This window comes from Virgibacillus sediminis, from assembly GCF_042643265.1.
GTDB lineage: Bacteria > Bacillota > Bacilli > Bacillales > Amphibacillaceae > Virgibacillus_O > Virgibacillus_O sediminis.
Map to the genome: position 1 here is coordinate 56995 of NZ_JBHRRZ010000010.1, position 57671 is coordinate 114665.

General features: G+C 44.5%; 57 protein-coding genes (2 of these 57 only partly in view). 20 read left to right on the forward strand and 37 right to left on the reverse strand.

Translation table 11 applies throughout. The features are described from left to right. The 5 genes from ACFODW_RS05675 to ACFODW_RS05695 all read right to left on the reverse strand — a co-directional run. Positions 1–810: the 5' portion of an ABC transporter ATP-binding protein gene (locus ACFODW_RS05675; RefSeq protein ID WP_390304130.1), read on the reverse strand. The gene continues 615 nt to the left of window position 1, outside the view; the window shows 810 of its 1425 coding nt (coding positions 1–810); it begins with the start codon at positions 808–810; the stop codon falls past the left edge of the window. Positions 811–837: 27 nt separating this feature from the next. Continuing rightward, positions 838–1668, reverse strand: a complete 831-nt coding sequence (locus ACFODW_RS05680; RefSeq protein WP_390304133.1) for an ABC transporter permease — start codon at positions 1666–1668, stop codon at positions 838–840. Next, a complete protein-coding gene (locus tag ACFODW_RS05685; protein ID WP_390304135.1) occupies positions 1665–2654 on the reverse strand; it encodes an ABC transporter permease in 990 nt (329 codons plus the stop codon). The genes ACFODW_RS05680 and ACFODW_RS05685 overlap by 4 nt, the downstream gene beginning before the upstream one ends. Positions 2655–2681: 27 nt before the next feature. Next, positions 2682–4268 carry an ABC transporter substrate-binding protein gene (locus ACFODW_RS05690; protein ID WP_390304137.1) on the reverse strand — a complete coding sequence of 529 codons (1587 nt, stop codon included), beginning with the start codon at positions 4266–4268 and terminating at the stop codon, positions 2682–2684. A 269-nt stretch (positions 4269–4537) separates the two neighbouring features. After that, positions 4538–5920 carry a glycoside-pentoside-hexuronide (GPH):cation symporter gene (locus ACFODW_RS05695; RefSeq protein WP_390304139.1) on the reverse strand — a complete coding sequence of 461 codons (1383 nt, stop codon included), beginning with the start codon at positions 5918–5920 and terminating at the stop codon, positions 4538–4540. 146 nt (positions 5921–6066) lie between these two features. On the opposite strand from ACFODW_RS05695, the gene ACFODW_RS05700 reads away from it, so the two are divergent. Further along, a complete protein-coding gene (locus tag ACFODW_RS05700) occupies positions 6067–7257 on the forward strand; it encodes a helix-turn-helix domain-containing protein (RefSeq protein WP_390304141.1) in 1191 nt (396 codons plus the stop codon). 416 nt (positions 7258–7673) lie between these two features. Here ACFODW_RS05700 and ACFODW_RS05705 read toward each other — a convergent pair whose 3' ends face one another. From ACFODW_RS05705 to ACFODW_RS05745, 9 genes are all read right to left on the reverse strand, one after another. Next, entirely contained in the window at positions 7674–9161 is a 1488-nt protein-coding gene (locus ACFODW_RS05705) for an MFS transporter (RefSeq protein ID WP_390304143.1), read from the reverse strand. A gap of 282 nt (positions 9162–9443) precedes the next feature. After that, a complete protein-coding gene (locus tag ACFODW_RS05710; protein ID WP_390304145.1) occupies positions 9444–10445 on the reverse strand; it encodes a Gfo/Idh/MocA family protein in 1002 nt (333 codons plus the stop codon). A 291-nt stretch (positions 10446–10736) separates the two neighbouring features. Then, positions 10737–11216, reverse strand: coding sequence for a nickel insertion protein (larC, locus tag ACFODW_RS05715; RefSeq protein WP_390304147.1), 480 nt, complete (start codon positions 11214–11216; stop codon positions 10737–10739). A 3-nt stretch (positions 11217–11219) separates the two neighbouring features. Further along, a complete protein-coding gene (gene larB, locus ACFODW_RS05720) occupies positions 11220–11978 on the reverse strand; it encodes a nickel pincer cofactor biosynthesis protein LarB (RefSeq protein ID WP_390304255.1) in 759 nt (252 codons plus the stop codon). A gap of 54 nt (positions 11979–12032) precedes the next feature. Further along, entirely contained in the window at positions 12033–13508 is a 1476-nt protein-coding gene (locus tag ACFODW_RS05725) for a gluconokinase (RefSeq protein ID WP_390304149.1), read from the reverse strand. Positions 13509–13656: 148 nt separating this feature from the next. Next, positions 13657–14427 carry an SDR family oxidoreductase gene (locus ACFODW_RS05730; RefSeq protein ID WP_390304151.1) on the reverse strand — a complete coding sequence of 257 codons (771 nt, stop codon included), beginning with the start codon at positions 14425–14427 and terminating at the stop codon, positions 13657–13659. An 18-nt stretch (positions 14428–14445) separates the two neighbouring features. After that, a complete protein-coding gene (locus tag ACFODW_RS05735) occupies positions 14446–15714 on the reverse strand; it encodes a lactate racemase domain-containing protein (RefSeq protein WP_390304153.1) in 1269 nt (422 codons plus the stop codon). A 482-nt stretch (positions 15715–16196) separates the two neighbouring features. After that, positions 16197–16604, reverse strand: a complete 408-nt coding sequence (gene mgsA, locus ACFODW_RS05740) for a methylglyoxal synthase (RefSeq protein WP_390304155.1) — start codon at positions 16602–16604, stop codon at positions 16197–16199. A gap of 24 nt (positions 16605–16628) precedes the next feature. After that, complete coding sequence (locus ACFODW_RS05745; RefSeq protein WP_390304157.1) at positions 16629–17495, reverse strand: LarC family nickel insertion protein; 867 nt, start codon at positions 17493–17495, stop codon at positions 16629–16631. 254 nt (positions 17496–17749) lie between these two features. On the opposite strand from ACFODW_RS05745, the gene ACFODW_RS05750 reads away from it, so the two are divergent. Both ACFODW_RS05750 and larE read left to right on the forward strand, forming a co-directional pair. Continuing rightward, positions 17750–18955, forward strand: coding sequence for an ROK family protein (locus tag ACFODW_RS05750; RefSeq protein ID WP_390304159.1), 1206 nt, complete (start codon positions 17750–17752; stop codon positions 18953–18955). 130 nt (positions 18956–19085) lie between these two features. Further along, positions 19086–19922 carry an ATP-dependent sacrificial sulfur transferase LarE gene (gene larE, locus ACFODW_RS05755; RefSeq protein ID WP_390304161.1) on the forward strand — a complete coding sequence of 279 codons (837 nt, stop codon included), beginning with the start codon at positions 19086–19088 and terminating at the stop codon, positions 19920–19922. Between the two features lie 206 nt (positions 19923–20128). Here larE and gndA read toward each other — a convergent pair whose 3' ends face one another. After that, on the reverse strand, positions 20129–21538 hold the full coding sequence (gene gndA / locus ACFODW_RS05760; RefSeq protein ID WP_390304163.1) for an NADP-dependent phosphogluconate dehydrogenase: 1410 nt from the start codon (positions 21536–21538) through the stop codon (positions 20129–20131). 36 nt (positions 21539–21574) lie between these two features. After that, positions 21575–22972 (reverse strand): glucuronate isomerase, encoded by a 1398-nt coding sequence (gene uxaC, locus ACFODW_RS05765; protein ID WP_390304165.1) that lies wholly within the window; start codon positions 22970–22972, stop codon positions 21575–21577. 427 nt (positions 22973–23399) lie between these two features. Between uxaC and ACFODW_RS05770 the strand changes: the two genes are divergently transcribed. Next, positions 23400–23978, forward strand: a complete 579-nt coding sequence (locus ACFODW_RS05770; RefSeq protein WP_390304167.1) for a M15 family metallopeptidase — start codon at positions 23400–23402, stop codon at positions 23976–23978. 58 nt (positions 23979–24036) lie between these two features. Next, the gene (locus ACFODW_RS05775; protein WP_390304169.1) at positions 24037–25008 is read left to right on the forward strand and encodes a ring-cleaving dioxygenase; all 972 of its coding nucleotides are present in this window, start codon (positions 24037–24039) and stop codon (positions 25006–25008) included. A 175-nt stretch (positions 25009–25183) separates the two neighbouring features. On the opposite strand, the gene ACFODW_RS05780 is transcribed toward ACFODW_RS05775, so the two are convergent. The 5 genes from ACFODW_RS05780 to ACFODW_RS05800 form a co-directional block, all read right to left on the reverse strand. After that, entirely contained in the window at positions 25184–26848 is a 1665-nt protein-coding gene (locus ACFODW_RS05780; protein ID WP_390304171.1) for a CocE/NonD family hydrolase, read from the reverse strand. 78 nt (positions 26849–26926) lie between these two features. Further along, the gene (locus ACFODW_RS05785; protein ID WP_390304258.1) at positions 26927–27574 is read right to left on the reverse strand and encodes an ABC transporter permease; all 648 of its coding nucleotides are present in this window, start codon (positions 27572–27574) and stop codon (positions 26927–26929) included. Next, positions 27574–28500, reverse strand: coding sequence for an osmoprotectant ABC transporter substrate-binding protein (locus ACFODW_RS05790; protein ID WP_390304173.1), 927 nt, complete (start codon positions 28498–28500; stop codon positions 27574–27576). Before ACFODW_RS05790 ends, ACFODW_RS05785 begins: the two co-directional genes overlap by 1 nt. Positions 28501–28518: 18 nt before the next feature. Beyond that, the gene (locus ACFODW_RS05795; RefSeq protein ID WP_390304175.1) at positions 28519–29169 is read right to left on the reverse strand and encodes an ABC transporter permease; all 651 of its coding nucleotides are present in this window, start codon (positions 29167–29169) and stop codon (positions 28519–28521) included. 6 nt (positions 29170–29175) lie between these two features. Continuing rightward, entirely contained in the window at positions 29176–30330 is a 1155-nt protein-coding gene (locus tag ACFODW_RS05800; protein ID WP_390304177.1) for a betaine/proline/choline family ABC transporter ATP-binding protein, read from the reverse strand. Between the two features lie 276 nt (positions 30331–30606). On the opposite strand from ACFODW_RS05800, the gene ACFODW_RS05805 reads away from it, so the two are divergent. Beyond that, a complete protein-coding gene (locus ACFODW_RS05805; protein ID WP_390304260.1) occupies positions 30607–31158 on the forward strand; it encodes a GbsR/MarR family transcriptional regulator in 552 nt (183 codons plus the stop codon). 70 nt (positions 31159–31228) lie between these two features. Here the strand turns inward: ACFODW_RS05805 and ACFODW_RS05810 are convergent, their stop codons facing one another. Together ACFODW_RS05810 and ytzI are read right to left on the reverse strand one after the other, a co-directional pair. After that, positions 31229–32200: a Gfo/Idh/MocA family protein gene (locus ACFODW_RS05810; protein WP_390304179.1), complete on the reverse strand. Its 972-nt coding sequence runs from the start codon at positions 32198–32200 to the stop codon at positions 31229–31231. A 24-nt stretch (positions 32201–32224) separates the two neighbouring features. Continuing rightward, entirely contained in the window at positions 32225–32365 is a 141-nt protein-coding gene (gene ytzI / locus ACFODW_RS05815; protein ID WP_390304262.1) for a YtzI protein, read from the reverse strand. Between the two features lie 417 nt (positions 32366–32782). Between ytzI and ehuB the strand changes: the two genes are divergently transcribed. From ehuB to ehuA, 4 genes are all read left to right on the forward strand, one after another. Then, on the forward strand, positions 32783–33694 hold the full coding sequence (gene ehuB / locus ACFODW_RS05820; protein WP_390304181.1) for an ectoine/hydroxyectoine ABC transporter substrate-binding protein EhuB: 912 nt from the start codon (positions 32783–32785) through the stop codon (positions 33692–33694). Between the two features lie 201 nt (positions 33695–33895). Continuing rightward, on the forward strand, positions 33896–34522 hold the full coding sequence (locus ACFODW_RS05825) for an amino acid ABC transporter permease (RefSeq protein ID WP_390304264.1): 627 nt from the start codon (positions 33896–33898) through the stop codon (positions 34520–34522). Continuing rightward, entirely contained in the window at positions 34522–35241 is a 720-nt protein-coding gene (gene ehuD / locus ACFODW_RS05830) for an ectoine/hydroxyectoine ABC transporter permease subunit EhuD (RefSeq protein WP_390304183.1), read from the forward strand. The genes ACFODW_RS05825 and ehuD overlap by 1 nt, the downstream gene beginning before the upstream one ends. After that, positions 35238–36008, forward strand: coding sequence for an ectoine/hydroxyectoine ABC transporter ATP-binding protein EhuA (gene ehuA, locus ACFODW_RS05835; RefSeq protein WP_390304185.1), 771 nt, complete (start codon positions 35238–35240; stop codon positions 36006–36008). Before ehuD ends, ehuA begins: the two co-directional genes overlap by 4 nt. Before the next feature lie 229 nt (positions 36009–36237). On the opposite strand, the gene murB is transcribed toward ehuA, so the two are convergent. The 3 genes from murB to ACFODW_RS05850 all read right to left on the reverse strand — a co-directional run bounded on the left by murB (position 36238) and on the right by ACFODW_RS05850 (position 38897). Continuing rightward, the gene (gene murB, locus ACFODW_RS05840) at positions 36238–37158 is read right to left on the reverse strand and encodes a UDP-N-acetylmuramate dehydrogenase (protein ID WP_390304187.1); all 921 of its coding nucleotides are present in this window, start codon (positions 37156–37158) and stop codon (positions 36238–36240) included. Between the two features lie 41 nt (positions 37159–37199). Continuing rightward, positions 37200–38003, reverse strand: coding sequence for an alpha/beta hydrolase (locus tag ACFODW_RS05845; RefSeq protein WP_390304189.1), 804 nt, complete (start codon positions 38001–38003; stop codon positions 37200–37202). A 96-nt stretch (positions 38004–38099) separates the two neighbouring features. After that, positions 38100–38897, reverse strand: coding sequence for a histidinol-phosphatase HisJ family protein (locus ACFODW_RS05850; RefSeq protein WP_390304191.1), 798 nt, complete (start codon positions 38895–38897; stop codon positions 38100–38102). Between the two features lie 109 nt (positions 38898–39006). On the opposite strand from ACFODW_RS05850, the gene hisZ reads away from it, so the two are divergent. The 8 genes from hisZ to hisIE are packed head-to-tail and all read left to right on the forward strand — an operon-like array spanning position 39007 to position 45486. Next, a complete protein-coding gene (gene hisZ / locus ACFODW_RS05855) occupies positions 39007–40257 on the forward strand; it encodes an ATP phosphoribosyltransferase regulatory subunit (protein WP_390304193.1) in 1251 nt (416 codons plus the stop codon). After that, complete coding sequence (gene hisG, locus ACFODW_RS05860) at positions 40257–40895, forward strand: ATP phosphoribosyltransferase (RefSeq protein WP_390304195.1); 639 nt, start codon at positions 40257–40259, stop codon at positions 40893–40895. Before hisZ ends, hisG begins: the two co-directional genes overlap by 1 nt. Beyond that, the gene (hisD, locus tag ACFODW_RS05865) at positions 40892–42178 is read left to right on the forward strand and encodes a histidinol dehydrogenase (RefSeq protein WP_390304198.1); all 1287 of its coding nucleotides are present in this window, start codon (positions 40892–40894) and stop codon (positions 42176–42178) included. Before hisG ends, hisD begins: the two co-directional genes overlap by 4 nt. Beyond that, on the forward strand, positions 42171–42755 hold the full coding sequence (hisB, locus tag ACFODW_RS05870) for an imidazoleglycerol-phosphate dehydratase HisB (protein ID WP_390304200.1): 585 nt from the start codon (positions 42171–42173) through the stop codon (positions 42753–42755). The genes hisD and hisB overlap by 8 nt, the downstream gene beginning before the upstream one ends. A gap of 14 nt (positions 42756–42769) precedes the next feature. Beyond that, positions 42770–43375 carry an imidazole glycerol phosphate synthase subunit HisH gene (gene hisH, locus ACFODW_RS05875; protein WP_390304202.1) on the forward strand — a complete coding sequence of 202 codons (606 nt, stop codon included), beginning with the start codon at positions 42770–42772 and terminating at the stop codon, positions 43373–43375. Next, on the forward strand, positions 43372–44094 hold the full coding sequence (hisA, locus tag ACFODW_RS05880) for a 1-(5-phosphoribosyl)-5-[(5-phosphoribosylamino)methylideneamino]imidazole-4-carboxamide isomerase (protein WP_390304204.1): 723 nt from the start codon (positions 43372–43374) through the stop codon (positions 44092–44094). Before hisH ends, hisA begins: the two co-directional genes overlap by 4 nt. Next, positions 44084–44848 carry an imidazole glycerol phosphate synthase subunit HisF gene (hisF, locus tag ACFODW_RS05885; RefSeq protein ID WP_390304206.1) on the forward strand — a complete coding sequence of 255 codons (765 nt, stop codon included), beginning with the start codon at positions 44084–44086 and terminating at the stop codon, positions 44846–44848. The genes hisA and hisF overlap by 11 nt, the downstream gene beginning before the upstream one ends. After that, positions 44848–45486, forward strand: a complete 639-nt coding sequence (gene hisIE / locus ACFODW_RS05890; RefSeq protein ID WP_390304208.1) for a bifunctional phosphoribosyl-AMP cyclohydrolase/phosphoribosyl-ATP diphosphatase HisIE — start codon at positions 44848–44850, stop codon at positions 45484–45486. The genes hisF and hisIE overlap by 1 nt, the downstream gene beginning before the upstream one ends. 47 nt (positions 45487–45533) lie before the next feature. Here hisIE and ACFODW_RS05895 read toward each other — a convergent pair whose 3' ends face one another. The 8 genes from ACFODW_RS05895 to fni all read right to left on the reverse strand — a co-directional run bounded on the left by ACFODW_RS05895 (position 45534) and on the right by fni (position 53441). Then, positions 45534–46244 carry a SurA N-terminal domain-containing protein gene (locus ACFODW_RS05895; RefSeq protein WP_390304210.1) on the reverse strand — a complete coding sequence of 237 codons (711 nt, stop codon included), beginning with the start codon at positions 46242–46244 and terminating at the stop codon, positions 45534–45536. Positions 46245–46505: 261 nt separating this feature from the next. Then, the gene (locus ACFODW_RS05900; RefSeq protein ID WP_390304212.1) at positions 46506–47450 is read right to left on the reverse strand and encodes a siderophore ABC transporter substrate-binding protein; all 945 of its coding nucleotides are present in this window, start codon (positions 47448–47450) and stop codon (positions 46506–46508) included. A 285-nt stretch (positions 47451–47735) separates the two neighbouring features. Next, the gene (locus ACFODW_RS05905; RefSeq protein ID WP_390304214.1) at positions 47736–48491 is read right to left on the reverse strand and encodes an iron ABC transporter ATP-binding protein; all 756 of its coding nucleotides are present in this window, start codon (positions 48489–48491) and stop codon (positions 47736–47738) included. Then, positions 48485–49435 (reverse strand): iron chelate uptake ABC transporter family permease subunit, encoded by a 951-nt coding sequence (locus ACFODW_RS05910; protein ID WP_390304216.1) that lies wholly within the window; start codon positions 49433–49435, stop codon positions 48485–48487. Before ACFODW_RS05910 ends, ACFODW_RS05905 begins: the two co-directional genes overlap by 7 nt. Next, positions 49425–50378, reverse strand: a complete 954-nt coding sequence (locus ACFODW_RS05915; protein ID WP_390304218.1) for an ABC transporter permease — start codon at positions 50376–50378, stop codon at positions 49425–49427. The genes ACFODW_RS05910 and ACFODW_RS05915 overlap by 11 nt, the downstream gene beginning before the upstream one ends. 401 nt (positions 50379–50779) lie before the next feature. Beyond that, entirely contained in the window at positions 50780–51499 is a 720-nt protein-coding gene (locus ACFODW_RS05920; protein ID WP_390304220.1) for a DsbA family oxidoreductase, read from the reverse strand. 129 nt (positions 51500–51628) lie between these two features. Beyond that, positions 51629–52084: a DUF2188 domain-containing protein gene (locus tag ACFODW_RS05925; RefSeq protein WP_390304222.1), complete on the reverse strand. Its 456-nt coding sequence runs from the start codon at positions 52082–52084 to the stop codon at positions 51629–51631. 301 nt (positions 52085–52385) lie between these two features. Continuing rightward, a complete protein-coding gene (fni, locus tag ACFODW_RS05930; protein WP_390304224.1) occupies positions 52386–53441 on the reverse strand; it encodes a type 2 isopentenyl-diphosphate Delta-isomerase in 1056 nt (351 codons plus the stop codon). A 145-nt stretch (positions 53442–53586) separates the two neighbouring features. On the opposite strand from fni, the gene ACFODW_RS05935 reads away from it, so the two are divergent. Next, the gene (locus ACFODW_RS05935; RefSeq protein ID WP_390304226.1) at positions 53587–54126 is read left to right on the forward strand and encodes an HD domain-containing protein; all 540 of its coding nucleotides are present in this window, start codon (positions 53587–53589) and stop codon (positions 54124–54126) included. Positions 54127–54384: 258 nt separating this feature from the next. Here ACFODW_RS05935 and ACFODW_RS05940 read toward each other — a convergent pair whose 3' ends face one another. From ACFODW_RS05940 to ACFODW_RS05950, 3 genes are all read right to left on the reverse strand, one after another. Then, positions 54385–54897 (reverse strand): hypothetical protein, encoded by a 513-nt coding sequence (locus ACFODW_RS05940; RefSeq protein WP_390304228.1) that lies wholly within the window; start codon positions 54895–54897, stop codon positions 54385–54387. A 97-nt stretch (positions 54898–54994) separates the two neighbouring features. Further along, complete coding sequence (locus ACFODW_RS05945) at positions 54995–55558, reverse strand: DNA-3-methyladenine glycosylase I (protein ID WP_390304230.1); 564 nt, start codon at positions 55556–55558, stop codon at positions 54995–54997. Between the two features lies 1 nt (position 55559). Next, entirely contained in the window at positions 55560–56402 is an 843-nt protein-coding gene (locus ACFODW_RS05950; protein WP_390304232.1) for a sulfurtransferase, read from the reverse strand. 263 nt (positions 56403–56665) lie between these two features. Between ACFODW_RS05950 and pepT the strand changes: the two genes are divergently transcribed. Next, positions 56666–57671, forward strand: the 5' portion of a protein-coding gene (gene pepT / locus ACFODW_RS05955) for a peptidase T (RefSeq protein ID WP_390304234.1). 227 nt of this gene lie beyond the right edge of the window; only the first 1006 of its 1233 coding nucleotides appear in the window; the start codon lies at positions 56666–56668; the stop codon falls past the right edge of the window.

The window sequence follows — 57671 nt, forward strand, 5'->3', positions numbered from 1 at the left end:
GCCTCGGTCTTGGTAGCCAATACGCTGGGGAATGGCCGTAAAGTCGTTTTGAGGCAAAGCTTTCCAAAGTCTCCGGGTATAAGCCTCCTTTAATTTTTTCCCATCTCCTGAAAAAGCAGATGAATCTGCGGTTTCGATGGTCCGCCCTTCATCCATGATCACCAACTTATCAGCTATCTTTATGGCTGTAGAGATGTCATGTGTAATGAACATGATGCCTGTGCCTCTGCCTGCCAAATCCCTAATATGCCCGATTGTTTCCTCGAGAACTGTTGGGTCCAAGCCGGGGGTTGGCTCGTCTGCGATAATCAGTTCAGGATCTGATTCGAGGGCGGTCGCTGTCAGCACTCTTCTAGCCATACCCCCGGACAATTCAAAGGGATAACGTCCTGCTATTTCTTCGGTGATCCCCACTTTTCCCCAGGGTTGCACCGGTCTGCTCCCAGTATTCCTTTTTACCTGCTTTCCAGCCTTGATCAGCGGATTTAGGGACTGGACGGATTGAGGGATTAAGGCAATTTCATTCCCCCGCAGTGCCTTTTGCCTATCAGCCGTCAGCATCTCTCCTTTAAAAAACAGCTCCCCTTCCGGCCGGGCATTAGAAGGCAGGATACCTAGGATAGCATCCGCCAAAAGGCTTTTCCCCGATCCACTGGCACCGATTACCGCAACTATTTCTCCTTTGCGAATGGATAAATCCAGCTTATTGACCACTTGGACATATTGCTCCTCCCAAGCTTTTTTGTATTGTAAAAAGGATAGCCTGAAATCCTTCACTTCCAAAAGCAAGGGATCTTCAGCTCTATTCATAGCGTCACCTCTATTACTTCCATTGTTTTATGATCCCTTTTGGCCATAGAAAGGATCCATCCATCTTCGGATATTTCTGCCCAACGCTTCAAATGCAGTGGCCATCAGCAACAGGGAAAGCCCCGGGAAGAAAGCGAGCCACCACATGCCCATAGATAGATATTGCATGGACTCTGATAGAATCACCCCAATGGCAGGCTGCTCTTCTGGCAGGCCGAACCCGAGAAATGTGATAGCGGCCTCGTGCAGAACAGCATGGGGAAATAGCAATATAAAGCCGATAAACAGTTGGGGAAGCAAGTGGGGAAGATAATGGTGAACAGCGATCCACCACCCCGGTTTCCCCATTCTCCTGGAGATCTGGGTATATTCTGTATGCTTCACCTGCATGATTTCCGCCCGGAGTACACGTGCAAGGGAAGGCCAGTGAGTAAGTGCAAGTCCGACGGTTACACCGATAAACCCGCCGCCAAAAGCAAAAGAAATCAGTAATAGCAATACAATATGGGGCACACTTAGGAACAGATCAATGAGAAATGTCACCATGCGGTCCATCCAACTGTTCCAAACTGCTGCCACGCTTAGGACAAAAGCGATCAGGGAGCTGGTGAAGGCTGCGATGACCCCCACCCACAGACTCAGCGACAATCCCTTGACCGTTCGGGCAAACATATCACGGCCAAGCCAATCAGTGCCAAACAGATGCATTAATGAAGGAGCCTGATTTCTGGCATCTAAATCCACACCTAGCCTTTCACTGCCTGTCCATGTGCCGGCAGCCGCAATACCAGCAAGAAGTAGCAAAGAGAGCAGCATGACTGCTGCAGAACGTTTCCGTTTATTTAAAAAATGGCTCATCGTTCTATCCCCCCTTTTCTTATCCGGGGATCAACCACACGATAAAGTCCGTCCGCCATCATATTCCCCATATAAACAAAGATGGTGCTTGCCAGCACAACCCCCAGCAGGAGGGGCACATCCCCACCGAGACCGGCCTGGACAACCGCCTGTCCTAGACCGGGATACGAAAACACTTGTTCAGCTAAAACCGCCCCGCCGAACAGCTCTCCGAAAGATGCAAAATGCAACGAAACAGCTGGCAGAAGGATATTACGCAGACCATGCCGTCTTACCAGCTGGATTCCACGTTCCCCTCTTGCCATGGCAAACCGGATATAATCGGTGTGCATCACTTCTATAAGCTTCTGTCTTGTATGCAGGGCAACCCCGCTGACACCAATGACACTTAATGTCAAAGCAGGGAGAAATAAATGCTGTACCCTTTCAAGCAAAGTGACATCCTCTGCCAGAATGCCGGCCGGTGTACCCAACCCCACAGGGAACCACCCGAGCCAGACGGAAAACATCATTAATAACAGCAGTCCGAGCCAAAATGAAGGAGTAGATGCCAACATAAGACAATACCATTTAATCAGCCGGTCTGCCCATGACCCTTCCTTCATCCCCGCAACTATACCCAGCAGAAAGCCAAAAAGGCCTGAGAAAACCCAGGCCACCCCCATAAGTGCCAGTGAGGCAAGGAACCTCTCGGCGATCACTTCTGCTACGGGGCTCCGATAAATCAGGGATGTTCCCATATCCCCGTTAAGCATAGCCTTTGCCCATTTCAGATACTGCTGTACAGGTGGTTCATCCATCCCCCAGTAAGCAGCAATATTCTCCCGCTGTTCCGGACTGACTCGTGTCATTTCTGCTCCAATATAGGATTGAACAGGGTCAACCGGAGAATTACTCACAAGCGTGAATGCTAAAATACTGGCAGCCAGAAGCAGCAGGACAAGCTTCAACAGCCTTCCCACAAAAAATTTTAGAATGAAACCCACTTCTATTGCCGCCTTTCTATACTAGAATTATTCCTTCCAATGCCATTGCTCAATAAAGTCTGTAATTGGCCATCCATGGCCATGCGGCTGTATTTTCTGTTCGCCGATTTGCAGATTCTCATGGACATAATATAGATGTTCCAGGTTGACAAGCCATGCCCAAGGAGCATCTCCCTGGATTGCAGTCCCTGTTTCACCATCCCACTGTGCTTTCTGCCAGTACTCATTGGCCTCCTCCATCGAGCCTGCTGATAGGGCCTTATCTAAGTACATATCGACCGTTGGATTGGAGTAGTAATTGGCGTTATAATATCCCATGCCCTTTGTGTCACTGCTGAACAGATTATATAATTCCAATGGGTCGTGACTGCCCCACCCCATCATGACCGGATGGGAATGCATCAGCCTTTCCAATTCGCTCCAGCTTTTGCCCTCTGTCTCCACATCAATCCCCAGAGGAGCAATCATGTCAGCAAAAGCAATAGACAGGGACTGGCGGATCTGATCACCACTCGGGTACAGAAGAGTAAAGGAAGCTTCCTGCTCTCCTTTCACTCTCACGCCCTGCTCATTCTCCTTCCATCCTGCATCCGCCAACATCCGCTTTGCTTCCTCCATCCGGCCATCTTTTATCACCGTCTCGGGGTTCCACCATGGCAGCCCATCTGCAGCTGAGTATGCTGGAGTGCCATACCCTTCAAGCACACCATCCACAAGGGCTTGTCGGTCTATAGCTATATTTATCGCTTTCCGAATGGCTGCATCAGCAGTGACATCATTGCCCACTGGCAATCCATTCTCATTCTGCTCCCCTTCCGGCACATAGGGAAACATGATCCCGCGGTTGTCCACACTTTCGAGCTGGACCAGTCTCATGCCGTCTATTTCCCCGCCAGTGTAGGCCGGGGGTACAGCAGCTATATCCACATTACCTGCTTTTGCTGCAGCAAGAGCTGCATCTTCTGATAGAAAAAGGAAAGTCAGCTTGGTGAACTCTGGCCTCTCTCCATAATAATGGGGATTGGCCGTCACAATAATTTGCTGCCCCTTATCCCACTGTTCCAGCTGAAATGGACCGGAACCAATCGGCTGTTCATTATAGTTGTCATCATATGCATGTTCAGGCACCACTCCCGTTGTAACCAGCAGATAGATGAAGGTGGATTGGGCTTCATATAATTTAAATTCCACTGTAAACTCATCTAATGCTTTCACTTCCTCCAAGTTGCCGAGATCTATCACAGACCCGCTCTCTTTAGCAGTCTCGAAAGTGAACACGACATCCTCTGCAGTTAATGGCTCACCGTCGGAAAAAACAGCATCTCTCCTTAAACCAACTGTCCATGTCCGCCCATCCTTACTAACTTCATAGTTTTCCGCTAAATCAAGTTCTATATTGAAATCCTTATCATACTTCAGCAGAGTGCTCTGGAAAAGCGGGGAACCGTAACGTCCCCATCCAGTAGTAGGATCAAACCCTTCTTCTGGTTCTCCGCCAATGGCAAGGACAAGCTCATCCTTCGACTTTTCTTCCGAATTTCCTGCCTCTTGACCAGAGCAAGCTGTAATCAGGAATAATAGAATTATCGCAAACAGAAATCGTAAATGATTCATAGTTCTCTCCCCTCATTCATGATTTTTATTTTATAGTTTATTATAGCCGAACGCAACTTGGTGGACGACGCCCTTTGGCCAAGGAAACTCCATCTGGGGAAAGATACTAAATGCCCGGTTAGCGACTATGGGCTGTGTCAGTACATAGACCGTAGGGCGGAAGATCGGCCAAAAGTGGTTTATCAAAAACAAAGCCCGGCTAACCAAAATCTCCACCCAAAAAAAAGACCACCATCCGGAGATGATGATGATCTTGATTATTCCTTCTATTATTTTTCTGCAAGGTCCTTGTTGATCTGTTCAAACATATTATCATTCAGTTTATATCCGTACTTAAAGATAAGGAAGCAGATGATACAGGAAATTGCCGGTATCAGAATCATCATGACTTCGATCCCTGTAAGTGTGTCACTGGTCTGCGTAGCGTTCGGGACATAACCGATAAGGGAAAGCCCGATACCGCCGACAAATCCGGCAACAGCTTGCGACAACTTCCTCATGAAGCTGTACAGCGAATAAGTGGTGCCTTCCTGCCTGAATCCGGTTTTCCACTCTCCGTAGTCGATAACATCTGATATAAAAGCCCATACGAGCATGTTTGGAATATTGATCCCCAGCATACCCAGCCACAGAAGCGGCAGTACAGTATACGGCGTCGATGGAAGGATGAATAACAGCCCTAATGATCCTGCGCCTAATAGGAATCCAGCTAGTGTCAGTGTCTTCTTCCCCAGTTTCTTTGTCAATTTTGGAATAAAGACTACCAGCAGTACGACCGAAACAATATTCAGCATGTTATAGACCGAGAACAGAAAAGGATTGTCCAGATTATAGGTGAAAAAATACAATCCGACCGATTGATTGATCAGCATGGCCATCAGGATGAAAAAGGACATGAAGGAAAGGGAAAGGAATGGTCCATTCTTTAAAGTCCTGGTCACCATCTTGAAACTCAACTTCTCCGGTGTTGCTGATTGAACCGGCATAATTCTCTCTCTCGTGTTTCTATAAGTTAAATAATAAAGGGTCAAGGCAATCACACCGAAAATGGCTACAACTGCTGGATAGCCAATCTTATCGGAGGGAAACAATGCCACCAATGGAACTACAAGAATCCCAATAGAGAACATGCCAATTTGACTTCCCAACCCACGGAAAGATGCCAAGGATGAGCGCTCTACAGGGTCCCTGGTTATGACGGATGCCAAGGAACCATACGGAATATTAACCGCTGTATATGCCATTCCGAACAGAATATAGGTAACATAGGCATATATCAGTTTCCCGGAGTCTGACAAGTCTGGCGTAATGAACAAGAGGACCGCCATGATCACAACCGGAATACCGGCCCATTTCATATAAGGGCGAAAGCGGCCATCTGGATGATTATTGCCGAACCGGTCAATGATCGAGCCCATAAGTGGGTCGTTAATAGCATCCCAGATTCTTGCGACCAAAAACAATGTACCTACAGCCGCTGCAGAAATACCAAAAACATCGGTATAAAAGACAAGAAGGTAAGTAGTGACCATGGAAAATGTCAAGTTGTTCGCCGTATCTCCCAGGCCATAAGAAAACTTCTCTTTAAGAGTGACTTTGTTGTTTTCTGTTGTCTGTTGAACAGACTCTTCAGGCTGATGTATCTTTTCCATATTTAAAACCTCCGTAAACTTCTTGCAATCGTTTCCACGATTCGATTATAATAGATTTATATCATTTTTATAAGGACTTTTATATCATTTAAAGGACAAATATAGCGTTTCCATGAAACGCTTTCTATACAGGGGGTATTAGTGGGATGAAACATTCTCAACTTATTTCTGCAGCAATGAAGATACATCATGTTACGAATCTAAACATATATATCCTTAATCAAAAAGGGGACTTCCTCTTCCATCATGAGGATATAGCGATACCTCCCTTCATGCCGGGGTATCAACAATCTGATGTATTGGACTTCATCAAACAGATAGACGAAACGAAAGAGCAGCTCTATTACTATACGAACGATTGGGGATTGAGCTATCTGGGCCACTATTTTACGAGCGAGGGGTATTCTGTCATCCTAGGGCCTTTCCTTAATACCACACCAAACTTTTTCAACCTTTCGAGAGAATTCAATTTAAGCAGCCATGAAAGCGAAGAACTGCGATCCGTATGCAACCAGCTGCAAGTACTCAATATAGACAAGGAAAATAGTTATGGAAGCATCCTCCGCCAGTTCGAAAGATACACCGAGGAAACGCCTCCTGTTCGTCTTCATGCAAAAAACTATCACCAATATCACACAAAGACAGACATTTCCGAATTAAATGAAGAGGCGGAGCTGATTAAACTCCGTTATAAATTGGAAGGGGAATTTATGTACGCTGTGGAGCAAGGTGATAAAGAAAAAGCAAAGAAGCTGATAAATTCCAATAATATGCTTTTTTCCTTTTCTGATCGGTTTCCGAACCAGCCGCAGCGGAGGGTCCGAAATCTGGCAATTGTCCTGAATACATTGCTTCGGACCGCAGCAGCCAAAAGTCACGTACCACCGGTTCTTATCCACCGCCTATCAGAAAATTATGCTTTTGAAATTGAGTATACCAACCAATTATCCAAGTTGTACGAGCTGTATGATGAAATGATTGAGGAGTATTCCAACCTCATCATGTCCAGCTCGTTAGGCAAATATTCTAAAGTCACGCAGCGGGCTGTTGAATATTTGGTCAGCTTCTATGACAAGCAGATTGATAAAAACGAGCTTGCGGAGATCTGTTTTACCCATCCGAGCCATCTTTCCCGCAAATTCAAGCAGGAAACGAATATGACCATCACCGGATACCAACAGATGCTTCGGGTTAAAAAAGCGAAGTATTTGCTGAAAAATGAAAGCATTTCCATCGAAGAAATTGCCTGGCTGGTAGGATACGAGGATGCCTCCTATTTTACAAGGGTTTTCAAAAGAGAGACTGGTTACACGCCGTCTAAATATAAGGATATGTAGAGAAAAAGAGGCTGGGACCAAAGTGTTTTATTCTGTGATCAATCATAACTTTGTCTAGTGGATATAAACCGTTCCGGAACTACACTTCGCTTTTCCGCGGGTGGCTGGTGAGCCTCCTCGTGCTAATGCACTTCGGTGTCTCTCCTAAGCCTATCCTCCCGCAGGAGTCTACGTGTATTTCCTCCACTAGGTTAGATTATTGTTCGCCTATAGAGTTAAACGTTTAGATATGTCTCAACCTCTTTTGGATCCGTTGCCTATCCCCGAACTGCATAGCCCTGTGAATGGGGGGCATTCTTCAAAAGTTGATGAGGTATCACGTTCCGAAATGGAGATAATTGGTGGTACCCAATACTAAAATTTTATAGTTCTTTACCAGAAAAAGAGGCTGCTCATAGGGAGCAGCCTCTGTTAAATTATACAATTTCCGGAAGATCTTCCTCTTTCTCTGTATTCAGCGTTTGCTTTTTCTTTGCAATCTCTGTTTGGATTTCATCCATCTTGCCGCTGTCCAAATCATAGAACTTCATAGCAATAACAGAAATCAGCCAGCCAGCAATAGGAACACCGAACACGAGAACCAACGTCATAATCAATAAAGGAGTGGTCAATGTTTCACCAAGCTGCGGAAATTCATTTTGATAGCCGATGAATGCAACAAGGAATCCAACTAGAGCCGGTGCAAGGGAAGACACCATCTTATCGATGAAGGAAAAGATCGTTCCCATCATCCCAGGTACAAAGCGTCCGGTTTTATACGTTTCATAATCGGATACATCTGCAATCATCGGAATAACGATAGATGGGGTCAGTGTTGCAACACCCATACCAATACTATACAGCAACAGGAATAATATAGTAGTCACTCCCAGGTTGCTTAGAGACACTGTTGCAGGGTCGATAGCCAGGAAGAATGGGACAAGAATTCCAAAGGATATGATGCCTAACCAGGAGGCTTTTACCAGTGTGCTTTTCATTCCGCGTTTTCGTGCATAATTCACACCAAGAAATGTTATGATCAGGCCTGGAATGATAGTAATCATGGAAATGGTCCCACTGAGCGCGTAATCCCCGAGCATTATTCCGAAGAACATGACGGTGACTGGAGCCTGCCTCATCACGGAAGATGCCAGCTTATCAGAGGAAGCGGATATGATCAGCATCTGAAGCGGACGGTTTCCTTTCAGAATCGGCCAGTAATCGCGGAATCTTGTGTTGACTGTCTGACTTGCAAGCCCAAAGAATTCTTTCCGGTCTTTCTGCCAAAGTGCTATTACCGCCAAAGCTGTAAATACACCTGCGGAAATCATCACAATGGTATTTAGCTCTGCAAAGAGTCCGAGCGTAAAATCTCCATGCTTTGCAATCAAATAGGAAGCTACGTAAATCTGTCCGCCTGTAAATATAACAATATTATAAGCTGAATCAAAAATGGAGAAGAGCGGACGCTGCTTCGGATCATTTGTCAGGACCGTCTGTGCCGCTTTTGTAACAGCTGTCTGCATCGTGTATCCAATAATATAGATTGCATAAATTCCAATGAAGAAAATCATCTGGAAGGATTCTGGCAACTGATGGGTGACATTATACATGACAAGGATCGATCCAGCCAGAATCAGATTGCCAATGATCATTATTGGCCGGAATTTGCCGAATTTAGATTCGGTCTTATCAATGATAAAACCAATGATCGGGTCGGTGAAACCATCGAACACCCGCATGAAGGTTAGGATGGTACTGACGATTACTACCGTTAAGCCGGCAACACCTGTTGCATAGTAAGATACAAACATTAGGGCGAACATATATAAATTGGTTGCCGTGTTGTTTAATGCAAATAATCCAATCTGCCAGATTTTTGCCGAGTGATATTTGTTACCGCTGCCCATGGTTAATGTATTCATTATGAATGACCCCCTCGTTTATTAAAACGCTTTCAATTTATCTATTATTTTAGCTGCTTAATATCCTGTCATCTGCCCAACTCATGCCCTTCCTTCCCCCCCCCTCTTAAGCAGTTCAGTTATTTTGTTCTCTAAACAAACTAACTAGGTTAATATGATTATATATGTAAGCGCTTCATTAGGCAAGCTTTTTTTTAATCAATATCAAACTTTTTTTACTCTTCATTATTGGGAATTAAAAACCTCCCACCCAGAATATCTGGTGTGGGAGAATCTCTATAACTATTCAGATAGCTCTACTGCTTTCTGTTGCTCGATGGATGTAAAACAAGCATCCATTACACGCATATTTCCAATGGTTTTCTCCAGCGTATGGGCTGGTTTTGCTGCATGAAGTACTGCATGGGAGAAATGCTCCACTTCTTGCCTATATTGATCCGCATTTATTGTCTCCGTTCTGCTAATCGTGGACTTTTCTACAATTACAAGTCCGTCACCGCCATTCCAATCCGGACGGAAAGCCCTTGGTACCGATATTCTACCTTCTGTACCGATCACTTCATATTCGGCACGCTTTGCCATGTCGAAGCCAGCATCAAACATACCGCGGACCCCGTTTGCAAATCGGAGTTGCCCAGCTATATTAGTATCCACCCCATATTCCGGGTCCATCTCTGCATAGGCTTGCACCAGCTCAGGTTCAGCCTGGAGGATATTCCTCATTGCATGGATTGTGTAGCATCCTACATCATACAAGCTTCCCCCACCTTTTTCCCTGCTCATTTTAATACTGTTTTCTTTTTCACCCAAGTAGAAAGAGAAACCGGAGCGCATAAACCGGACCTCGCCTATTTCCCCGCTTTTGATAATCTCTTTTACTCTCTCATGCTGGGGGTGAAAATAATACATATAGGCTTCCATGAATAAAACATGGTTTTCTTCACATGCCGCCCTTATTTCCTCAGCCTCTTTGGCATTAAGAGCAGCGGGTTTTTCGCAAAGAATATGCTTTCCTTTTTCGGCTGCTCGAATAGCCCATTTTTTATGTAGATGGTTCGGGAGTGGTATATATACGGCTTCTATTTCCTGATCATCCAGCAACTCTTCATATTTGCTGTAGACCTTCTCGATTTGGAATTGGCCTGCGATTTCATCTGCCTTCCCTTTAGAACTTTGAGTAGCAATCGCTGTCACTTCTGCATTGCTTGCACGGCTAAATGCCGGCAGCAGCTCTTTTTGGGCAATTTTAGCCGTACTGAGAATCCCCCACTTTACTTGTTGCATTATGTTTCTCCTCCTCCATTTCATAAGCTAGATTTTATATATATACCAGTTTAACACTGTTGTTCACAAATAATAAAAGAGGCCCATACCTTTCTCCAGAAAGTTATGGGCCTGCTAATTGATTAACATCTATTCTCCCAGAATCTCTGGCAGGAACAAAGTGAGATCAGGTACAAAAGCTACAATTAATAACATGATCAGCATGACTGCGTAAAAAGGGATCAGCCCCTTGCTGAGACAGCTTATTTAATGGAAACAATCCAGCCAGGATCCAGCCCCTTTCATGTCTTGTTAAAGGGAGTTGGTCTCCATGTTTAGCCAAACCTGTTCATATACTTTTTTCAAGGGGATACCTTCCCTCACGGCGATGGCCTTGCAGTCCTCAAATTCCGGTGAACGCTGGAATATTTCCCCATGGTTGATTCCCAGCTTCACCATCACAGGACCCCAGTCCGTCTCTACCTCTACAAAAGACCTTTCCATCCGGTGTACCGTCAATGGATAATAACGGATGCCCAGAGTGGTGGTCTCTTTCAACAATATTTCCTTCATCTTTTCCAAGTCACTGCTCGAACAAAGAAGCTGCAACAGAACTCCCGGGCGGTTCTTTTTCATATAAATCGGTGTGTAAAAAACATCATTGGCACCTGCTTCGAACAATGTGTCCATCACATAGCCGAGCCATTCGCCGGAAATATCATCAAGATTGATTTCCACTTTCATCATTTCCGGGTCTATGTGTTCATTATTTGGTGGATGCTTTCTCTCCATTCGTTAATCCTCTGCCTTTTCCGATCCTGCCATCCGGTCTATCATGACAGCATTATAAGCACCGCCAAAGCCGTTATCAATATTAACGACACTGACCCCAGAGGCACAGGAGTTCAGCATTGCCAGTAAAGCAGATAGCCCTTGAAAATTTGCTCCATAACCGATACTGGTTGGCACCGCAATTACCGGGCGGGATACAAGACCGCCCACTACGCTCGGCAATGCACCTTCCATGCCCGCAACCACAACAGAAACCGTAGCATTCCGAATTTCCTCGGCATTATCCAGCAAGCGATGGATTCCTGCAACCCCAACGTCATAAATCCGGCGAACTTCACTCCCAAGGAATTCAGCGGTAGCAGCAGCTTCCTCTGCAACACGCAAATCAGAAGTTCCTGCACATACAATGGCAATATAACCTGAAGATTTTTCAGGCAACTGCTGCTCCTTTTTCCAAAAGAGAATATGAGCCGTTTCATTATAAATGAAATCCGGCTGATACTTCAGGATTTCTTTGGCTTTTTCCTTTGTTACCCTTGTAGCCAGCACGTCATCCCCTTTGGACTTGATGGCCTCCATGATGGAAACGATTTGAGCAGCAGTTTTTCCTTCACCGAAGATGATTTCCGGAAATCCCTGGCGGACCTTTCGATTATGGTCCACTTTGGCAAATCCCAAATTTTCATAGGAGGCCAATCTTTCTTTGGCTTCCTCTACACTTAAATGCCCTGCCTGCACTTGCTTTAATATTTCTTCCATGATTCTTCCTCACCTTTTAAATACCCCATGACAAACCTGCCTGCCATGGGGTTATTTTTATACGAAGTGGATGGCTACATCCTCAGCAATCTTCTCATATTTCTCATATATTTTCATGTATTTTTGATGATTCTCCATATTTGGCTCTACAGCCTTTTCAGATGGGAGGTTTTCCTTAATGGCCTCAAATGATTCCACTCTTCCGACACCGACCAAAGCAGTCCACGCCGCACCCCATGCAGCATTATGATGAGTGTCTGACAGATAAATTTCTTGCCCGAAAACATCTGCCATGATCTGTACCCATAACGACGATTTGGTCAATCCTCCGTTTACGCTGATCTTTTTCGGCTCCCCGGCAATTTCCTCCAAGGACTTCCCTATCTGATAAATATTGAACGTAATCCCTTCCAAAACAGCTCTCACCAGCTGTTCTTTCCGGTGTCGTATATTCAAACCGTAAAAATTGCCCTTGGCATGTTGATTCCATAAAGGAGCCCTCTCTCCATTCACATACGGCAGAAAGATGATGCCGTCCGCTCCTGGACTCACGGTTTCAGCAAGAGAGGTCAACTCATCATGTGTTCCTTGGAAATCCAGCAAATCTTTCAGCCATTGCAGGGCAATACCGCCATTATTGGTCGGGCCTCCAATGATGGAAGTATCCTCGGTAAATGCATAAGTGAATGTCTCATGCTTCTCATTGACCTTCCCACCGCGGATGAACTGACGAATAGCGCCGCTTGTCCCTACAGACACATTCACCTCACCGGGAAGTATGGAGCCGTTTCCCAAATTGGCCAGCTGACCGTCGGCTGCCCCTATGACAAGGGGAGTAGTTGCCGGTATGCCTATTTCTTCTGCAATATGTTGATCCATTCCCCGGAGTACATAAGTTGGAGCAACGATTTGAGATAGTTGTTCTTTACGAATGCCCGCGACTTCGAGTGCCTCTTTATCCCAGGTATGACTTTCCAAATTGTACATGCCAGTGGCAGAGGCCATCGAATAATCTATTACACGCTCACCATACCATTTTTTCAGCAAATATTCTTTCATCGACATATAGCTGGCAGCCTGTTGATATCCATCAAACTCGTTCTCTTTCATCCACAGCAGTTTATTCAGTGGGGACATTGGATGGATAGGTGTTCCGGTTCGAGAGTAGATATCCATTCCCTTTGTATGCATCAGCTTTTCTGCCTGGGCGCTGCTTCGGCCATCCGACCAGATCAGCATATTGGAAAGCGGCCTATCATCCTCATCCAAACAGATCAAAGAATGCATGGCAGCAGAAATTCCGATGGAGACAAGCTCCCCTTCCTGGACTTCTGCCTCATCTGTCACTTCCTTTAACGCTTGCCGACATGAGGCTTCAATCTGGACCGGATCCTGTTCCGCCCAGCCCGGTTGTGGATGAAGCGTTTCAATCATTTGCTCCGCTTCAGCGATCAGGCTCCCGGCCATGTCAAACAAAACAGCCTTGACACTGGTGGTTCCTAGATCCAAACCTATTACTAATTCTCTTGCCATCACTACATCTTCCTTTTCCTACAAAATATTAGCACTTTCACCGGTGAGCCGAAGGTAGTCCACCTTCGTCCTTCTTATCATATCATGCTTCATCCGTATGAGAAGAAAAGGCTTTGGGTTCGTCACCAAAGCCTTCCTCTCCAATTCATTATATAGTCATTCCGCCAAAGCCACCGTCTACTCTTAACAGAGATCCTGTAACAAATCCGGATGCCTTGTCAGATGCAAGATAAACTGCTGCGCCTTTAAGTTCTTCCGGCTCACCGAAACGTTCCATCGGTGTATGTGCCATAATGGAATTGATCCTGCCTTCATCAAGGATTTTCCTGTTCTGTTCTGCCGGGAAAAATCCTGGAATGATAGCGTTGACCCTGATGCCGTGCGGAGCAAACTCTTTCGCAAGGTATTGTGTAACACTGTTCACACCCGCTTTGGAAGCTGAATATGTGAATACGCGTGATAATGGAGTTGTGGAGGAAACGGAAGAGATATTGATGATGCTTCCTTTCCGGCCCTGATCAATCATCCGCTTAGCAAACAATTGGATTGTGAAAACTAATCCTTTCAGGTTGACATCCATAATGTCATCCCACTCTTCCGGTTCGAGTTCCATGAATGGTGTACTGCTGTTCTTACCAGGAGCATTCAACAGAACATCCCAGCCGCCTGACCACTGTTCAATATCATCCGCAGCCTTTTCGATGGAAGAAAGGTCACTGACGTCCCCGACAAACGCCTTGGCTTCTCCTCCTGCTTCTTTGATCTGGCTTGCAACAGCTTCAGCCTTTTCCATGTTGCGGCCCACGATCGCGACTTTGGCACCATGCTCAGCCAATCCATGAGCCATGGACCCTCCAAGTGTGCTGTTGCCACCGATTGCGACTACTGTTTTCCCCGTTAAATCAAATAAATTTGCCATTGTTAATCCCCCTGTTTCTTATTTGAGGTTTCCCTCTTCATTGAATTCCATTTCCTTTGCCTCTGAGATTTTTTCCATACTGTCATGCTGTTCCACATGATCCAAAAGTGCCTCAGAAACTTCTATTTCACTGATTTCCAGCGTATTTTTAATACGCACCATTTTCACTTGGGTGAAATCAAGAATGTTACACGTTTTAATTGCTGCTTTGATAGCCTGTTCATCATTAGGCAAGGTTGTGGAAATATGGGTAGGCCCTACCACTGTTGATGTCAGTCCATTAGCGTATGTTGCCTCTCTATCCATTTTATCAACCAGGCGCTGGGTAGTGAAATCGGCAGTGCCGACGCCATTAGCATTCCCCTCTGTTTCCGGAGTAAGATCCAGTACTACCATTTTGGTGACATCCGGACCACCATATGCATATGGAGTTGGATACCTTCCCGTAATATTCGGATCCATTCCATCTCCGCTGATATTTTTTCCGATTTCATCGATGACAAGCACATCAATTTGCGGAACATGGATTTGTGGAAGCATCTCTTTGGCAAGCTTCTGCAGTTCTGTTTCCCGTTCCTCTACTTCTTCCGGAGTAAGCACTTCTATCTGGGTCACCTTGTCGAATGCATTCTCTACTGTGGCGACTGCAAATAGAATCGGCATTTTGGACATGGTCATCTTCGCCATCGCAGGAACATGTTCGGCCATATGTTTGAAACCTAGCTGATGGCAGGCTTCTGCACCTTTCTGCTTCCCTAAGCCGATACTGATCATTTTCATAATCCCGCTTTCCACTCTGCCGCGGAATGCAGTATGCGGCTTGACGCGGTTTATGACTACTATGCCATCTGCTTCCGAGGCAATCTTGTCCACGTAGACAGGAAGCCCGTTTTCAAGTTCCCCTACTTTAATAACCTCCATAGAGGACCGTATTTCTGCATTCACACTCTCTTCGCTTACACCCAGGTGCTCAAGTACCGCTTTCTGCCCTGGCCCTGTTGCACCGCCATGGCTTCCCATGCAGGGAACGATAAATGGTTTGGCACCCAAGTCCTGAAGAAACTTGACCGTTACTGCTGTAGTTTCCACGAGGCGGTCCATCCCCCTGCTTCCTACGGCAATGGCTATTTCCATTCCTGGTTTGACCGATTGTTTGATCTTATCGTTGTCCAGTTCTTCATTCAGTGCTGCAGTAAGATCATCCACCTGGGTCCGGTCGAATTCCTGCTTTACTTTTGCCATCTTCGGGAGCGGGATATCTTTTACTAGTTCCTGGAGAATTCCCATTTTCTTAACACTCCTTTGTCAACGAATAATATTATCTATATACGTTTTTTTATCCTCTAAATATAGTTCCCCTACTTCATTTTCTTAACACTATCAAAGCCGAAAAATTGGAAGCTTTTTGTAATCCCTTTCAAATACGGCACTAAAAAGAGACACCCGCCTAGTTTATGTATAGTATAATAATTTGTTTGTTTACCAAACAAATTATTATACCTCTAGATTATCATTCTCCTGTGGGTCGGTCAAGACCAAAGCGCATGTGCCCAGTTAGAGATTCACGCAACTTTCGTCCCGGGTTTAGCCTGCCCTTATCGTCTTTAGCCGGGGACGACTTCACTTACAGAGGGAGAAGGGCAGCCGGAACCTGGACGCGGGTATTTTTGCTGATCAACTATCCATACCCAAGTACAAGCAATTTAAGGAATGTGTTATCTCTCCCCAACCCGCCATGTTCCAAGTTTGGGCAACTCTTTCATGTCAGCCTATTCGTTCGAATCTTTCACTACTTCTCTCCACTGCAGATCCCCTCGCTCTAAGGAATGGACTAATAGCTCTGCCGTTCCCATGTTCGTAGCAAGCGGCACATTATACACATCACTTAACCGCATCAAGGCGGAGACATCCGGTTCATGCGGCTGGGCAGTCAAAGGATCGCGGAAAAACAGGACCATATCCATATTATTATCCGCAATTAATGCGCCGATCTGCTGATCCCCGCCAAGCGGGCCTGATTGGAACCGGTGAACGGAAAGGCCGGTATTTTGGGAGATTCTGAGGCCTGTTGTGCCAGTAGCGAATAATTCATGTTTCCGCAGTATATGTTCGTATGCTTGTGCAAAGTGAATGATATCTTGTTTCTTCTTATCGTGGGCAATTAATGCTATTTTCATCTTTTTTCCCCTTTCCGTAACTGTTTATTCTCCTAGGACGGCACGAAGCACATTTGGATGGTCTTTGAAGGTTTTGGTGCCTGCCCCGTATCCTATGTCTATTATTTTCATGGATGGCATCGGGCCGTACTCATCTGCCAATACCGCTGCAATAGCGGCACCTGTAGGCGTGGTGAGTTCTCCTTTAATATTACTGGAAGCGATCGGTACACCACGCAATATCTCCAATGTCGCAGGAGCAGGCACTGGATATATTCCATGGTCAATATGAATCTTTCCTCCGCCAACGGGAACTGGCGAACACTTAATAGTATCCGTTCCTAGCTGATGGATCAGGATCGCTGTTCCTACTATATCAATAATGGAATCCACTGCCCCCACTTCATGGAAATGCACCTTATCCAATGGCTGGCCATGTATTTTCCCTTCCGCTTCCCCGATTTTTGTGAAGATTTTCACCGCCGTATCCTTCACTTGTTCATCGAGATCAGAATCTCCAATCATCTTTACGATATCTTTATAGGTGCGATGATCATGTCCATGATGTTGATGATGGTGATGTATATGCTCCCCTTCATGGGAATGACTATGTTCGTGATGATGGTGGTGGTTCCCTTTTTCATGGGCATGGCTGTGCTCCTGATGATGATGATCATGCCCCACCTCTTGATGGGCATGATTGGTTTCAGCTTCTTGAAGGATAACATCAAACTTCGTACTGGTTATGCCATTTTTAACGACTTTGGACCATTTAAGTTCATATTCGTCTTCTATTTTAAGTTTTTTCAATTCTTCTTCCAAATGGGAAGCGTCTGCGCCAGCATCAACTAAAGCGCTGATCGTCATGTCCCCGCTGATGCCGGAGATGCAATCAAGATAAAGAATGCTCATCTTACAAACCCCTTTTTTCTTTTTTATACATGAAAAGCTACATTATTGACTCTGACAGGTTGCAAAATTGTAAACCTTTACATTATAATGTATAAGTGATGGAATATAAATCTATTTTTATTTGTTTACCAAACAAATTAAGGTGTAGACTAGTAAATAATACCACTGGGCTATGATGACGTCAAACTTGCAGGTCCAATTAAAGTTTAACACAGGATGAGGAGCGGTTGACAGTCAAATAAGGGGGAAGAAACATGTCTACTGGAGATGGGGCATACATTAAGAAGCTGAACAGGAGCATCATCCTGCAAAGAATTATAGAATATGGAATGATTTCACGTGCAGACCTGTCCAAAATCACGGGCCTGAATAAAGCTACCATATCTGTACAGGTAGCCGACTTGCTGGAAGATGAGCTGATTTATGAAACCAGACAGGAGCATCATGGAGTGGGAAGAAGACCGATTATGCTCTCAATCAATAGCAAGGCAGCTTATGTGCTGGGAATTGATCTGGATTATAAAGTGATCCATTATAGCTTATCCAATCTGCTTGGATATCCCGTACAATCCGAATCGATGGAAATAGATACAGAGAATTATGAGGAGATCGTCCAAATTCTCAAAAATAAGATCCAATTTTACGATCAGGAATTCAATAGCAGTAAATATGGGCTGGTAAGTGTCATCATCGGCGTTCATGGGACGGTGAACAAGGATGAGCATATCTATTTCGTACCCAAATACCAATGGCACCATAAAAACCTGAAAGAAGACTTGGAAAAAGAACTGGACATTCCCATCAGCATTGAAAATAATGCCAACCTTTCCGCATATGCGGAGAGAGTATATAAACATCAAGAAAGTGATAACTTGTTGACTATCATTCTCTCCTCGGGTATCGGGGCGGGCATGATGCTTGAGGGCGAACTTCAAAAGGGATACCACGGTTATGCCGGGGAGATGGGCCATATGATTTTGTCGCCGGGCGGAGAGATCTGCAGCTGTGGTAATAAGGGCTGTTGGGAGAGGTACAATTCGGAGCCCTCTTTTTTTGAAAGGCTGTCGGCGAAAATGGGAGGCACGAGGATTACCTATGAGGAGCTTGAAGAACTCCTGAATGCCGGAAATGAAACGGTAGTGAACCAGATGGAACAGTTTCTCTTCCACCTTTCCATCGGTTTAAATAATATCATCAATTTATATAATCCCGAAACAATTGTCCTGAACAGCAAAGTTCTCCAATGCACACCGAACGTCGTGAATAAAGTTGAATCCAATTTGAACTCCTCTGTCAGCCAGTACAAGGAAATTGTCCTCTCCGACCTTGGAGATGACGCATGCGTCATGGGTGCTTGTGCACTGGCTATCAAGAAGTTCCTTAAAGTTCCGAAACTCTTACTTGAATACTCGGAAGAACATTACCTGAACGAAGTAAAAGAAGCCAAATCTGCCTTGTGACCAAGCAGTCCCGCAGTTGACAGCGGAATGTGAGAGCAGTAACCTATTCTTAGGGTTTAATGTAAAGATTTTGAATTTGAGTTGATATCCTTAACCTGTAAGGAAATATTAAAAAAGTGAGGCGAAGAGCATGAGACAGACCACCATGGAGAAAAATCAGCATCTCGGCCAGATCCTTTCCGGAATGGACCGCGTACTTGTAGCTTTTTCGGGAGGCGTTGACAGTACTCTCGTATTAAAGCGGGCAGAAGAAGAGCTTGGAGCAGAAAATGTATTGGCGGCAGTAGTAGCATCTGAACTGTTCCGGGAGGAAGAATTTGACGGTGCTGTCAAACTAGCGGAAGAAATGGGCATCCCTGTGCTGAAAACGGAAATCAAGGAACTGGAAGATGAAAATATCATCGAAAACACGCCAGACAGCTGGTATTACAGCAAAAAGCTCCTTTACAGCCACCTAAACAAGCTGGCAGAAGAAAAGGGCTATAATTATGTCCTTGATGGAATGATCATGGATGATATGGATGATTTCCGCCCGGGGCTCAAAGCAAGGACAGAAGCTGGAGCCCGCAGTGTTCTTCAGGAAGCACAACTTTATAAGCAGGAAGTACGTGAACTTACCAGAGAACTGAACATCCCAGTATGGAATAAGCCAGCCTCTTGCAGCCTGGCATCTCGCATTCCTTATGGAACCAAGCTAGATAAGACTAAAATCAGCCAGGTTGACCAGGCGGAGAAATTTATCATCCGCTTAGGATTTGATATGGTACGTGTTCGGCACCACGGCGATGTGGCTCGTATCGAGGTCACTCCAGAAAATGCTGCAAACCTATTGGAGCATAAGGATGAGATTCAACTGAAACTTCAAGAGCTCGGTTTCCATTATGTTTCCGTGGATCTCGGTGGCTACCGCACTGGCAGCATGAATGAAGTTCTCCCAGCCGATACAACCTCAGCTAAAATCAGCTGAGCTATGTGAGAGCAAAAAAGGCTCAGGGGACCTTCGTTGGAGAGGTACAGACTGTGTTCATCTGCCTGATTAAAGGCATTTACTAAATAAGGATACTGACCGTACACCGGTCAGTATCCTTTTTAATTGCATCCATGCTATTCTGCTGAATAAAAAAACAGCGTCCGCAGAGGACATTCCTTCCGCGGACGCTGTGTTATCAGGGATTAGAACCAATTTGTATGGAAGACCCCTTCTTTATCTTTGCGCTCATAGGTATGTGCACCAAAATAGTCGCGCTGCGCTTGAATCAGGTTGGCAGGCAGGTCTTCAGAACGATAACTGTCATAGTATGCAATGGCACTTGCAAACGTCGGTACAGCAATACCGTTCTTGATTGCTATTGAAACAACTTCACGTAATGCTGACTGGTAACCTTCCACAATTTCCTTAAAATAAGGGTCGAGCATCAGGTTTGCCAGTTCAGGGTCACGGTCATATGCTTCTTTGATTTTTTGCAGGAATTGTGCACGGATAATGCAGCCCCCACGCCAAATCATTGCAATATCACCGTATTGTAGATCCCAACCATATTCCTGGGACGCTGCACGCATTTGAGCAAAACCTTGGGCATAGGAGCAAATTTTGCTCATATACAATGCTTTTCGAATTGCTTCGATTAATTCTTCCCTATTGCCGTCAAAGTTTTGCGGCTTTGGACCATTCAGGACCTTGCTTGCTTTGACACGCTCATCTTTAAGCGAGGAGATGAAGCGGGCAAAAACAGATTCTGTAATCAGCGGAAGCGGCACACCAAGGTCCAGGGCATTTTTGCTTGTCCATTTTCCTGTACCCTTCTGTCCAGCTTTATCCATGATAACATCCACCATCGGCTTGCCGGTTTCATCATCTTTTTTGGTGAATATATCTGCAGTAATCTCCATCAGGTAACTGTCAAGTTCCCCTTTATTCCACTCTGTAAATACATCATGCAGCTCATCTGTATCCATACCGAGTACATGTTTAAGGATATAATAAGCTTCGGAGATCAATTGCATATCCCCATATTCAATTCCGTTATGGACCATTTTTACAAAATGCCCGGCACCATTAGGGCCGATGTAAGTCACACATGGATCGCCTCCCACTTTAGCGGAAATGGCTTCAAGAATAGGGGCAACAAGGTCATATGCCTCTTTTTGTCCACCCGGCATGATAGAAGGTCCCTTCAGAGCTCCTTCTTCCCCGCCGGAAACTCCTGTGCCGATAAAATGGATGCCTGTCTCATCCAGTTTCTTATTTCGACGGATGGTATCCTCATACAAGGTATTGCCGCCATCAATCAGGATATCTCCTTCTTCCAAGTATGGTTGCAGAGATTCAATGGTTGCGTCTGTCGCAGGCCCTGCTTTAACCATAAGAAGGATTTTACGCGGCTTTTCCAAGGAATTGACGAATTCCTCGATGGTTTTTGAGCCGGTGAAGTTCTTGCCTTTCGCTTCATTATCCAGAAATGCTTCTGTTTTTTCGTATGAGCGGTTAAACACAGCAACTGAATAGCCTCTGCTTTCAATGTTCATCGCGAGGTTTTTCCCCATTACCGCTAAACCAATAACACCAATTTGTTGTTTTGACATATTCCTTACCTACCTTATTTACAGATTTAACTTAAATTATATTGAGAAATACCGTTTGGCATTTTCATAGCAGATTCCCCGTACATATTTACGGAGCAATTCCATATCTCTTGGCACCTTGCCTTCTTCGACCCATGTACCCAGTAAATTACACAGAATCCTGCGGAAATATTCGTGTCTGGAAAAGGACAGGAAACTGCGCGAATCGGTAAGCATACCAATAAAGTTGCTGATTAACCCGATATTCGCCAGGGTCTTCATCTGATCTTCCATACCATCTATTGTATCATTAAACCACCATGCGGTCCCAAATTGAACTTTGCCCGGGACTTCGGCATTCTGGAAGTTCCCTGCCATAGCTGCAAGAACATCATAATCTTTTGCGTTCAAGCTGTAAAGGATGGTCCTAGGAAGTTTTCCGTTCTTTTCCAATTCGTCCAGGATGCGGGACAGCTTTTCCGCCACCAGTGGATCACCGATAGAGTCAAAACCGCTGTCAGGCCCCAATTGATTGAACATCCTTGTATTGTTGTTTCTTAATGGACTGATGTGAAGTTGCATGGCCCAGCCTTTGTCTGCATACAGCTCACCAAGGGTCAGCAGGGTATAAGTACGATACTGGTCCATTTCTTTCTCACTCAGATTCTCGCCTTTTAGCCGTTTTGAAAAGATGGCAGATACTTCTTCTTTGGATGCTTGCTCATAATAAAGTACATTTATTCCGTGGTCAGAACTGCGGCACCCGTGCTGATCAAAGTAGTCCACTCTCTGGGCCAGTGCCTGAAGAAATGCATCATATGTTTCAATCTCGGCTCCAGTTACACGTCCTAATTTTTCTACCCATTCTGTGAAATCTTCCTTCTCGATACCAAGCCCTTTATCTGGACGGAAGGAAGGTGAAACCTTGTAAGAAAGATCTTCTTTAGCCAGTGCAATATGGTTGGCCAAATCATCTGTAGGATCATCCGTTGTCCCGATGAATTCCACATTATCTTTCTTCAACAGGGAACGAACGGAGAACTCCGGCGTAGCAAGTTTGCGATTAGCCTCTTCCCAGATGGCCGGGGCTGACTCCTCATTAAATACTTCATCTATCCCAAAGTATCTCAGCAATTCGAGATGGGTCCAGTGGTACAGTGGATTCCCGAAGGTATTGGGCACTGTTTTTCCCCAGGCAAGAAACTTTTCGTAGTCGCTTTTATCCCCTGTAATATATGATTCATCAATTCCATTTGCCCTGAGAGCACGCCATTTATAATGGTCGCCGCCCAGCCAGATTTGGGAAAGATTATCGTAATTCTTATCCTGAAGAATTTCTTCGTCATTCAAATGATTATGATAATCGATGATTGGCAGGTCTTTGGCAGTGCCGTGATAGAGTTCCCTAGCCGTATCATTATACAACAGGAAGTCTTCTGTTATAAACGTCTTCATCATGTTCATCCTTTCCTCTATTAACAACAGCATTTGCTGTTTCTAATATTAACATACTTACACGCTGTACGAATAATCTTGTGAATATTATTTTGTTTACCAAACAAACTAATTAAATATTCATTTTCTACACTACCTATAATATATGTAACCGGTTTAGTTTTCAAGGGGGAATTGTGAGATACTACTACCATGCTCTACATCAGTATTTTGCTGTGTGTTTCTTGCAGTTTCTGATAAAATGGAAAAGGCGCATTCTTCAAAGAATAAAGAACTCCCTCTTCGTCAGGATATGGAGCAAGCTTGCTTCAGATGCCTTCCATAGGAACTCAAAATGGGAGGCGGAACTGTACTTGTCTATTCCTGCCGAGAAAGGGATACAGCCGAACTTATATACTTTCTTACTCCATCAGAAAGGACTACATTCATGAAAGGCATTGGAAGTGTATTGTTGCCCTGGACGATTATTATTATCTTTTTAATCGTATTATTCACTGCTTTTAACCAGCAACAGTCGAATGATAAATATATTAAGTTGGATGAGGACCCCTCCTTCCCAGACAATCTCCATCCGGTAGTGGAGGAAAAAACGAATATATTGATCGACCAAGCGAAGGAAAAAGGGATACATGTGGTCATCACAGATACCGTCCGTTCCAAGGAAAAACAAGATCAGTTATATGCACAGGGCCGGACAAGCGACGGAAATATTGTCACAAATGCCCGCGGCGGTGAATCCTACCATAACTACGGGCTTGCTGTCGATTATGCACTCAGTGACGATAATGGCAACCTGATATGGGATATTTACTACGACGGCAACGGAAATGGTAAATCCGACTGGTTGGAAGTTGCAGAAATTGCCAAAGACCTAGGATTTACTTGGGGTGGGGATTGGGACAACTTTCCAGATTACCCCCATCTTCAAATGGAATTTGGGCTGAGCATTAGGGAACTGCAGAACGGCAAGCGCCCTGCCCCGGATATAGATGAAAAAAGTAATTAACCATCAGAACAACTAGCTCCCTGACAAGCATTTAGTTTATATAAAAGGAGGATTTTTTATGGAACTGAAAGGCATCCACCATGTATCAGCCATTACAGCAAATGCACAGAAAAACTACCATTTTTATACTGACGTATTAGGAATGCGGCTCGTGAAAAAGACAGTAAACCAAGACGATACATCTATGTATCATCTTTTTTATGCCGACAGTATTGGGAGGCCCGGCACGGACCTTACCTTTTTTGAAATTCCCCGGGCAGGCACTACCTATCCGGGAACCAGCAGCATATCTGGAACCTCATTAAGAGTTCCAGACGACAAAGCCCTCGACTATTGGCTTAAAAGATTGACAGAAAAAAAAGTCGACCACCAAGGAATAAAGCAGCAAGGAAGGCATAAGACTATTCCTTTTCAGGACCCGGAAGGACAGCGGCTTACCCTCAATTCCGACCAACACAATGAAGGAGTAGAGGGTGGACAAGTCTGGGAGCATAGCAGTGTTCCGTCCGATAAAGGCATTATCGGTCTCGGCCCCGTAAGGCTGACGGTCAAGGACCCACGGCCTACTGAGGAAATACTGACAAACGTACTGACATTTACTAAGACTGGCAGCTATCCTAACCCTGTACCGGGACAAAAAGACATTGATATCTTCAGCACCGGCCAAGGAGGGCATGGTGCGGAAGTCCACCTCGAAACCCGTGATGACTTGGAGAAGGAGCGTCCTGGCCGAGGAAGTGTCCACCATGTTTCCTTCCGTGTGGAGGATGTAAAAGAGCTCGAGGAATGGGTAGAACGCCTCAAATCAAACAGGCTGCCCAACTCCGGCATTGTAGAACGCTACTATTTCAAAGCTCTCTATTTCAGGGAGCCTAATGGCATTCTCTTTGAACTTTCTACAGACGGACCCGGCTTCGCAGCGGATGAGGATGTAGAGAGGCTGGGAGAAACCCTGTCCCTCCCCCCATATATTGAAAGTCAGCGGCAGGAAATAGAAGCAAAACTGAAACCATTGGAAACGAGCAATTAATAAATGAACCAACGAACATTACAAAAACATTAACATAAAAAAACGGCTCCACCTTTCGCCCATGAAGGGAGAAGGGGGGCCGTTTTTTAGTTGGGTAACATAAAACTCTAGAATTAAATCCACCATAAGCCGGGGCAGGATCGCCCTCTCTGACAACTTTGCCTATTAGCTGTCCTTATTCAACAACAGGCAGTATGATCCGGGACGGCGTCTCTCCTCCATGGAACACCTTCTCAAATGCAACCTCCCCTCCAACAGCTGTTCTCGTCGTCTTCCCATTATTAAGGTTGACATCGAACATCGGCGCATTGCTTGCTGCAATTTCCACTCGGATATGATGGCCTGTTTGAAAACGGTATGCCGTATCATTAATATCAAGACCCAGGCGGACGGGCTTATCCGTTTCAGTGACGCTATGGCGATAGAATGTGTCGACCAGATTGTACACCTTTCCGTCAGGCTCTACATCGGACAAACGGATGAAGACGTCAAGCAGAGGTGTTGGCGAAGACATCCATACGACTGCCCGAACTGTCCCAAGGATATCCAAATCCTCTTCCAGTACAGCACTCGTATACACAAGTACATCATCCCTGTCCTGCAGTTGGCCCTGCTCGAACATTCCGGATGATTGGCCGGCCATCAGTACCCCGCCCCCATTGGTAGGAAATGGGTGCTCCGGATCCAATTTGAGCAAGCTTGCCGTACTTCCATGGTCCGGCTCGCCTTTCAGAAGGCCGTCTCCATACCTTGATTGTGAAGCTCCATCGCTGCTTAGATAGAACTCCTTCCTAGAGGAGATCGGAGGCCAGCTGTCAAAGCTCTCCCACCTTTCCTGGCCTGTTAAATAAAGATGGACTTTTTCCTCCATCGGCAGTTGCTCATTCTTCAACCACTTATTAAACCAAGCAATATGGAGTTCTGTCGGATCCGTTATTCCATCTACGCCAATCTTTTCAGCCCCTCCTGCAAAAAATTTATCGCCTGCCCGGCCGCTCATTTCCTCATGAGTCCATGGGCCGATCCACAGCATACTTGTTCCTCCGTATGCTTGGTACGCTTTCAAAGTAGGAGGCAGAAGTGCATCGAACCAGCCGCCCATGAACAATGCCGGTATTTTTACATCTGGAAGTTTGGAAAGCAAAGACATTTTCTCGCGGTGTTCTTCCTTCACCAAGCCGTTGATGGCATCGAAAAAGAAAGACTCTGGGTCAAGATCCATCATTGGCGGCCATTCGTTGGCTGGAGCATAGTGCAGCCATTCCGGCAGTTCTTCGATATAGCGGGATACCTTCTCTAATTTCGGGTCACTTCTCCGGGCCAGCACATCCTCCATAATGGATGCGATTGTCCATGTCTCTATATTTCCAACATTACTTGCCTGGGATCCGCCGCTTAACAATTCACTCCATGGATCCCCCATTGTCATTACTGGAGCTATAGCTTTTAAAGATGGAGGTGCTTCCACAGCAGCCGCCAGCTGGGTATATCCGTGATAGGACATACCGAATAAACCGACATCACCATTGCAGTACGGGAGCCTTGCAGCCCATTCAACTGCTTCATATCCATCCGAGCCCTCATGTATAAACGGGTAGAATTCACCGTCTGAAGCATAGCGGCCGCGGACATCCTGCAGGATAACAACATAGCCTGCAGACACCATACGGGGAACACTTAAGTATTCATCGTAATAACGGCGGGTACGTTTGTCATACGGCAGCCGAATCATCAGCGCCGGAAAGCTTTCTTCCTGATTAGGGCGATAAATATCCGCCCGAAGCACCGTACCGTCTGATAAAATACATTCGACATTCGCTTCCATTATCATTTCTTTCATTATACTGTCCTCCCTTTTCTTAAAAATAGAAAGATGAGTACCTGAAATGATACAGGTACTCATACATTCAACAGGCAATTATGAGGATTTAACGGGATTAAGCTTACGTTCCAGCCATCCCATAAATAAATCGGTACAAATCGCCATTAAAGCGGTCGGTATTGCCCCAGCCAAGATTAGGGCGGTTCCGTCCGTTGCATTTGTGCCCCGGATAATGATAGCTCCAAGTCCTCCCGCTCCTACGAAAGCTCCTATGGCAGCTATGCCTATGCCTACAACTAATGCAGTTCTCAGCCCAGCCATAATTACACTGATGGCAAGAGGGAGCTCTACCATGCGAAGCAGCTGGAACTTTGTCATTCCGGAAGCATGCCCAGCTTCAATGATTGATTGATCCACTTCCTTCATCCCTACATACGTGTTCTGGGTAATTGGCAGAATGGAATAAAGCATAAGAGTCACAATTACCGTGTTTGGACCAAGCCCAAGCACAATCATCAATACTGCCAACGCCCCTAAGGCCGGTATGGTTTGAATAATATTCCCGAGGGCAAGCACCCATCCGCTTAACTTTTTATATTTGGCAATAAGAATGCCAAGCGGTATGGAGATAACCGCTGCAAACAGAACACCATAGGCGGCCATCAGAAAGTGCCGGTAAAACTGTGTCCATATATACCCGCCATTTGCTGAAACATACGTCACTAGTTGTTCCCATGTTTCCATCATTCAGCAGCCACCTCACTTGATTCAAAATAATTGTTTTCTTCCAGGAATTCTTTTGCTACTTTTCCGGGATTCCCCAACTCCACATCGACTTGATAGTTCAGTTCCTGCATCTTTTCTGTCGATATAGTGCCGGCCAGCTTATCCATTATTTCTCCTATTTCCGGATGTTTTTCCAACAGATCATTATGGACTACAGGTGATGTATCATATGGCGGGAAGAACTGCCGGTCGTCCTCCAGCACCTTCAGGTCAAACTCCTTGATACGTCCATCAGATGAGTAAGCCAGGACGACATCCATATGTCCGCTTGCGTTCGCCTGGTAGACAAGCCCAATACTCATCGGATATGCTGCTCCGAACTCAAAGTAAGTTTCCTGGAAGCCATCATACCCATCACCTTTCCGGTTGATCCAGGCGGTATCCACCCCGAATTTCAAGTCATCAGCATAGGGCTCCAGGTCTGAAATAGTCTCTATTCCTTCTTTCTCTGCGAATTCCTGTGTGACCGCTACGGAATAGCTGTTTTCGAATCCATAGGAATTCCCCCACGTTTGATCGAACTGCTTATCGAATTCAGTTTGTACTATATTCATTGCCTTCTCGGGGTCTGTTACTGGGTCCATCCCCAGTGCCCCGGATAGATCTGTCCCGGTATAACGTGTGGAAGTCATATCCAAATCATCCGTGGTCATACCTTGGTGCTGCAATATGGAAGAACCGAGATTAGTTACAAGCTGTGTTTCCAAGTCGGTCTCCCTTTCTATCATAATTGAAAGCATTTCCGCCATGATTTCCGATTCAGCCGTACCAAGAGCCCCGATACGTACTGTTTCCTCTTCCGGACCCACTAGCCCTGGCAAAGAACAACCAGAAACGGTGAGAAAGGCGAAAGCTGCGAAAATATGAAGTATCCTTTTTTTCATAGGTGTTCACCTTCCTTCTTAGGTTGTTTGATAAGTTTCTTTCCATCCTTTAGGGGTCAACTTCCTCTCCAGCATCGAAAGGAGCCTGTCGGCCAAAAGAGCCATGATCGTAGCAGGAATGGTACCGGCTATAATCAGCTCAGGCTGGTATAAGTTCATTCCATCAAAAATGAAGTCACCCAGACCGCCGCCGCCGACAAATGCAGCAAGAGCCGCCCATCCAATTAGGTAAACAGTCGAGAGCCGAATGCCTGCCATGATGACAGGGAGTGCCAATGGAAGTTCAATCTTCATAATCGATTCCCAATTATTCATCCCCATCCCTTTACCAGCTTCCTTTACATTGCTGTCCACACCGCTGACCCCCGTATAAGTGTTTCGTAAAATCGGAAGCAGGGAATAGAAGAAGAGAGCAATAATCGCCGGCAGCTTTCCAATCCCCAGTAATGGAATAAAGAATGCTAAGATTGCCAGACTTGGAATGGTCTGCAGAATTCCTATAAAGGAAATAAGCCTGTCAGCAATCTTCGGAATACGTGTCAACAGTACACCAAGCGGTACAGCTACAAGTACACCCAACAGCATGGCAGCAAGAGAAACATATAAATGCTCACCAGTTTTGACCAATAAATCTGAGCCATGTTGCGTAAAAAATTCCATCATGTTCATTACCTCCTATTCTGCAGCAGCGATGGTCTCTTCAAGCTCTGTACCTTCGCCCCAAATCGTGTCATAGACGATGTCTGCCAAAGATGCCCGTGTAACAATACCTACGAGCTTTGAAGATTCATCGACAACAGGGACATATTTAATCCCTCGTCTCAATATCTTGTGTACCGTGTCCCGCAATAAGCTGTCCTGGGAAACAGAGAATAATTCCTTTTCCATCACTTCCTCCACACTGGAAGCTTTCTTATAATTCATATTGATCATTTCCACATCAATATAGCCTCTGAGTACATAATCCGAATCTACTGCAAGCAGGGAATCTACGCGGGCCTCCCGCATTTTGGAAATGGCCGTTTTCAATGTTTCCCCTGTTCCAACTGTAATCGGTGAATCCCCCATGATTTGACCAACGGTAGTGACGTCAGGCCGCCCCTGGATCAAGCGCTCTTTTCCTAGGAAAGCTTCTACGAATTCATTGGCCGGATTACGCAAAATTTCTTCCGGACTCGCTGCCTGGACTACTTCTCCTGCACGCATGATGACTACTTTATCCGCCAGTTTCAGCGCTTCGTCCATATCGTGGGTGACAAAAACAATCGTTTTGTCCAACTCTTTCTGAAGCTTCTTAAATTCTTCCTGAAGCGAGTCCCTGGTAATCGGGTCAAGGGCACCAAAAGGCTCATCCATTAAAATCAATGGTGGATCTGCTGCCAGGGCACGAAGCACCCCAATCCGCTGCTGCTGTCCTCCGCTCAATTCATGTGGATACTTTTCCAGATATTCTTCTGGGAGATTAACCAGTGCCAGCAATTCCTTTGCCCTGGCGTCCTTTTTGTCCTCTGACCAGTTCTGCAATGTGCCGACAAGGACAATATTTTCTTTGATAGTCATATGTGGCATCAGCCCGATTTGCTGTATGACATATCCAATAGAACGTCTTAACGCCACCGGATCCTGCTTCGTTATATCTTCTCCATTCACCAAGATGCTTCCATCTGTTATGTCTATCAAGCGGTTGACCATTTTCATCGTTGTCGTTTTTCCACATCCGCTCGGTCCTATGAAACAGACAAATTCTCCCTTTTCTATTTTGAGATTTAAATCTTTAACAGCTGTTTCTTCACCGTTATATCGTTTAGTTACACTTTTAAACTCCAACATGTCCGTACACCTCCGTGTTTGATTTTCCTGTTGAATGCCTATTTAAGTATAAGCATTTAGACCCGAAAACCAAACAGCTGTATAACCTCATAATTACGTAAAAATTATACAATTTTAATTTTATAGATTGCATAAACTTTATATCTTAGTATTCCTTCTATTTCCTCGCTGTCAGACCATGCTCTGTTATTTCCATTTTGAATACAAGAATGTTATTGTAGCGTAAAACATACTCAGGGGATGGAGTTTATGAGTTCAAAAAAAGAAGAGCTAATAATGGAAGAGTTGAAGCGAGCTGAGGATCAGATTTCAGACAGGATTGCAGATAACATGAAAACTTTTGGAGTATCTTCGACAGTCGGCAGGCTGCTGGGGATCATTTACCTTAACCGGAAACCAATGACCTTGGATGAGCTTGCTGAAGAAACAGGGATGAGCAAAACAAGAATGAGTCAGGTTATGCGACAAATGATGGCATTAAATATTGCGGAAAAAGAGTTTGTTAAAGGCAGCAGAAAGGAACATTACCGTGTGGAGAATGACTATGTCCAAACCTTCATTTCCCTGTTCACCACTAATTGGCGAGAAGTCGTCAGCAAAAACTCCCAATTAGCAAGACGGCTTCAAGAGCAGCTGAACCAGGTAGAGAACATGTATGATGGGGAACTGTCTGAACCAACACAGAAAAAGAAAGAAGAACTGGAAAATGAACTGGAAGAATGGACCACTTATTATGATTGGATCAGCAGACTGGTTGATTTCTTCGAGAGCGGAGAAATACTTGACTCAGTTCCATTAAAGCGCAAATCTCCAAAAGATGATAAATAATAATAAATAAACAGGGCCGCGGGATTTCCATTTAATCCCGCAGCCCTGTTTTGACGTTTTCATCTATTAATTATTGGAAGTAGATGCCTGCCTTCTTTCGGGCTTTTTCTAAAGCCTTTACGGTCAGGAGGCTCCTCTCCATAAGTTCCTCATAATACTCTCTATTATTATCTTTTATCATATCTACAAATGCTTCTACTTCATAGACCATATCATTTTCTGATTGATGGCCGGCCCTTTCTTCCGCCGTCTTGGACTTTCTGTCATAAAAGGCCAAGGAAGTAATTGGCGCTAAATGGTCCATTGTCCAAGTACCGTCCTCCCCATGTATTTCTGATGGAATTCGAGCCTGGGCAATTTTAGAACACATGATAGTGATACAGAAGTCCCGATACGCAGCAACCAATGTTCCGCTCCCGTCCAGTCCATTATCCAATTTAACCGGGAAATAGTCCACTTCTTCGGGTTCTCCAAATAAATCGATCGCCATACTTAAAGGATATACACCCAGATCCATCAATGCTCCACCTGCAAAAGCAGGTGAAAAAACATTCGGCTGTTTGCCGTCCTTAAAAGCATCATACTTGGAAGAATACTGCACGTACTGGAGAAGGGCACTGCGTATTTCCCCCGCCTTGGAAAGGTTCTTTTTTAGCTGTTGATAATTCGGGGAAAAGAGATGGCGGTATCCTTCTATTATATACAAGTTTTCTTTGTCAGCTGCCTGCTTGACCATCTGCCATTCTCTTTCCGTAATGGCCATAGGCTTTTCGCAGAAGACATGTTTACCCTTCTCTAGACACTGAAGGATCTGCTCAGCATGCATACTGTTAGGTGAGGCGATATAAATAAAATCCGAGCGGTCTCCGAGCATTTCATCGATATCATCGTACCATTGAGATGCTCCATGTTTTTTTGCAAATTCCTCTGCCTTTTCTCCTGCCCTGGAATATACGGAAAGCAGTTCTGCTTTGCCGGACTGTTGTGCTGCTTCTATAAAACTCTCGGTTATCCAGCTGGTACCGATGGTAGAGAATTTCATGATTCCTTCCTCCTTACTAGTGACTCATTTTTCATTTTTCTCTTCATCATTCTTCTCATTTGGATGGGGATCAATCGTATGCTTGTATTCATAGCCTTTTGAAATCGTAAGCAATGATAAAACTAATACAAGAGCTGATATGACCACGGCAGCTGTTATATACATCCACAATTGCTATACCTCCTTTTATAGAAGCTTTTCCTTGCCAATTATATTTTCCATTGCAATCCTACCCTTTCCCTACTATTTTGTCTATAACCAATAAGATTGGCAATATACAGATAACTATGTTTTACCCATGGCGAATTTTAGGGAAAATATAGTATTTCCGTTTATAGTGAAGCATAAATCTGTAAATAAGAGACAAGTCCAAGCTAGTCCATAATTTGCCGGTTTATTAGGAATTATCAAAATATACTGCGTTTGTACTCAGATAAATTTACCGATAACATTATAATATGATTGATATGTACTTAAATTTTGATCAGCTTCATCTTTTTTTTAGCGTTTCAGCGGTGATATATACCTAGTAGAAAAGTCACTGCAAAGTACCAACCAAACTTAAGGGGAGGTCAAAAAGAAATGAAAAAATTACTATTTACATCCTTTTTAGCACTCATGCTTCTCGTGCTCGCTGCCTGTGGAGATGAATCAAGCGGTGAGAATGGCGACAGCGGTTCAGGATCAGAGGGAGATAATGCTAGCAGCAAACTGGAACAGCTTCAAGAGGCCGGTACAGTAACAATCGGCTTTGCCAATGAAGCTCCATACGCTTATGAAGAAAACGGGGAGCTTAAAGGCGCTTCTGTTGATATTGCCAAAGCAGTCTTCGAGGAACTTGGAATCGATAATATGGAATCCAAGCTTGCCGATTTCAGCCAGCTGATCCCAGGCCTTCAGGCGGGACAGTTTGATGTAGTTACAGCCGGGATGGCAATCCAGCCTGGACGCTGTGAGAATGCAGCATTTAGTGAGCCGACCATGCAATACGGGGAAGGGCTGATTGTACAGGCAGGCAACCCGCTCGGACTAGAAAGCTATAAGGATATTGCGGAGAATCCGGATGCAACCGTAGTTGTAATGGAAGGCGCCACGGAATATGAATTTCTGAAATCCGAGGGAGTCAGTGATGACCAGATCCAAACAGCTTCTGATATCCCTGCAACATTCTCAGCTGTAGAATCCGGTCGCGCGGATGCTACTACCGGTACAGAAATGACGGTTAAAATGGCCCTGAAATCAGCGGATACGGACGGCCTTGAATTCGTGGAGAGCTTTGAGCAGCCTGACATCGAAGGGGTGCCAAGCTACGGAGCTGCCGCATTCAACCAAGCAGATACCGATTTGCGCGATGCATATAACGAAGTATTGAAACAACTGAAGGAAGATGGCACAGTTGCTGAACTTCTGGAAGCAAATGGATTCAGTGAAGAAAGCAACATGGTAGAACCTGGTGAGGTAACAACTGAGCAGATCTGCAACGGAGAAGTTTAATCCACTGAGCATCCAGTGCATTAGTCTATTAAACTATAAGTTGAACTAAGACTCCATAGGGTCCGGTTCCCTCACCCAGGGAGCCAGGCCCTTTCGTTTTTATTGAAACATTTACTCCCTTAATAGGGACTTTTCTTAAAAGAGAGAATAGAAAAAGGAGTGATCACCATTAATGCAATTATAGATATCTTTCCCCAGCTCATGAGAGGATTGGGCGTCACTATTACCGTACTTCTGGGCGCCGCATTTTTTGGGTATCTGATGGCATTTGTCGCCGGGCTGTGCCGACTTTCACAGAACATGTTCATTCGGAAGTTTACCGGATTTTACGTGGAAATATTTCGGGGCACTTCCCTAATTGTACAGCTTTTCTGGCTTTACTACGCAATTCCGATGCTGTTCAATATTCAGCTCGGCAGCAACTGGTGGGCAGGTGTTATTGCCATTGCCTTGAACTATGGAGCCTACATGTCTGAAGTAGTCCGAGGCTCCATCCTTTCCGTGGCCAAAGGTCAGACAGAGGCAGCGACAGCCTTGAATATGTCGAGGTTCCAGCGTATGCGGCTCGTTATTTTTCCGCAGGCTGTCCGCATGATGCTGCCGGAATTCGGAAACTATCTGATTCAAATGCTTAAGGCAACATCTCTCGTATCGTTGATTGGAATGACGGATGTTCTTTATTATGGGGACATATATCGAAGTTCGAACCTTTCGGAAGCACCGATTGTCTATTTGCTAGTATTAGTATTATACTTTATTCTCGCACTGCCATTAATTTGGCTAACTCGAAAAGGAGAAAAGATTTCCAAGAAAGGGGTGGCTAGCTGATGAATGGAAACTATTGGAGCTGGGATACATTTTTTGAAGCCTTCCCTATTATCCTGCAAGGTTTAGGCGTGACGGTAGGTTTAACATTCGCCTGTTATATTTATGCGCTTATCTTCGGCTTTGTCTGGACCTTTCTCAGGAGGGTTCCAAACAGGCCATTTAATTGGGTGGTTACCTGGATTATGGAGTTTATCCGCTCTACCCCTCCACTGGTACAGTTATTCTTTATTTACTACGCATGGCCGATGATCCCTGGAATCGGGATGACCTTGAGTCCGTTTACAAGTGCCCTGCTCGGGCTTGGTATCCACTTCAGTACATACATCGGAGAAATATACCGGTCTGGTATCGAGGGAGTGGATAAAGGACAATGGGAGGCTGCCAGGGCCTTAAACTTTTCCACCCGTAAGAAATGGACAAAGATCATTCTTCCACAAGCATTGCCGCCAACTATACCGATGCTTGGCAACTATTTAATTATCATGTTTAAAGAAGTTCCTCTCGCCTCCACCATTGGTGTGGTCGGGATTCTCAGCCTGGCAAACAGCTATGGTGCGCAATATTGGTCCTATCTTGAGCCATTGACGATCGTAGCACTGATTTTCCTTGTTCTAAGCTACCCATCCGCTATCTTGATCAGAAAGCTGGAAAAGAAAATGAACACACGATTCACTAAAAAACCAACAATTAACAGTACCAAAGGAGCGGTGACAGAATGACAGAACCAATTGTTCAATTTAAGGATGTTCATAAATCTTTCGGGGATACCAAAGTCCTGAAAGGGATAGACCTGGACATCTTCCCTGCCGAAAAGGTTGCGGTGATCGGACCAAGCGGCTCGGGAAAAACAACTATCATCCGCATGCTGATGACACTGGAAGAACCCACCTCTGGAGACATCATTGTAGATGGCCAAAATCTCTGGAAAATGGAGAAAGACGGGAAGGAAGTAAAAGCAAATGAAAAACATCTGCGGGAAATACGCGGGGATATCGGCATGGTATTCCAGCATTTTAACTTGTTTCCGCATATGACTATCCTTGAGAACTGCATGACTGCCCCAATTCATGTCAAAAAGGAAGATAAAAATACAGCACGTGAACGTTCCATCGAGATGCTTGATAAGGTAGGGCTCGGGGACAAGCTGGATAGCTATCCAAACCAGTTATCGGGCGGTCAGAAACAGCGTGTAGCCATGGCCCGAGCCCTGGTCATGCGCCCGAAGGTCATGCTGTTTGACGAGGTAACTTCAGCTCTGGATCCGGAATTGGTAGGAGAAGTGTTGGAAGTGATACGGGACATCGCCAAGGAAGGTGAAATGGCAATGATCCTTGTCACACACGAAATGGACTTTGCCCTTGATGTAGCTGATAAAGTCCTCTTTCTTGATGAAGGGGTTATTGCTGAACAAGGGTCTGCCAGTGAAGTCATTGAACACTCCGATAATGAACGTCTTACTAGTTTCTTGCACAGATTCAGAGGCTAAATACAAACTGCCGGTTATCCGGCAGTTTTTTTATAATGCCGGAAAGGCTGGTCTGCCAGTGAGGGAACTGGCCGCTCTCTGGCTGATTACCCGCACCTGCTGCTGATATTTACGCGCTCCAGCTGATTATCCGTGCGTGCTGCTGATATAATCGGGCTCCGGCTGATTACCCGCGTGTGCTGCTGATATTTAAAAAAGCTGCGGCCCTTCAAGGCATCCGCAGCTTTCTCTATTTTGGATCTTCCCCAATAATTTTCACTTCACGTTCAAGGGAGACGCCGAATTTTTCCCGGACCGTATTCTGTACGAAATGGATGAGATCAATATATTCCTTGGCCGACGCATTATCCTTGTTGACTATGAAACCTGCATGCTTCAAGGAGACTTGAGCTCCTCCTATTTGCTTGCCCTGTAATTCACTGTCCTGAATTAACTTCCCGGCAAAATAACCAGGCGGACGTTTAAACACACTGCCGCATGAAGGATATTCCAACGGCTGTTTGGATTCCCGTTTATATGTCAGGTCATCCATTACTGCCTTGATTTCGTCATAGTTTCCTTCTTCCAGTGTGAATGTAGCTTCCAGTACAATATACCCTTTATCAGGAATATTGCTTGTGCGGTAGTCCAAGTCCAGCTGATCTGCTGTCAATGACAGGAGATTCCCTTCCCTATCCACCACTTTGGTGCTGGTGAGTACATCCTTGACCTCTCCGCCATAGGCCCCAGCGTTCATAAACAAAGCCCCGCCAACAGACCCCGGGATTCCGCAGGCAAACTCCAACCCTGTCAGCTTATGGCTTAATGCCTTTTGCGAAACGTCGATAATTCGTGCTCCACTTTGGGCAACTATCGTCTGATTTTCTATCTCAATGGAAGTAAGGTTCTGCAGGTTCATAACAATACCGCGTATTCCACCATCCTTGACAATCAGGTTCGAACCGTTTCCCAACAGAGTAAACGGCATGTTTTCCCGATTCGCCAGCCTCACGACTTCCTGTACCTGTTCATAGGTTTCCGGTCTTACCAGATAATCCGCCTTTCCCCCGAGATGGGTATACGTATGATTTTTCAAAGGCTCATCCAGCATGACATTCCTTTCAGGTATTATTTCTGTCAATTTTCCGTATATATGATGTTCCTTCGCCACTTAGATCATTCCTTTATCCCGTTAATCTTTTTTATTCTAAGTCAATCTTTCCCATCTTTCCATAAGAAGGAATGAATCATCCAATCCACCTGTCCATTCTCATGGAGAGCGCTGTGTCCCAGTTCTTCATCGACGATTATAGTTTCATTGTATTGTTCAGACGGGATAATTGTTCGTATGGACTGTACACTTTCCGGCCGTGCTACATTGTCTCCCGTACTTGCAATGTTCAATACTTCCGTATTCCTGGAAAAATCGCTCTTACGCAGGAGCTCAAGAGCCAGGGATCCAGGTTTCAAGTCAGTCGCTGCTTCGTCATGGTGAATTTGAAAATACTCTTGGCTATAGATGCCGTCAAAGGGGCTGCCGATGGCAATGAAGCGGTCCACGGATGGGTACTTTTCTCCTTCATATTCCTGTAGAAATTTGAGTGAAACAATCCCGCCCATGGAATGGCCGACTAGATTAATTTCCTCTACATGATAATTCTCCTTCATATGGGCAGCTACTGAGGCAAGCCAGTGTGTGGTATCTTCAAAGCTTGCCCGGTTATTTTGAAAGATCACCTGGACAAAAACCGGCTCTCCCCTTCCCTTGCTCAAATGGTAATCGCGAATTCGCCCAGTTGAAGTAACATAATACACCATTCCTTTATTACCCCACTTATATTCCTCTTCAAATCGATAGAGCATATATCCGAAGGAATTAGCAGTACCTTTATATCCATGTACAAATAATGTAGGGTTGCCATGATGGATGTCGGACACCGGTTTATTCGGCTGATACAGCAATATGCCGGCAAACAGAATTAGAACCATTGTGGCAGTGATCATATATTTCTTCAAGGGTCTCCCTCACTTAATGAAGCTCTGGATGTGATATCCATCCATTATAGCAAACACATTAGCGAGCTGTCTTGGCTGAGGCGGGATTTACATGTTTTATACCATAGACCTTATTGAATGGAAAACAGGCTCCTCGCCCTCAAATGTGGTAATATACTTAAATCCCAATTCATCAAACAGTTGCAGGGACTCGCGAAATTTGTATCCAAGTGTCGTTTCTATATGTGAATCAGATCCTAGGGTAAGGATCTCTCCTCCTAGTTCCTTGTACAGCTTGAGAATATCGGCACTTGGCATGCCGCCTTCAAGTCCATATCGATATCCGGAGGTATTTAATTCTATTCCTTTTCCCATGGGAATGATCTCTTTGAAGATTTCTGCGATAATATCATGATGATCCTTCCTGCTCTTTTCTTCTGTATAGCGTTTTACCAAATCAATATGTCCCAGGATATTGAAATGATGGAACCGTCTTACACATTCGAGCAGTTCTTGATAATAAATGTCGTAGGCTTGTTCGACTGTTTTCCCTCTGAAAAAGTCTCCCGAATGCAAATCCTTTCCTTCTGTTGTATGCATGGAGCAGATGACGAAATCAACCGCCTCCCTATTCAGCAGTTTTTCATACCGATCAAGCAGATGAGGCTGTACACCTATCTCCAGCCCCTTCTTAATGCTGATTTTCCCTTCATATTTTTCCTTCATCTTCTTAATGGCTTTATCATACTCCCCGAGATCGAATTCAAAAACAATTGACTCATCAGGATAGTCGTAATCGATATGTTCCGTAAAACAAATCTCCTTGAACCCCTTTTTAATTCCTTCTTCAATCGACTTTTCCATAGGGGTGTCGCAATCTGCAGAAAAATCACTATGGATATGGTAATCAAACATACTAAATTCTCCTTTTCTATTGACTTTTCACTCTATAATTATTAGAATACTATATAACTTTAATTAGATAAAGCAATAAAGTATTAAAGTTTGCCGGAAGGAGAATTTCATGCAAAACTACGTGCTCGATGGAAATAAGGATACAAGCGTGGAAGATTTTCAAATCAGGGATAACCTGATCAACACATTGAAGGAACGTTTCAAGACGTACGGGTACAAACAGGTTCGGACTTCTACCTTTGAATATTACGATTTATACTCTACCATTACTGGAACGGTAAGCCAGGATGACATGATGAAGGTCATTGATTCTTCCGGAAAAGTGCTGGTGCTGCGGCCGGATGTCACCATTCCCATTACTAGAATGATTGCAGCGAATCAGGGAAGCCTGCCAGCCGATTTGAGGCTTTTCTATGTATTGGACGTTTTCCGCCAGAATCAGGAACAATCGGATCGGAAAGAGACCACACAGGCAGGTGTTGAATTCTTCGGAGATGATAAACCAGAGAATAATGCGGAAACCATTATGCTCGCCATCCATACCATGAAGGATCTCGGTTTCCATAATTTCAAGCTGGAAATTGGCCACGCCGGTTTCTTCAAAGAACTGATTAAACAGACGTCTATCAGCCCACAAGAGTTGGACCAACTGCAGAACCTCATCCAATCCAAAAACATAGCGGAGATGAACCCGTTTTTGGATCAGCTCCCGATTGAAGAGGATGTAAAATCAGCGATCCGCTCCATTCCTCTGCTTTATGGCAATCCTGCTGACGTCATCCGTCAGGCAGAGACGATCATTCGGAATACCGAAATGAAGGATCTGCTGAGTAACCTGGTAGATGTTTATGAAGTGTTGAAAGATTATGGAGAAGAAGATGCACTGGTGTTTAATTTGGGGCTCATTAACAATATGGACTATTACTCAGGCATTATATTTCAAGGGTTCGTTGAACATGTCGGCAAACCTCTTCTGATGGGCGGCCGTTATGACAATCTGGGAGAGCAGTTCAGCAGCCCGATGCCTGCGATCGGCTTCGCGTTTGAAGTAGATGATTTATTGAATGCCCATGATCAAGAGAAACTTTGGAAAGAGAAAAAGGATCCTCTTTCAATTCTCGTGCGCTATGAAAAAGATAGACAAAAAGAAGCATTTGAACTGGCTTTTCAATTACGAAGAAATGGATGGCAAGTGCTCACCTATCCGACCGAAAACACGACAGCGGAATATGTATCGGCAGACTGCAGCATTCATTATACTGGAGAACTTCCTCAGCTTGAGCTCGATGGAAAACTGGAAACCTTTACTGATTTGAAGGAACTGCAACGGATATTATGGGAAATGGGGAGTGAAGACTAATGGCATACTTAACACTTGCATTGGCCAAAGGCAGAACATTGGACAGCACCATTGAATTGCTGGAAAATGCAGGGATTACTTTCCCCGATCTGCAGGAGGAAAGCAGAAAGCTGATTTTTTATGATACGGAAAAACAGATAAAATTGATTGCCGTAAAAGCAATAGACGTGCCTACCTATGTAGAAAAAGGAGCAGCAGATATCGGTGTATCAGGGAAAGATAACATCCTTGAAGCGCAGCCCGAGGTATACGAAATGCTTGATCTGAAACTTGGAAAATGTAAATTCGCTGTGGCTGGCATTAAGGGAGATACATTGGAGAAAAACAGAAAACTCACCATTGCTTCGAAATACCCTACCGTGGCCAAGAAACACTTTGAGAGAAAAGGGCAGCCGGTGGAAACTGTGAAGCTGAATGGATCCGTAGAGCTTGCACCGCTGATCGGCCTCGCCGACTTCATCGTCGATATTGTGGAAACGGGAAATACCATCAAGGAAAATGGCTTGGAAGTCGTCGAAGATATAGAAGATATCAGTACAAGACTCATCGTAAATAAAGCAAGCTATGCAACTAAGTCCCAAGATATCAATTCTTTCATCAGCAAACTACAGAGTTCCTTGGAGGGATCTGCCATATGAAGTTAATCACTGCTGAACAATTTCTCAATAATAATGCTGACCAGTCTTCTGCAGCAGATGACGAAAAGAAGATCGACCAGGCCGTCTTGGAAATCATCCAGGAAGTCCGAAGTTCTGGAGATAAGGCACTTTATGATTACACAAAGAAGTTTGATAAAGTAGAGTTGGATCAACTAGCGGTAACGGAAGAAGAATTTCTGGAAGCAGAAAAACAGGTTTCCGACTCATTCATACAAGCCTTAAGAAAGGCCCAACAGAATATTTCCGAGTTCCACCAGAACCAGATGGAGAAATCCTGGTTTGTAAACAAAGAACCAGGTATTATGCTTGGACAAAAGGTAACACCACTAGAAAAGGTTGGTGTATACATACCTGGCGGAAAAGCCGCCTATCCTTCTTCTGTACTGATGAATGTGATTCCTGCAAGGCTTGCCGGCGTAGAAACAGTTGCTATAACAACTCCTCCCCAATCGGATGGAAGCATCAACCCGCATGTTCTAGTTGCCGCCAAACAAGCCGGAGCAGATAAAGTTTATAAGCTTGGGGGAGCTCAAGCCATTGCCGCACTCGCCTATGGTACGGAATCTATCCCCAAGGTCGCAAAAATCGTCGGGCCAGGAAACGCATTTGTAGCGCGTGCCAAAAAGTGGGTTTATGGTGATGTTGCCATCGATATGATTGCCGGTCCAAGTGAAATATGTGTGCTGGCGGATGACACTGCCTCACCGAAGTACATTGCTGCCGATCTGCTCTCACAGGCAGAACACGATGAATCTGCCAGGGCCGTTTGTGTAACAATCAGCGAGCCATTAGCAGAACAGGTCATCATGGAAGTAAGACAGCAGGCTTCCCGACTGGAAAGAAAGGAAATCATCGATCAGTCGCTGGAACAATTTGGAAAAGTTATTCTGGCCGCTGATAAGGAAGAAGCTTTTAATGTGGTCAATATCATCGCACCCGAACACTTGGAACTGATGATCGAAAACCCACAGGAGCAGCTTGAATATGTTAAAAATGCAGGGGCGATTTTCCTTGGTTCTTATTCGCCGGAACCACTTGGCGACTATTTTGCAGGGCCGAATCATACGTTGCCCACAAGTGCAACAGCTGCATTCGCCTCCCCGCTTGGTGTCTATGACTTCATCAAAAAGTCGAGCGTTATCCAGTATTCCCAGGAAGCATTGAGAGAGGCAGCGTCCTCTATTCAGACATTGGCTGAAACAGAGGGATTGACTGCTCATTCCAATGCCATCCAAGTCAGAAAGGACGGTCCACATGCGTAAACACAGTATAAGCAGAAAAACAGCAGAAACGGATATCGAACTGGAAATTTCCATTGATGGAACGGGAAAGTCGGAAATTGACACAGGAGTAGGGTTTTTTGATCATATGTTGACACTTATGTCCAACCACGGCTTACTGGACCTTAAAGTACTCTGCGACGGTGATCTGGAGGTCGATCAGCATCATTCGGTGGAAGATATCGGAATAGCCCTCGGACAGGCGTTTCGTGAAGCATTAGGAAATAAAGAGGGCATTACCCGTTATGCGAATATCACTACACCAATGGATGAAGCTTTGTCAACAATATCCCTGGACATCAGCGGACGGGCCTATTTTGTCTATCATGTTGAAGGCCTGAAAGATAAGGTTGGCAGCTTTGATACAGAGCTGGTTGAGGAGTTTTTCCAAGCATTTGTCAGCAATGCAAAAGTCACTCTTCATATCAATCTGTCCTACGGGAGAAATTCCCATCATATCATCGAATCCATTTTCAAAGGATTTGGTCGGGCCCTTGATCTGGCCACCCTCAAGAATCCAAGAATAGAAGGAGTACCCTCGACTAAAGGAACATTATAAAAGGAGGCAGTATGATGATTGCCATCGTAGATTATGGAGCCGGAAACATTAAGAGCCTGCAGTTTGCTTTGAACAAACACAATTTAGAGTCAACTCTCACCTCAGATCCACAGACGATCCGTGACAGTAAAGCCGTTATTGTGCCTGGTGTAGGGGCATTCAAGGATGCAATGGACTCTATGAATGAGCTGGGCCTAAGCCAAGTGATCAAGGAGGAGGCTGCAAAAGGAAAGCCCACTATGGGGATATGCCTCGGCATGCAGCTATTTTATGAGAGAAGTTTTGAAGACGGAGATTGGGAAGGCCTTGGACTGCTAAAGGGAGAAGTCAGCCGTATATCCAGTTCCGTAAAGGTTCCACATATGGGCTGGAATACCTTGAATATTCAGCAGGAACATCCAGTAGTTGACGGGATTGATGAGGAAACCTATGTCTACTTTGTCCACTCCTATGCTGTAAGCAGCTATCAACAGGAAACCCTGACAGCGAGTACACAGTATGGAGGCACCGTCCCTGCCATTGTACAGCAGGGCAATATTATCGGTATGCAGTTCCACCCCGAAAAGAGTGGAGCAGCAGGACTGCGATTACTACAAAACTTTGGGGAGATGATTTCATGATTCTTTTTCCGGCAGTCGATATAAAAAATGGAAAATGTGTACGCCTGACACAAGGGGATTATAACAAAGAAAAAATTTACAGTGATTCTCCACCGGAAACCGCCCTAAAATGGCAGGAAAAAGGTGCTGAATCCCTTCACATTGTGGATCTCGATGGAGCAAAGAGCGGGGAGTCCACCAATAAAGGCAGCATCAAAACAATTGCTAAGAAGACCCGGATACCGATTCAAGTAGGAGGAGGAATCCGCAGCCTCGGCTTGATTGACGAATATATTGAAGCTGGGATCAGCCGCGTGATCATCGGAACCGCTGCAATCAACGACAAAGATTTCCTTGGAAAGGCAGTCAACAAGTATGGCGAAAAAATTGCTGTATCCATTGATGCCCGCAATGGATATGTAGCGACAGACGGCTGGACCGAAACAAGTTCAGTAAAAGCGTTGGACCTGGTCAAAGAATTGGAAGCGCTGGGAGTGCAGACCATTGTATATACAGATATCCTTAAAGATGGAATGCTGCAGGGACCAAATTTCAATGAACTTCAGGCCATTAATGAAGCATCTGCCATGAATGTCATTGCGTCTGGTGGAATTACGACCAAGGAAGATATAGAGAAATTGAGAGATCTTAAACTGTACGGCGCTATCATTGGCAAAGCATTATATGACGGTACATTGGCCTTTGAACAAATCGCAGGTGGTGATGGCCATGCTGGCTAAGCGTATTGTCCCCTGCCTGGATGTCGATAAAGGACGTGTAGTAAAAGGCAAGAAATTCCAAAACATCCAGGACGTAGCCGACCCAGTGGAGCTAGCCAATAAATATAACCTGGAAGGCGCCGATGAGCTGGTATTCTACGATATCACAGCATCCAATGAGGCAAGGGATATTTTCGTAGATGTAGTAGAAAAAGTTGCGGTTGAAATCGCCATTCCCTTTACTGTAGGCGGCGGAATCCGCACCTTGGAAGATATTCACCGGGTTCTTAGGGCCGGAGCCGACAAGGTGTCCATCAATAGTGCTGCGGTAACCAACCCACAGTTGATTAAGGACTCCGCCTTGAAGTTTGGCTCTCAGTGTATTGTATTATCCATTGATGCCAAGCAGACAGGCACCGGGCAATGGATGGTGTTTACCAAGGGAGGAAGAGAGAATACCGGCATTGATGCTATTGAATGGGCAAAACAAGGAGAACAGCTCGGGGCCGGCGAAATAGTAGTAAATGCCATGGATGCAGATGGAGAAAAAGATGGGTATAACCTGCTGCTGACCAAGAAAATTGCCGAGGCGGTCAATATCCCTGTAGTAGCCAGCGGGGGGGCTGGCAAAAAGGAGCATTTCTCCACCGTCCTTAAGGAAGCGGGAGCAGACGCCGCATTGGCTGCGTCGGTATTCCACTACGGAGAGATACCAATTGCCGAATTAAAGGATTACCTAGCACAGGAAGAGATCATTGTCAGGAGGGATACATAATGGAAGTTAACTTAGATAATCTGTCATTTGACGAGAAGGGACTCATCCCAGCAATCGTCCAGGATGCAAATTCAGGCAAAGTATTGACTCTAGCTTATATGAATGAATCATCCCTGTTAAAAACCATTGAGACAAAGGAGACCTGGTTCTACAGCAGAAAACGCCAAGAACTTTGGAATAAAGGTGCTACGTCAGGAAATACACAAACCGTAAAGCAGATATCCTATGACTGTGACGGGGACGCCCTCCTGGTGCAGGTCGCACCAAAAGGCCCAGCATGCCACACTGGGGAAGAGACATGCTTCCATAAATCACTCCAAAAAGAAGAAGAAGTGGTACAGGATGTTGTCTATCAGGTTGCCGGCAAAATAAAGGAACGAAAAGAAAACCCGGTGGAAGGGGCGTATACCACCTATCTCTTCAACGAGGGCATCGATAAGATACTCAAAAAGGTTGGAGAGGAAACAAGTGAAGTTATTATTGGTGCCAAGAATGATGATAAACAAGAAATCACTTGGGAGATCGCCGATCTTACTTACCACACCCTAGTCTTAATGGAACTGACAGGTGTGACCATTGAAGACATCAAACAGGAATTGCAGAAGCGGCATATTCAAAAGCAGGAAAACAACCAATAAAAATTCAAAAGGGACCATTCCATTTAGGAATGATCCCTTTTCATCTATTAAATCAATGTTTCTACGTCAGCCTCTTTCTTCAGTTCTTCCACCTTCGTCATAAGCTGCTCCTGTTCCTTCTGGCTGCGCAGCTGCTGTCTAATAGGCTCTTCAAGTTCTTTCAGCTCTCCTACATCTTCATTTTGGCCTTTCAGCTGGTTGTACATCTCTTCGACCTCTTCGTCCGTCACTTCTACATCCAACTCGGACTCCATATATTTTGTTGTAACAAGGTCATCACTCAACTGACTTTTGAACTGTTCCTCCGTCAATTGAAACTGTTCCAGCATAGCTGGGAGCTGATCACCTGATTGTTCCTTTATGTTTGCATATTCTTGTTCCACTTCTTCTTCAGTCACTTCAATTCCTGCTCTTTCAGCGTCCTGCAGAATCAGTTCCTGTTCTACTAGAAGATCAAGTGTAAGGTCCTTAATTTTTTCCTTATCACTGATATCTTCTCCACTTTGCTGCATGGTTGTCTTCACCTGCAGGTAGATTGGATTGTATTTTTCTCCGGTGACCTCAGAGTCATTGACTTTAACAACAGACTCGTCTTCACCCACCTTCTCCTCCTCCGTCACTTCAACGCTTTCCTGCGCCTGTTCCGAAGGGTTGTCTGGTGTTTCCTGGTTACCTTCTTTAGCTGAATCATCTCCGCCACATGCCGCCAGTACTGCTGTGGTCAATAACGCTAACGTGAACATTAAAAGTTTCTTCATTTAGAGATAAACCCCATTTCCTTTCCGTTTCTCTTTATTCAAACATATAGGCCTCATACTTTTCAAGCAACCCAAAAACCCCTTAGCCCCAGCAGGGCGCATCATAACAGGCTTAGAACGGAAAGTTTACATTTTCAAGACAAAACAACTGTCAGTTTCCATATTTATGCCACAACTGAAATTATCCTGTCCAACCCTTGGCAACAACAATAAAGCAAAAAGCAGCCCACTTCAATGCAGACTGCTTTCAGTTAAATAGAGTTATTCCAGGCTTGCCTTAATTTCATTGACCATTTCTTTTACAGAAACCAGCCCACCACCGGAAAGATACCAATAATCCGGGCTTAGATAGTAGATTTGATCCTTTTGATAAGCCTTGGTGTTTTTCGTCAGCTCATTTTCAACCAGCTGTTGTGCGGAAGTATCTCCACCAACTACTGCCGCCCGGTCAACGACATACAGCAGGTCAGGATCCTGTTCCATCACATATTCTGGCGAAATATTCATTCCGTGTGTGGATGCTTCAATTCCTTCATCGGATGCAGGAACACCAAACACATCATGTATCAATCCAAAACGTGAACTTGGTCCATAAGCACTCATTTTGTCATCATTTGCCAAGATAATAAGACCCTCTTCTTCCATGCCTTGCGTCTTTTCAGTCAACTCGGCGATCGAATCTTCAATTTCTGTTACTGCCTCTTCAATCTCCTCTGTCTTGCCATAGATTTTTCCAAGCTTATTCATGTTCTCCTTGAAGGAATCCATATATCTTGTAGGATCCACCCCAAGATGAATGGTCGGAGCAATCTCTGATAACTGATCATACAGACTGGCTTGACGAGCTGAGATGATAATCACATCTGGATCGATTTCTGCAATTTTCTCAAAGTCCGGCTCTTTCAGACTGCCGATATTTTCATAGTCGTCACTATCATAGTGTGCCAGGTAATCAGGAAGAGCCGTTTTTGAAACACCTGCTACGTCAATTCCTAAATAATCCAAACTATCCAATATACCATAATCAAAGACCACTGCATTTTCAGGGTTCACCGGAACTTCTGTTTCACCGAGTTCATGTTCGATGGTGACTGTCTCCTTTTCCTCTTTTTCCTCTGCACTAGTTTCCTCATTATTCTCAGCCCCGCAGGCCGTTAATACAGCAAGGATTGCTGCAATTGAAATCAACCATAATAATTTCTTCATGTTCCTACTCCTTTACTTCTAGTATTTTTTATTTTTTAAATAGCGACGATGCCATGCAACAGATAAAGCAGCATTATATTTTTAAGCAAAAAGATTTACCTAAAATAATCAATAGGTTAAAATAAATAGTAGTGGATTACCTTTATAATGGGACAGCCGTGAGATACTGTTTCATTATAAGGGATTTTTTTTGGGAGACCGGATTCTTTCTTCTTTTTCAAGAGATCCGGTCTCGTTTTATATAAAGCTTCTTGCCGCCTCTCTAGCATTCTGCTTCTGACGCTATTAAAAATATACACATATTCTACGTTGATCAATTTCCTTAATATCAATATCCATGTCATAGATGTCCTTAAGTACACATTTATCAATTACATCACATGCTCTTCCCTGCTTTACAATCTTACCATCCTTCAAAGCAACAATATTGTCTGAATAGCAGGAAGCAAAGTTAATATCATGGATAACGATGACAATGGTTTTCCCCATATCATTGACAAGTCTCCTAAGTGTTTTCATAATCTGGACGGAATGACGCATATCCAGGTTATTTAATGGCTCATCAAGGAGTATATACTCTGTATCCTGGGCGATTACCATCGCTATATGTGCCCGTTGGCGCTGGCCGCCACTAAGCTCATCTAAGTATTTATCTTGAAGATCACCGAGTTCCATATAATTGATAGACTTATCGACCTTCTCCCAATCTTCCTTCTTCAGTCTTCCCTGGGAATATGGGAAACGGCCGAAGGAGACAAGTTCACGGACCGTCAGTTTTAAATTGATGGCGTTTGTTTGCTTCAAAATGGAGATTTTTTTTGCAAGCTCATTATTTTTCACTTGCAGTATGTCTTCCCCGTCAATGGTTATCGCCCCATCATCTTTGGCTATCAGACGGCTTACCATGGAAATTAATGTACTTTTCCCTGCACCATTGGGACCGATAAAAGAAGTAATTGTCCCTTTCTCAATTTCCACTGACACATCATCAATGACTTTCTTTTGGTTATAGGTCTTGAATACATTTTTTATATTTACCATGACTTATTCTCCTTTAACAAAAGATATATGAAGTATACTCCGCCAACAAAATTGATGATTACGCTGATTGTCGTATCAAATGCGAAGACCTTCTCCACAATGAACTGTCCGCCGAGCAGCGAAATGATACTGATTAACACAGAAGCCATAATAATGTAGAAATGACGGTAAGTTTTCATGAATTCATATGCTACATTCACTACTAATAACCCAAGAAAAGTAATAGGGCCGATTAACGCAGTAGCTATCGAGATCAGAACCGCAACAAGAATCAGAAGCTGTCTTACAACGGAATTGTACGGCACCCCCAGGTTGATGGCATGGTCCCTGCCCAGCCCCAAGACATCCAGATACTTATAAAGCCTTATGAAATAAAGAAGTGCCAGAACAATCAAGATAAATGAAAGCAGGACCAAGTTGGTATTGACGTTATTCACACTGGCAAACATGCGGTCCTGAGCAACCATGAATTCATTGGGGTCAATTAAAACCTGCATGAAATCTGTGAAACTCCCAAAGAAAGTGCCTAGAATCATCCCTATCAAAAGAAGGAAATAGATATTGTTCCTTTCCCCTTTAAAAAGCAGGAGGTAAAGCACCAGTGAAAATAACATCATCAGTGCTACAGAGACTAGATAGTTCACATTACTATTCATCATCATCAATGAATTGGCTCCAAAGATGAAGATGATCACCGTCTGTAGAAGCAGATAAAGTGAATCAAGTCCCATTACACTGGGTGTTAAGATCCTGTTGTTCGTGATCGTCATGAATATCACAGTAGCCAGTGCAATCGATCCTCCGGTAAGGATAATTGCCGCCACTCTGACCAGTCTCCTCGGCAGAATGTAACTAATGTTGCCGCTCAGGTCATAAAATACGAATAGAAAAGCGAGTGCTGCTGTAATAATGGCCAATATGGCCAGTCTTTTTTTATAACCCATATTTTTTTCTCCTTAACAGCAGATAAATGAAGATTCCGCTGCCAATTACCCCTACGGTCAAGCTGATCGGGATTTCATATGGATAAATGATGATCCTGCCGATAACATCACAGAATAGGACAAACACAGCACCCAACAATGCAGTATGCAGCAACGTCTTCTTTAAATGATCCCCTTGGTAGATCGTTACAATATTGGGAATGATCAGTCCCAAGAATGGAATCACCCCGACCGACAAAACAACCGAAGCCGTGGCCAGGGCCGTAATCATCAAACCAAGATTAACAACCTGCCGGTAATTCAGGCCAAGGTTTTTGGCGAAATCTTCCCCCATTCCTGCAATCGTGAATTTATTGGCGTAAACATATGCCAGCAGGAGAACGGGAATAGTGATGAACATTAATTCATAGTTCCCGCTCATAATCATCGAGAAGTCCCCCTGCATCCAAGAGGACATATTCTGAATGAGATCATTCTGGTAAGCAAAAAATGTGGAAACAGAACTGATAATGTTCCCGAACATTAAGCCGATGAGCGGGATGAAAATGGCATCCTTAAATTTAATTTTTTCAAGTATCTTCATAAAAATGAAGGTGCCCAACAAAGCGAACACAAAAGATACAAGCATTTTTTGGAGCGGACTGGCCGCAGCAAACATCATCAACGAAACAAGTACCCCAAGCCTTGCTGAATCAAGTGTACCAGCGGTCGTAGGCGAGACAAATTTGTTTCTGCTTAACTGCTGCATAATCAACCCGCAGATACTCATGCTCATACCAGCAATCAAAATGCTTAACAATCTCGGTATCCTGCTTGTAAGCAGAATTTGCATCTGGCTCTCCGTGAGGCTGAACATATCAAGTGGTGACAGATCAGAAACACCTATGAAAATGGATGCCACTGAGAGAATGATAAGCGCTGAAACTAAGTATCTTATTTTCATAGAAACGACCTTCTCTTGAAATGCATCATGCAAATCGCCGGTAAGGGCTTACATGAAGCCTTTCATTCCCTTAATGTGATTGAAATTACTTGTCAATAATAATTATTATTTTTAACTGATTCTAATTAATAATGATATTCATTATCAATTAGCTCCTTAATTTTCAGTATACCATATTAAGTTACTCCGTCAACAAAAAACAGCCAGCTGTTCACCAATTGTTTGAAAACTGAGACGTAACGCGAACACTTGGTCATATATAAGAGGAAATCATAGAAAACCAACTGTCCGCTGGAGATTGCCCTAGGTACTCACCCGCTATCCAGATAAGGGAGATTTCTTACAATTACCAACAACAAAAAAACAGCCGGATTAGAGAAATTCTCTTCCGGCTGTTAGAATCATATGGTTTCACAACCCTCGTCTGTACAATAGGTTGTCTCGGCCTTCTTTTTCGGCTTGAAAATTTCAAGGTCTGGTGTTGAGTTCTCCTCTTCCCACACCTGCTCAAGCACTTCCTTGAAAACTTCTTCCGGCTGCGCACCGGAAATGGCATACTTCTCGTTGAATACAAAAAACGGCACACCCTGCACACCTATTTGGCGTGCCTGCTCTTCATCTCCTCTTACATGGATGGCATAATCGTCCACTTTCAGCAAGGTTGTGACAGCATCGGCGTCAAGGCCGACTTCCTCTGCCAGTTCAATTAAGGCAGCATGATCACTGATCAGCTTTCCTTCGGAGAAATATGCACGGAGAAGTCTTTCCGTCATTTCTCTGCCTTTCCCTTGTTCCTCAGCGTACTGGGCAACACGGTGGGCATCAAATGTATTTGTATGCTGCATCTTCTCAAAATTATAATCCAACCCTAATTCTGCAGCCTGCCTGCCGACACTTTCATTCATGGCCTTCGCTTCCTCTACAGGCATTCCTTTCGTTTCGGCAAGATATTCGTGGATATTCTGCACCGGCATTGTTTCCGCTGCCGGATTCAACTCGTAGCTTTTATATTGCAATATGACATCATTCTTATGTGTGAAATTCTCTAGAGCATTTTCCAATCGGCGCTTCCCCATATAACAGAATGGGCACACAAAGTCGGACCATACTTCTATTTTCATTTCATCCACCTCATTTCTGGAAATATTGTAGCATAGCTTATAGTGTTCATTAAACAATGTGCATTACGGTAATTATTGGTGATAATGTATGATAGGCTAAAAGTTATCCAGTCCCTGCCCTTGATTTTACTAATCTTTATAGGATTTAGTTTCCTGAATGGAACCGTCATACTTGTATACTGTCAGGGAAGTTCCCTTATTCTTTGCAATATCCCTTGCTCTTTTAACTGCTTCTTGTTTATCGCTGAATACCTTGTCAGGCTTTTTAGCATCAGCCGATTGGACCGCCCAGCCGTCTTCATGGGAGATAACCTGTTCCCCTTCCTCTAGACGTTCCGGGTTATTATCATGCCTTTTCCCTTCGGAAGATCTTTCTGCCGGCTTCCCATGCCTTTTATACTCCTCTAGTTCTTCCCCGCTTGCATTACTATGCCATTCCTTTGCCTGTTCGATAGCAATGGGAATCGCTCTTCCTTCTTCATAACCTTCATCTATCATGGAATTTGCAATATCAATTGCTTTCTTTTTCGTAATGCTGTTTAAATTCTTCATGGATGAGGGATAATCGTTCATGGTCCAAGGCAATTCGACATTCCTCCTCAACCTTTTAGTTGTATAATACCCGCTCCTACCAAATTAAAACGTGCCCCTTTGAACAAAGGAGCACGAGTCCGTTGAAGCGAGGTGCGGAATGCAAAAAAGCGGATAGATCGACTTTGCCACCGCCAGCTGTTGGCTTGCCTAGACGCTCATTTCCGTATGAAAAAAGACCTGTCACATGGAAGAGAGCTTCAAGTCTTACATGGGCTCGAGATGGCCCCTGCTTACGAACGAAATAATGCTGCTTTGCATAAACCACATAAGAAAACAGCTGAAGCCTGATGCTTCAGCTGTTTTCTTCCATTAAGGATCTGCCCATTATACTGACCCGATTTGTATTCTTCAACTCGTCCAGGTTTTTTACCCCTATTCCGAACATCGCCATCTTCATTTCAAGTTCAATCTGATCCATTGCCTGGCAAACCACTTCCTCTGACTCCGTTGCCGCTTGGAGCAGCTGGCGGGCGAAGCCGATAATATCCGCTCCAATTGTTACAGCCTTGGCTCCATCCACCCCGGACTTCATCCCTCCACTAGCTACTAGAGGAACTTCTGGAAGTTTGCTGCGGACCGATACAAGACAATCCTTGGTTGGCAGACCCCAATTATTAAAGGCTTCTGCCGCCGCCTTTTTCAATGGATCCCTGGAACGGAGTTTTTCCACTTGGCTCCAGGAAGTTCCGCCAGCTCCAGCTACATCTATATAAGAAATTCCTGCATTGTACAACTTTTGCGCTGCCACGCCATCAATCCCAAAGCCTACCTCTTTGGCTCCTACAGGGACATCAAGAGAATTAGCGATCCTCTCTATTTTCGGAAGCAGATTCTCAAAGTTAAGATCTCCCCCATCCTGAACTGCCTCCTGCAGGCTATTAAGATGCAATACCAGGGAATCTGCTTCGGTTTTATCTACAATCCTCTGAGCTTCCTCGGCACCATATCCATAATTCAACTGTACTGCCCCAAGGTTGGCAATCAACGGAGCACGGGGGGCCTGGCGGCGTATAAGAAAGGAATCCTCATGGGCATCGCTCTCCAACAGGGCCCTTGTAGAGCCGAGAGCTACTGCCCAACCTTTCCTTTCCGCAGCAAGAGCTAGGTTCTGATTGATCTCAGCCGCCATTTCCGACCCGCCTGTCATCGAGCTTACCAGGAAAGGTGCCTTCAAAGTTTTACCCAAGAAACGGGAAGTCAGATCTATATCATCAAAATTGATTTCAGGTAATGCATTATGCAGAAAGGTTATCCCTTCTAACCCAGTGGACTTCTCCACCCCTTCTACATTGTCAGTTAAACAAAGACGAATATGTTCAGTTTTACGCTGGTTGATACCCTTCTCCATGGTTGCTGTGGCTCCCTTCTTTGTTTAATCATATCTTACCATTATCCTTCCTCCCAGTAAAAAGGAATCACCACATAGTAATTACTTGTCTACCGGAATAAAACGTGGTATAGCTTAACATATCATCAAATCGGGAGGAACCAAATTGAAACAACGTGCAAGAAGGTTTGCCGAGGCCGCCCACCGTGGCCAAAAAAGGAAAAACACGGATGCCCCCTATATCACCCACCCAATCCGGGTTGCTGAGCGGCTGGAGGAACATGGCTTCCAGGAAGAGTTGATATGTGCAGGCTACTTGCATGATGTGGCAGAAGATACCGACTACAACCTGGAGGATATTAGGATGGAATTTGGCGAAAGAATCGCCTCTCTGGTGGAAGCCCATACGGAAGACAAATCGAAGACCTGGAAAGAAAGGAAACAGGCAACCGTCAATCATCTGAAACATGCAGAAAAAGAAGTCAAATATCTGATTGTAGCCGACAAGTTGGACAACCTCCTAAGTTTGAAACAGGACATTGAGGAACATGGAGAAAGGGTTTGGAAAAATTTCAATGCAGGCTATGAGGATCAGAAGTGGTATCATCAATCGATTGCCAAATATATGTATCATGGACTTAGCAAGGAGGATATTCCACCCTATTTCTATCAATTCGAAGAAACAGTCAGACAGGTGTTTGGCTAAAAAAAGAGATGCAGATTTCTGCGTCTCTTTTTATGGATCGATATGCCGCGCCCCTTGTGATCGTTGACATAACAAACCTTTAACTAAATAAACGGACAATGAGTCAATTAGCGAAGGAAACTTAGCCACCCGGGGAAGGAAAGGCATAAATGAGAGCCCGTAGTGTGTCCCGACGAGGGAATTCACCAGCCACTTACAGAAAGCGGCGTGTCCCGGACCGACTATATCTTCGGGTAGAAAACTTTAGTCATAGTCTCCTCACTCGTCATTCCAGATGATTTCCCCGTATTGGTTTACATGGTCTATTTTCACATCAAAGTAATGCTTTGTGTAGAAGTGCTTCAACCTTTCGACATGGTCAAAATCACGCTTAACAAGATCGCCAGTAATATACTGGACGTTTTCTTGGCGCGCCAATTCTTTAAGGTGCTTCATTAAAAGGGATCCATACCCCTTATTTTGCTCGCCTTTTATATCGGCGATATGCAGAGTGTTTTCATCTTTATATTCTGCTTGAATGGCTGAATCCCAGTTCCCACGGAAAGGCTTCCTGCAGTCATGAAGCATGAGCTGGAACGTCTTACTGTCTTTATCAGCAAAAATGACCGTCCAATTGTCATCCTTTGTCTGGTCAATGCTTATTACTTCGGACCTCTTGGCTATCTCTTTGATATTATTCTGCATCCGGAACAATTGAATTTCAAGGGTATCCAATTCCTGCTTCAATTCTTCCTTATCCTTCTCTTTTTCAAGAAAAGCTGTATATACCATAACAATCACCTGATAGAATTAAATTATTGGTGTAAATAAACACACAGTTTGCAATTTTACCAGATAACAACTGGCCCTTCAACCGTATCTTACGAATTCAGATCCTGCGATATAAGAAACATCCTGCTGTATGGTCATCCACCATCCCAATTGCCTGCATGAATGCATAGCAGATGGTCGGCCCGACAAATTTAAAGCCTCTTTTTTTCAAGTCTTTACTCATTTCCTCTGACTCCTTTGTATAAGCCGGTATCTCTAAATGGCTCTCCCACTCGTTCCGCATGGTCTCTCCCCCAGTAAACTGCCAAATATACCGGTCGAAGCTTCCAAATTCCCGCTGAACTTTCAAAAAGCAATTGGCATTGGTGATTACTGAACGGATTTTCAATCGGTTCCTGATAATTTCTTTGTTCTGCAGGAGCTCTTCTACTTTTTCTTCCTCATAGTTACTGATTAACTCAGGATGGAAATCATCAAAAGCCTGTCGGTATGCACCTCTCCGTTTGAGGATAGTCAGCCAGTTCAACCCTGCCTGGGCTCCTTCCAGGGTAAGCATTTCGAACAGCTTACGATCATCGTGGACAGGCCGCCCCCATTCTTCATCATGGTATTGGATATAGATAGGGTCACCCGTAACCCATTCACAACGGTTGATATTCATCTCATTCTTCCTTTGTCGCTACTTCATTTTCTTCATAGGAAATCCAGTCGCTGAAACTGCCGGGGTAGAGTTTCACCTTTTCATAACCCGCCATTTTTAGTGCGAGTACATTTGGACAAGCGGAAATGCCCGAGCCACAGGATACGATAATCTCTGTATGTTTCGGGAGGGAGGAGAAATGCTCTTCCAGTTCTCCGTTCTTTTTCCATGTCCCGTTCTCCTTAAATAGGTCCTTCCAGAAGTAGTTCTTCGCTCCAGGTATATGACCCGCCTTAGGATACAAGGGCTCTTCCTTCCCCAAATATCTGTTCCTCGACCGGGAGTCAATTAATATAGCTGCATCCCTATCAAGCTTCTCTTTCACTTCTTCTATGTCTGCTATTTGATTTTCCTTGCGGGAAGCGCGGAATTTCTTTGCCTTCAATTCAGGCAGTTCAGCAGTAACCTCATATCCTTCTTCGGTCCACCTATTATACCCGCCTTCGAGTACATATGTCCGTTCATGGCCGAGGATATGAAGCATCCACCACAGCCTGGCAGCAAACATATCGTTATCCTGATCATATATAACCACTGTAGTATCATGATCTATCCCGATATTCCCTGCCTTTGCTGCAAACAGATTCATGTCGGGAAGTGGGTGTTTTCCCCCATGTTTTTCCGGCTTTCCGGAAAGGTCTTTTTCCAAATCCAAATAGACCGCCCCAGGAAGATGGCTCTCCAGGTACATCTTCCTTCCAGCGTCCGGGTCATTAGGATCGAAGCGCACATCAATAACTACCGTATTATCCAAATTGTTATCCAGCCGGTTTTTCAGTCTGTTGACGTTTATCAAGAAAGGCATATTACTATTCCCCCTACTAGTTTCTTAACTTAATCAACTTCCATTACACTGTCATCTTTCATTCTACCTGATGGCAATGGAGAAGCATAGTTATTTTTTAAATTTTCCAAACCTTTTACTTTCTAATTAAATCTCTCTTTATTTTCCCTTTCCCCAACAATTATAACATCGGTCACCCCAATCAGATGGTCGGCGATCAACTACGCGTCCTTCTTATAGAATGTGGTAATATTTAACCAAATGAATAAAGGGGAGAACATGAAATGAAAGAGGATATTATCAGTCGGTTTACCTCCTATGCTAAGATCAATACCCAATCAAACGAGGATAATCCTTCAACACCTTCCACTCCAGGCCAATGGGAACTCGCTGAACTTCTGGTCAAAGAACTGAGGGAAATAGGTATGGATGATGCCTCCGCTGATGAATATGGTTACGTAATGGCGACTCTTCCGTCCAACACGGACAAAAATATTCCCACCATAGGGTTCTTGGCCCATCTGGATACAGCTACAGACTTCACAGGAGAACATGTAAAGCCACAGATTATCGAGGAGTTTGACGGCAAAGACATTGTGCTTAACAATGAACAAAATGTGGTGCTCTCAGCAGAGGATTTCCCTGAACTGCCAGGATACCAGGGCCATACTTTGATTACCACAGATGGAACTACCCTGCTGGGTGCAGATAATAAAGCGGGCATAGCCGAAATCATGACTGCCATGGACTACTTAATAAAACACCCGGAAATTGAACATGGCAAGATACGAGTGGCCTTCACTCCGGATGAAGAAATTGGGCGTGGGCCGCATAAATTTGACGTAGATAGATTTCATGCCGATTATGCCTACACGATCGATGGCGGATCATTGGGTGAACTGCAATATGAAAGCTTCAACGCTGCCGCTGCCAAAATTTCCTTCAAAGGAGAGAGCGTACATCCGGGCACAGCTAAAGGAAAGATGGTAAATGCCGGTAAGATAGCAGCTGAATTCATTCAGAAGTTTCCCGAAACAGAGGTACCGGAACAAACGGAAGGTTATGAAGGCTTCTATCATTTAATTTCCCTGAAGGGGGATGTAGAGCATACCGAGGTATCCTATATTATCAGGGACTTTAACCGGAAGAAATTCGAAGAGAGAAAGAATACAGTAGAGAGATTTGTCCTAGAAATCAATGAAAAGTACGGAGAAGGACGAGCTGAACTGGACATGAACGATCAATATTATAATATGCGGGATAAAATTGAACCGGTGAAAGAAATTGTGG

Bases quoted from the DNA above. Each gene is read 5' to 3' on its own strand.
- ACFODW_RS05745 (WP_390304157.1), bottom strand. From the start codon at position 17,495: ATGAGCATTCTTTATCTTGATTGCATCTCCGGCATCAGCGGGGACATG.
- gndA (WP_390304163.1), bottom strand. From the start codon at position 21,538: ATGTCAAAACAACAAATTGGTGTTATTGGTTTAGCGGTAATGGGGAAA.
- uxaC (WP_390304165.1), bottom strand. From the start codon at position 22,972: ATGAAGACGTTTATAACAGAAGACTTCCTGTTGTATAATGATACGGCT.
- ACFODW_RS05780 (WP_390304171.1), bottom strand. From the start codon at position 26,848: ATGAAAGAAATGATAATGGAAGCGAATGTCGAATGTATTTTATCAGAC.
- ehuB (WP_390304181.1), top strand. From the start codon at position 32,783: ATGAAAAAATTACTATTTACATCCTTTTTAGCACTCATGCTTCTCGTG.
- hisH (WP_390304202.1), top strand. From the start codon at position 42,770: ATGATTGCCATCGTAGATTATGGAGCCGGAAACATTAAGAGCCTGCAG.
- hisG (WP_390304195.1), top strand. From the start codon at position 40,257: ATGGCATACTTAACACTTGCATTGGCCAAAGGCAGAACATTGGACAGC.
- ehuD (WP_390304183.1), top strand. From the start codon at position 34,522: ATGAATGGAAACTATTGGAGCTGGGATACATTTTTTGAAGCCTTCCCT.
- ACFODW_RS05770 (WP_390304167.1), top strand. From the start codon at position 23,400: ATGAAAGGCATTGGAAGTGTATTGTTGCCCTGGACGATTATTATTATC.
- ACFODW_RS05825 (WP_390304264.1), top strand. From the start codon at position 33,896: ATGAGAGGATTGGGCGTCACTATTACCGTACTTCTGGGCGCCGCATTT.
- ACFODW_RS05750 (WP_390304159.1), top strand. From the start codon at position 17,750: ATGTCTACTGGAGATGGGGCATACATTAAGAAGCTGAACAGGAGCATC.
- ACFODW_RS05795 (WP_390304175.1), bottom strand. From the start codon at position 29,169: ATGAACATGATGGAATTTTTTACGCAACATGGCTCAGATTTATTGGTC.
- ACFODW_RS05680 (WP_390304133.1), bottom strand. From the start codon at position 1,668: ATGAGCCATTTTTTAAATAAACGGAAACGTTCTGCAGCAGTCATGCTG.
- ACFODW_RS05910 (WP_390304216.1), bottom strand. From the start codon at position 49,435: ATGGGTTATAAAAAAAGACTGGCCATATTGGCCATTATTACAGCAGCA.
- ACFODW_RS05700 (WP_390304141.1), top strand. From the start codon at position 6,067: ATGAAACATTCTCAACTTATTTCTGCAGCAATGAAGATACATCATGTT.
- hisB (WP_390304200.1), top strand. From the start codon at position 42,171: ATGCGTAAACACAGTATAAGCAGAAAAACAGCAGAAACGGATATCGAA.
- ACFODW_RS05800 (WP_390304177.1), bottom strand. From the start codon at position 30,330: ATGTTGGAGTTTAAAAGTGTAACTAAACGATATAACGGTGAAGAAACA.
- hisZ (WP_390304193.1), top strand. From the start codon at position 39,007: ATGCAAAACTACGTGCTCGATGGAAATAAGGATACAAGCGTGGAAGAT.
- hisIE (WP_390304208.1), top strand. From the start codon at position 44,848: ATGGAAGTTAACTTAGATAATCTGTCATTTGACGAGAAGGGACTCATC.
- ACFODW_RS05920 (WP_390304220.1), bottom strand. From the start codon at position 51,499: ATGAAAATAGAAGTATGGTCCGACTTTGTGTGCCCATTCTGTTATATG.
- ACFODW_RS05705 (WP_390304143.1), bottom strand. From the start codon at position 9,161: ATGAATACATTAACCATGGGCAGCGGTAACAAATATCACTCGGCAAAA.
- ACFODW_RS05695 (WP_390304139.1), bottom strand. From the start codon at position 5,920: ATGGAAAAGATACATCAGCCTGAAGAGTCTGTTCAACAGACAACAGAA.
- ACFODW_RS05950 (WP_390304232.1), bottom strand. From the start codon at position 56,402: ATGCCTTTCTTGATAAACGTCAACAGACTGAAAAACCGGCTGGATAAC.
- larE (WP_390304161.1), top strand. From the start codon at position 19,086: ATGAGACAGACCACCATGGAGAAAAATCAGCATCTCGGCCAGATCCTT.
- ehuA (WP_390304185.1), top strand. From the start codon at position 35,238: ATGACAGAACCAATTGTTCAATTTAAGGATGTTCATAAATCTTTCGGG.
- ACFODW_RS05940 (WP_390304228.1), bottom strand. From the start codon at position 54,897: ATGGTATATACAGCTTTTCTTGAAAAAGAGAAGGATAAGGAAGAATTG.
- ACFODW_RS05690 (WP_390304137.1), bottom strand. From the start codon at position 4,268: ATGAATCATTTACGATTTCTGTTTGCGATAATTCTATTATTCCTGATT.
- ACFODW_RS05805 (WP_390304260.1), top strand. From the start codon at position 30,607: ATGGAAGAGTTGAAGCGAGCTGAGGATCAGATTTCAGACAGGATTGCA.
- ACFODW_RS05735 (WP_390304153.1), bottom strand. From the start codon at position 15,714: ATGGGAATTCTCCAGGAACTAGTAAAAGATATCCCGCTCCCGAAGATG.
- hisA (WP_390304204.1), top strand. From the start codon at position 43,372: ATGATTCTTTTTCCGGCAGTCGATATAAAAAATGGAAAATGTGTACGC.
- ACFODW_RS05710 (WP_390304145.1), bottom strand. From the start codon at position 10,445: ATGCAACAAGTAAAGTGGGGGATTCTCAGTACGGCTAAAATTGCCCAA.
- ACFODW_RS05790 (WP_390304173.1), bottom strand. From the start codon at position 28,500: ATGAAAAAAAGGATACTTCATATTTTCGCAGCTTTCGCCTTTCTCACC.
- ACFODW_RS05895 (WP_390304210.1), bottom strand. From the start codon at position 46,244: ATGAAGAAACTTTTAATGTTCACGTTAGCGTTATTGACCACAGCAGTA.
- mgsA (WP_390304155.1), bottom strand. From the start codon at position 16,604: ATGAAAATAGCATTAATTGCCCACGATAAGAAGAAACAAGATATCATT.
- ACFODW_RS05785 (WP_390304258.1), bottom strand. From the start codon at position 27,574: ATGGAAACATGGGAACAACTAGTGACGTATGTTTCAGCAAATGGCGGG.
- ACFODW_RS05850 (WP_390304191.1), bottom strand. From the start codon at position 38,897: ATGTTTGATTACCATATCCATAGTGATTTTTCTGCAGATTGCGACACC.
- ACFODW_RS05725 (WP_390304149.1), bottom strand. From the start codon at position 13,508: ATGGCAAGAGAATTAGTAATAGGTTTGGATCTAGGAACCACCAGTGTC.
- hisF (WP_390304206.1), top strand. From the start codon at position 44,084: ATGCTGGCTAAGCGTATTGTCCCCTGCCTGGATGTCGATAAAGGACGT.
- ACFODW_RS05775 (WP_390304169.1), top strand. From the start codon at position 24,037: ATGGAACTGAAAGGCATCCACCATGTATCAGCCATTACAGCAAATGCA.
- ACFODW_RS05915 (WP_390304218.1), bottom strand. From the start codon at position 50,378: ATGAAAATAAGATACTTAGTTTCAGCGCTTATCATTCTCTCAGTGGCA.
- ACFODW_RS05810 (WP_390304179.1), bottom strand. From the start codon at position 32,200: ATGAAATTCTCTACCATCGGTACCAGCTGGATAACCGAGAGTTTTATA.
- ACFODW_RS05900 (WP_390304212.1), bottom strand. From the start codon at position 47,450: ATGAAGAAATTATTATGGTTGATTTCAATTGCAGCAATCCTTGCTGTA.
- ACFODW_RS05905 (WP_390304214.1), bottom strand. From the start codon at position 48,491: ATGGTAAATATAAAAAATGTATTCAAGACCTATAACCAAAAGAAAGTC.
- hisD (WP_390304198.1), top strand. From the start codon at position 40,892: ATGAAGTTAATCACTGCTGAACAATTTCTCAATAATAATGCTGACCAG.
- larC (WP_390304147.1), bottom strand. From the start codon at position 11,216: ATGGAGAGAAAGCATCCACCAAATAATGAACACATAGACCCGGAAATG.
- ACFODW_RS05945 (WP_390304230.1), bottom strand. From the start codon at position 55,558: ATGAATATCAACCGTTGTGAATGGGTTACGGGTGACCCTATCTATATC.
- fni (WP_390304224.1), bottom strand. From the start codon at position 53,441: ATGGAGAAGGGTATCAACCAGCGTAAAACTGAACATATTCGTCTTTGT.
- ACFODW_RS05730 (WP_390304151.1), bottom strand. From the start codon at position 14,427: ATGGCAAATTTATTTGATTTAACGGGGAAAACAGTAGTCGCAATCGGT.
- ytzI (WP_390304262.1), bottom strand. From the start codon at position 32,365: ATGTATATAACAGCTGCCGTGGTCATATCAGCTCTTGTATTAGTTTTA.